Here is a 56,401-nt window from a genome sequence, read left to right as displayed (position 1 = left end):
CGCCGCGCTGGCCGCCGCGGGGCTGGCCCTCGCCGTCGCGGTCGTCGCGCCGCCCTCGCTCCTCGCTCTCCCCGCCGCGCTGGCCGGCGTCCTCGCCTACTGCGGCGCCGGGGTCTGGAGCGACGGCCTGCGCCACGCCGCAGTGACCGCGGGCCAGCCGGCGCTGCTCGCGCCCGCGCCGTTCGAGCTGCTGCTGCTGCACGGGATCCTGCCGCTGCTGCTCGCCGTGGGGATCGTCGTCGCGGCCTGCGCTCTCGCCGCCGGGCCCGCATGGCCCGCCGTCGCCGTGGCGGTGGTCGCGGTGGCGGCCCGGGCGATGGACGCGGCCCGCGGCCCGCTCCCGCCCTCGCTGCTCGGGCCGATCCCGCTCCCGATCGGGGACGGGGCAGGCGCCGCGGTACTGCTGTGGAACCTCGCCGGCGTGCTGGTGACGGGCGTCGCTGCGGTGGGAGTCGCGTCGGCCCCGGGTCTGCTCGCGGCGGTCCCGGTCGTCGCGGCCGGCTGCCTCCTGATCGCCCGTCGGCGTCTCGCTCGCGCCTGAACCTTCCTGCCTCCGCCCGCGCACGCGGATGCGAGGATGGCCGGGTGACCGCGCATCCCCGGCTCGACGAGCTCATCCGCACCGTCCACGTCCTCCGCGCCCCGGGCGGCTGCCCGTGGGACGCCGAGCAGACCCACGAGTCGCTCGTGCGCTACCTGATCGAGGAGTCGCACGAGCTGGTCGACGCGATCGAGGCCGGCGACCGGGCCGACCTGATCGAGGAGCTCGGCGACGTGCTCTACCAGGTGCTGTTCCACTCCGACCTCGCCGCCGACGGACCGGAGCCGTTCACCATCGAGGACGTCGCGGCGCACATGAACGCCAAAATGATCGGCCGCCACCCGCACGTCTTCGGCGACGCGACCGCGGAGACCGCCGACGACGTCATCGCCGTCTGGGACGAGCTGAAGAAGACCGAGAAGCCGCACCGCACCAGCGTCCTCGACGGGATCCCGCAGGGCATGCCCGCGCTGGCGCTGGCGGACAAGGTGATCGGCAAGGCGACGACGCTCGGCATCGTCGACGCGGGGGAGGGGCCGCTGCCGATCGAGTCGGAGGAGGACCTCGGCCCGCTGCTGCTCGCGATCGTCGCCTTGGCGCGGGCGCAGGGGCTCGACGCGGAGCGGGCGCTGCGCACGGCGACCCGCGACCTGCAGGACGAGATCCGCGCGGTGGAGCAGGAGCGCCGCGAGGGGTAGCTGTCGCCTCGAGTGCTGATCACGGGGATCTCGATACGCCCGCTCCGCGGGCTACTCGATCAGCAGAGGTGGCGGGCTCTGCGCAGTGCGGCGAGATTCATGGTGGTCGAGTAGCCGCGGAGCGGCGTATCGAGACCCCACGTCTCCAGAACGGTGGATCTCGATACGCCCGCTGCGCGGGCTGCTCGATCAGCAGGAAGGCCGACCGTCAGGCCACGCGGCGCCCGCGGGGCAGGCGGGCCGCCGGCGTCGCCGTGCGGCGGATCGCGCCGAGCAGCAGGCCGACCGCCAGCACCAGCTGCAGCGTCAGACCGACGAACCAGGACGGGACGGTCGAGTCGAAGACCTCCTCCGGAGTGTTCGGCCGCGTCGAGCCGGTGTAGCCGGAGCAGGAGAGCTCGACGACCGGCTCCGGCGCGATCTGCGCCTGCCGCACCAGCAGCGAGAGCCCGGTGAACAGGTCCTCCGGCGAGCCGTACTCGTCGAGCTGCGGCGGGACGGCGTCGGCCAGCACCACGAACGGGTTCAGCGCGAGCAGCCCCCAGTAGTAGTCGGCCCGCGCCACCTGCGTCTCGTAGTCCGGTCCGCAGATCCCCTGCTCGTCGTCGACGAAGACGGTCTGCTGCTCCGTGGTCGTGACGGCCGTCAGCAGCCCGAACGCGATCAGCGACCCGACGCTCATCGCCGCGACCAGCAGGTAGGTGGTGACGACCGACATCAGCGGCCGGTCGAGGATCCCGCTGAGACCCACTCCGATCGCCGCGACGACGCCCAGCTGCACCGCGAGCACGAGCACCGAGACCGACGCGGAGGCGAGCGACACCCCGCCGACCCCGACGGCGACGAGCAGGAACGGCACGGTGCTCGCGAGGAACGCCAGCGCCACCAGCCAGGCCGAGACGAACTTGCCGAGCACGAGCTGCGCCGTGGTCACGAGGGTGACCTGCGTCGTCGCGAGGGTCCCCGCGTCGCGGTCGCCGTTCACGGCCGTGCCGGAGAGCGCGGGCGTCACCAGGCTGCCCAGCAGCAGCACGAAGTAGACGAGGGTCGAGTAGAGGAAGCCGCCCACGACGGCGCCGCTGCCCGAGAAGACGCCGGTCGCGACGACCAGCAGTCCGGTGACCGCGCCGACCAGCAGGAAGAACAGCCCGAGCAGGACGAAGGACGAGGTCCCGCGCACCCGCTGCGCGAGCTCGAGGCGGAGGACGATGCCGACGCCCTGCAGGAACGGCAGCGGCCGGGCGGTGGTCTCGGTGCTCATCGGGCGTCCTCCTCGTTCTCGGTGCGCGGTTCCGCGGCACTCCCCGGCCGCGCGGCACTCCCCGGCTCCCCGGCCGAGCGGGTCAGATCCGAGAAGGTGTGCTCCAGCTCGCCCACCGCCGGCGCGAAGCGGCTGACCGCGACCCCGGCCGACACCAGCCGCGAGAGCAGCTCGGCCGCCGCCGCATCGTTGACGACCGGCACGAGCGCTGCATCGCGCTCCACTCGGACCGGCACGCCCGTCAGCCGCTCGACGACCTCGGCGAGCTCCGCTCCGCGCGGCCGCACCGCGTCGATCCGCCAGGCGCGCAGCGCCCGCGACGCGCGCGCGACCGCCTCCTGCGAGGCCGTCACGCCGCCGTCGAGGTAGACCGCCGCGGTCGCCATCTCGTCGAGCTCGGAGAGCACGTGGCTCGAGACCAGCACCGTGCGCCCCTCGCCGGCGAGCCGAAGCACGAGGTCGCGCAGCGCGATCCGCGCCCCGGGATCGAGCCCCGAGGCAGGCTCGTCGAGCACCAGCACCGACGGGTCGTGCACGAGCGCCCGGGCGAGGCTGAGCCGCTGCTTCTGGCCGCGCGAGAGCACCCGGGTCGGCCGGTCGCCGAACTCGACCAGATCCACGAGCCCGAGCAGCTCGTCCGCCCGGGCCTCGGCGTCCGGGCGCGGCAGCCCGTACAGCTGCCCGGTCGTCCGGAGGGTCTCCCGGCAGGTCAGGCTCGCCCACGAGCCGAGGACGTCGGGCATCCAGCCGAGCGCGGCCCGCACAGCGGCGGGCTCCTCCACAGGGTCGTGACCGGCGACCCGGAGCCGCCCGGCGTCGGGGCGCAGCAGCGTCGCGAGCAGCAGCATCAGCGTCGTCTTGCCCGCGCCGTTGGGCCCGATCAGCGCGGTGACCTCACCGGGCCGGGCCTCGAAGCTGGCGTCGCGCACGGCGTGCACCGGCCCGAACGCCCGCGACACCCCCTCCGCGACGATGCCGGCATCAGCGTGCGTGTCCATCGAGTCCCCCTCGTCGGTCCGCGGCGATCCCCCTGACCGCGCGAGCGCCGCGAGCCTAGCCGACACCCCCGACCGGCCGGACGCCCGCGGCGCGGAGGGCCGGAGAACACCGGTCGACGGTCTGGGAGAATCGCCGCATGGCTTCTGCGATCACCCCGCCCCGCGGCATGCGCGACTTCCTCCCGGCCGACAAGGCGAAGCGCGAGCACGCGCTCGGAGTGATCCGCCGGGTCTACGCGGCGCACGGCTTCGACGAGATCGAGACCCCGGTCGTCGAGGACTTCGAGCGCCTGCACTCCGGCCTCGGCGGCGACAACGAGAAGCTCGCCTTCAGCGTGCTGCGCCGCGGGCTCTCGCACGACGACCTCGCCGCGGCAGCCGCGGCGGACGACGCCTCGGGCCTCGCCGACCTCGGCCTCCGCTTCGACCTCACCGTCCCGCTCGCCCGCTTCTACGCCAGCCACCGCGCCGAGCTGCCGACCGTCTTCCGCTCGGTCCAGATCGCGCCGGTCTGGCGCGCGGAGCGCCCGCAGAAGGGCCGCTACCGCCAGTTCGTCCAGTGCGACATCGACATCATCGGCGAGCCCGGGCAGCTGGCCGAGGTCGAGCTGATCACCGCCACCGCCGCCGCCCTCGACACCCTGGGCCTGCGCGACTGCACGATCCGGATCAACGACCGCCGGATCCTCACCGGCATCCTCGAGCACTGCGGCTTCGCTCCCGAGCGCTTCGGCCCCGCCCTGATCTCGATCGACAAGCTCGACAAGATCGGCGCGAGCGGAGTCGTCGCCGAGCTCGAGGCCGACGGACCGGACGCCGCGGCCGTGCTCGGCGGCTACCTCGCCCGCATCGAGGCGGCCGTCGCCGCCGGGGGAGTGGCGCTCGAGCAGTCCGCGATCCTCGGCGTGCTGCCCGAGGGCATCGACCCGGAGGCGGTGCTCGCGCTCGAGACGCTCGCCCGGTCGCTGCGCTCGCTGCCGACCGGCGTCTCGCTCCGCTTCGACCCCACGCTCGTGCGCGGGATGGGCTACTACACCGGCACCATCTTCGAGATCGCGCACCCCTCCTCCGGCTCGTCCGTCGGCGGCGGCGGCCGCTACGACGGCATGATCGGGCGCTTCCTCGGGCAGGACGTGCCGGCCTGCGGCTTCTCCATCGGCTTCGAGCGGATCGTCGAGCTGATCGACGTGCCGCTGGACGAGCGGCCGGACGCGGTCGTCCTCGTGCACGAGCGCGACGCGGCCCCGGAGGTGCTGCTCGCGCTCAAGCAGGAGCTGATCGCCGGCGGCTCCCGCGTGCGCCTCGAGCGCCGCGCGAAGAACCTCACGCCGCTGCTCGACCGGGCCGCCGCCGCCGGATTCACGCGGTTCGCACTCGTGCCCCGCGACGCCGCAGTGGCCGCGGATCTCGCCGTCAAGCCGCTCGGCTGAGCTGAGAGGGGCCTCAGTCGATCCGCCGGGAGGGACGGGCGGAGCGGTCGGATCGTTGTCGGATCCGTGAGACCCTTAATACCCGCGAAATCTGCGGACACACCGGAGAAATCTCCCGAGGATAGCGTCGAGGCACCCCGATCGGCGCGGCTTGGCGCGCCCGTGGGGCACCCGTCGCGACCCGCGCACCACAGCAGCTTCCACCGCCTTACCCGAGGAGTCCCCCTTGCCCCTGTCGCCCTTCCGCACCTCGCAGACCTTCGACCGCCGCAGCGTCCTGCGCATGGCCGGCGTCGCCGGTCTCGCCCTCGGCGGCGTCTCCGTCCTCGCCTCCTGCGCCTCCGACTCCTCCGGCGCCTCGGCCGAGGACGGCGGCGACCTCGGCACCCTGAAGGTCCAGCTCTCCTGGATCAAGAACGAGGAGTTCGCGGGCGAGTTCTTCGCCGACTCCAAGGGCTACTACACCGAGGCCGGCCTCTCCGGCGTCACGCTGACCGCGGGCCCCTCGACCGGCACCGCCGAGCTGCTGTCCGGCTCGGCCGACGTCGCGCTCAGCGACGCCGTCTCGGTCGGCACCGTCGTCGCCAACGAGCAGGCGCCGCTCAAGATCATCGGCGCGACCTACCAGAAGAACCCGTTCACGGTCCTCTCGATCGCGACCGCCGGCAACATCGCCACCCCCGCCGACCTCGCCGGCAAGAAGATCGGCGTCCAGGCGTCGAACACCTCGCTCTTCCAGGCGCTGCTGAAGGCGAACGGCCTCGCCGAGTCCGACGTCACCGTCGTCCCGGTCGAGTACGACCCCTCGGTCCTGATCAACGGCACCGTCGACGGCTTCATCGCCTACCTGACCAACGAGGCGATCACCGTCGCCGCCGAGGGCTACGAGGTCGTCAACCTGCCCTTCGCCGACAACGGCCTCCCCTTCGTCGCCGAGACCTTCACCGTCACCGACATGGCCATCGCCGACAAGCGCGAGGCGCTCAAGGCCTTCCTCGTCGCCGAGATCAAGGGCTGGACCGACGCAGTCAACGACCCGGAGGCCGGCGCGATGCTCGCCCTCGAGACCTACGGCAAGGACCTCGGCCTCGACGAGGAGTCCTCCAAGAAGGGCTCCACCATCCAGTCCGAGGAGCTCGTCGTCTCGGACGAGACCGTCGCGAACGGCCTCTTCACGATCTCGGACAGCCTCCAGGAGGAGACGCTCGCGTCGCTCTCGGGCGCCGGCATCGACGTCGACGCCGCCGACCTCTTCGACATGAGCCTCCTCGCCGAGGTCTACGAGGAGAACCCCGACCTCGTCAAGTACGCCGCCTGACCCCGGCTTTCGAACCAGCGCCACCAACCAAGCAGCTCCACCACACATGCAGCACCACGGAGGGCACCACTCGTGACCGACACGACCGACGCCGGCACTCTGCGCGAGCAGGGTGCCGGCGGCACCGGCATCCAGATCCACGGCCTGTCGAAGACGTTCCGGATGGGCTCTCGCAGCGTCACCGCGCTGCAGGACACCGATCTGCACACCGACCAGGGCAGCTTCCTCGCGCTCCTCGGCCCCTCGGGCTGCGGCAAGTCCACCATCCTGCGGATCCTCGCGGGGCTGGAGGAGCCCACCTCGGGCTCCATCCGGGTGGACGGCCGCACGCCCAAGGAGCTGCGCCGCGACAACAAGCTCGGCATCGCCTTCCAGGACCACGCGCTCCTGCCCTGGCGCAGCGTGATGTCGAACATCCGCCTCCCGTTCGAGATCGCGGGCAAGTCGGTGGACCAGTCGTACATCGACGAGCTGATCGACCTCGTGGGCTTGCGCGGCTTCGAGAAGGCCAAGCCGGCGCAGCTCTCCGGCGGCATGCGCCAGCGCGTCTCGATCGCCCGCTGCCTCATCCTCAAGCCCGAGGTGCTGCTGCTGGACGAGCCGTTCGGTGCGCTCGACGACATGACGCGGCAGAAGCTCAACCTCGAGCTGCTGCGGATCTGGACCGAGAAGCCGGCCACGACGCTCCTCGTCACTCACGGCATCTCGGAGGCGATCTTCCTCTCCGACCAGGTCGCCGTGATGAGCCCGCGGCCCGGCCGGGTCAAGGAGATCATCGAGATCGACCTGCCCCGCCCGCGCACGCCGGAGATGCAGCGCACCCCCGAGTTCCACGCCTACGTCGACCAGGCGTCCGAGCTGCTGTTCGGCGACGGCGGCGCGGCCGCCGACGACCACTGAGGCGCCCCGTGGCCACCCTGCTCCCCGCTCCCGCCCCGTCGACCGAGCGCCGCTCGCGCTCGCTCCCGCCCTGGGCCTCCGGGCTGATCGGCATCGTCGGCATCATCGCCGTCTGGTGGCTGATCGCCCTGATCACCGCCCCCACCGGCGGCACGACCTACGCGCCGGTCCCCACGCCGATCCGGGTCGCGCAGACCATCGCGGAGGACGGACCCGCGTTCTACTGGGCCAACTTCTCGGTGACGATCGGCGAGGCCGCGGTCGGCTACTTCTGGGGCAACCTCATCGCCCTGGTGCTCTCCGCGCTCGTCCTGATCGTGCCGTGGCTGGAGGGGATCGTCTCCCAGCTCGCGGTCGTCACCTACTGCGTGCCGATCGTCGCGATCGGGACGCTCGTGCTCCTCATCCTCGGCGGCTCCGACGCGCCGGGGCGGCCGAGCGACACCGCGATCTTCCTCGCCGGGCTCTCGGTCTTCTTCACCACCGTCGTCGGCAGCCTTCTCGGCCTCAAGGCGGCCGACAAGGCCTCGCTCGACGTCGTCACCGTCTACGGGGGCACGAAGTTCACCCAGCTGCGGAAGGTCCGCGCCATCGCCGCGCTGCCGAACATCCTCTCCGCTCTGCAGATCGCCGTTCCCGCGGCGTTCCTGGGCGCGATCCTGGGGGAGTACTTCGGCAAGATCGAGACCGGGGTCGGGCCGATCCTGGTCGCGGCGCAGGTCTCGCTGAACTCGCCGCGCGTCTGGGCGCTCTTCCTCCTCTGCGCGGCCGTGGCGCTGATCGGCTACGGCCTCGTCGGCCTGATCGGGCGCCTCGTCGCCCCGTGGTCCTCCGGAAAGCGGGCATGACATGACCTCCACGATCCCCGACCGCACCGAGCAGTCGAGCCCGACGCAGATCATCGCGGTCGACGAGCTCCGTCGTCAGCTGCGCAGCGCCGCCCTCGGCGCCACGCTGAAGAGCCTGCGCAAGAGCCTCCTGATCGCGCTGTCGACCGTCGCGATCGTCCTCGCGATCTGGATCGGCGTGATCCTCTTCAGCGGCGTCTCGCCGTACGTCATCAAGGGGCCGTGGGACGTCTGGGCGCACCTGGTCACCGACGAGTCGGCGGCCGAGAACCGCGGCGAGCTCGGCGGGCTCTTCGCCGTCACCATGGTCGACTCGTTCATCGGCTTCGCGGCCGGCCTGATCGTCGCGATCCTGGTCGCGATCCTCTTCCGGCTGTCCAAGGGCGTCGAGCACGCACTGATGCCGTTCGCGCTGCTGCTGCGCTCGGTCCCGCTGATCGCGATGACGCCGCTGATCATCCTGGTCTTCGGCCAGGGAACGGTCGCCTCGGTCGCCGTGGTCGGCGGCATCGTCGTGCTCTTCCCGGCGCTGGTCACGATCGCGTTCGGCCTGAACAATGCCTCGCCGCAGATGCTCGACGTCGTCTCGGTCTACGGCGGATCCACGCTCACGGCCATCCGCAAGGTCGCCATCCCCGGCGCGCTGCCCTCGCTCTTCGCGGCGATCCGGGTCTCCGTCCCCGGAGCGATCACCGGCGCGCTGCTGGCCGAGTGGCTCTCCACCGGCGACGGCATCGGCGGCGGCATCGCCGGCTGGACCGCGCAGGCCCGCTTCGACGACATCTGGTCGGCCGTCGTCCTCGTGACCGGCGTCTCGCTGATCCTCTACATGGTCGTCCAGGTCATCGAGACCTTCGTCCTGTCCCGGATGTCCCTCTCCCTCTCCTGACCCACGTCCGCCCCCCCCCTCCGCGAGATGCCACTTGTGCACGCCCGACACGGCGTGTCGCGCGCACAAGTGGCATCTCGCGGAAGCGCGGAGAAACGGGTCAGACGGTGACGATCGCGTCGATGCGGCGCGGGGACAGCAGGTCGCGGCCGCCCAGGCCGTCGAGCTCCATCACCACGGCGATGCCCTCGAGGGACCAGCCGGCGCGCTCGATCAGGCGGCAGCTGGCGTCGAGGGTGCCGCCGGTGGCCAGCACGTCGTCGACGAGCAGCAGGCGCGCGCCCTTCGGCACCGCGTCTTCGTGCACCTCGAGCTGCGTGCTGCCGTACTCGAGCGTCGCCTGCTCGCTCAGCACGGTCCGCGGCAGCTTGCCGGGCTTGCGGATCGTCACGACTCCGAGGCCCGCGGAGTAGGCGGCGGCCGCGGCGAGGAGGAACCCGCGCGCCTCGACGCCGGCGATCGCGTCGATCCGCCCGCGGTACGGCTCGATCAGCGCGTCGGCGACGGCGCGCAGCGCATCGCCGTCGCCGAAGACCGGCGTGAGGTCGCGGAAGAGGATGCCGGGCTTCGGGAAGTCGGGGACGACCTCGGTGAGGCGCTCGACGAGGGCGGCGGCGGTGCTGGTCACGGGGTCCTCCGGTGGGGCGGGAGCGGATCGACGGCCGTGCGGCGCGGCTGCCGTCAGGGCCCTGGGAGTCTACCGACGCCCCGCGGACGCCTCCCGTTCCGAGGCGGTCAGTAGACTCCTTCCCGACCGCTCCCGCCCTCCGGGAGCCCACCCGTCAAGAGGAGATAGTTGTGGCCCTTATCGAGGCAGTCGTCGCCCGAGAAATTCTGGACTCCCGTGGCAACCCCACGGTCGAGGTCGAGGTCCTGCTCGAGGACGGCGCGTCCTCGCGAGCGGCCGTCCCCTCCGGTGCCTCCACCGGCGCCTTCGAGGCCTACGAGCTGCGCGACGGCGACGCCGAGCGCTACCTCGGCAAGGGCGTGCAGAAGGCCGTCGACGCCGTCATCGACGAGATCGGCCCGGCCATCGAGGGCTTCGACGCCACCGACCAGCGCCTCGTCGACGCCGAGCTGATCGAGCTCGACGGCACCGAGAACAAGTCGCGCCTGGGCGCGAACGCGATCCTCGGCGTCAGCCTCGCGGTCGCCAAGGCCGCCGCGCAGTCGGCCGACCTCGACCTCTTCCGCTACGTCGGCGGCCCGAACGCGCACACCCTGCCCGTCCCGCTGATGAACATCATCAACGGCGGCGCGCACGCCGACACCGGCGTCGACATCCAGGAGTTCATGGCCGTCCCGCTGGGCGCCGAGTCCTTCTCCGAGGGCCTGCGCTGGGGCGTCGAGATCTACCACGCGCTCAAGGCGCAGCTGAAGAAGGCCGGCTTCGCCACGGGCCTGGGCGACGAGGGCGGCTTCGCCCCCGACCTGCCCACCAACCGCGAGGCGCTCGACTTCATCCTCAAGGCCGTCGAGGCCGCCGGCTTCACCCCCGGCAAGGACATCGGCCTCGCACTCGACGTCGCCTCCTCCGAGTTCTACGAGGACGGCAAGTACACCTTCGAGGGCAAGAAGCTCTCGGCCGAGGAGCTCTCCGCCTACTACGCCGACCTCGTCGCCAACTACCCGCTGGTCTCCATCGAGGACCCGCTGGACGAGGACGACTGGGCCGGCTGGACCCACCTCACCGCCGAGATCGGCGACAAGGTGCAGCTCGTCGGCGACGACCTCTACGTCACCAACCCGGTGCGCCTGGCCCGCGGCATCGCCGAGAAGGCCGGCAACTCGATCCTGGTCAAGGTGAACCAGATCGGCACGCTCACCGAGACGCTCGACGCGGTGGCCCTCGCCCAGCGCAGCGGCATGACCGCGATCCTCTCGCACCGCTCCGGCGAGACCGAGGACACCACCATCGCCGACCTCGCGGTCGCGGTGGACGGCGGCCAGATCAAGACCGGCGCCCCGGCTCGCTCGGACCGCGTCGCGAAGTACAACCAGCTGCTGCGCATCGAGGAGATCCTGGGAGGCGCCGCGACGTACGCGGGTCGCTCCGCCTTCCCGCGCTTCACCGCGTAGTCTCTCCCCGCCGGAGCGGCCCCGGAGCCCAGCACCTCGGTGCGGGCACCGGGGCCGCTCCTGTTCCGCCCTCATCCGTTCCACCGCTCGAGGAGGCACCCGCCCATGGCCCGACCGCCCCGCCGGCCCTCCGCTCCCGGGAGCGCGCCCCGCCGCCCGGCCGCCGCCGAGACGCCGGACTCGACCGCTTCGAAGTCCGGGTCCTCGAAGCCCGGGTCCTCGAAGTCCGAGTCCTCGAAGCCCGCCGCCGCGACGTCGAGTGCCTCGACGCCGTCAGCAGCGAAGAAGCCGGCGTCGAAGCCCGCCACTTCGTCGTCCGTCGCCTCGAAGCGCCCCGGCGCGAAGCCAGGATCCTCCGCCCCGAAGTCCTCGCGCACCCCCCGCGCGAAGCAGCCTCCCGTCACGCCGTCCTCCGCCTGGGTCGCCGGCGTCCGCGGCTCCGGATTCACGTTGCTCGTGATGGGCATCATGATCCTGGCCGTCGTCGTCCTGGCGCCCAGCGTGAAGAACTTCGTCGAGCAGCGCGCCGAGATCGCCGAGCTGCAGCGCTCCGTCGACGCGGCGAAGACCCAGTCGCAGAACCTCGACGAGCAGCGCGTGCGCTGGTCCGATCCCGCCTTCATCCGCGCCCAGGCTCGTGAGCGCCTGTACTTCGTGATGCCGGGCGAGGTCAGCTACCTCGTCCTCGACGACATCGCCGTCGCGCAGCAGGCCGCGCAGCCGGCCTCGAACTCGGTGCAGAAGACCCCGAGCGACTGGGCGGGCTCGCTGCTCTCCTCGATCGCGGTCTCCGGGCTCGGCGACCCGACGACGGCGGAGCTCACGCCCACTCCCTGACCCCGGCCCCCCGCCCGGCCCCCGCCTACACTGGAGAGTTCCCTCCGGTCCCCGCGCCCCCTGGAGTCCTCCGTGACCACGCCCCCGTTCGACCCGCCCACCGAGCACGACATCGCCGTCGTCTCCGCCCAGCTGGGCCGCCCCGCCCGCGACGTGGTCGGCATCAGCGCGCGCTGCGTCTGCGGCAACCCGACGGTGGTCTCCACCAGCCCGCGGCTGAGCGACGGGGCACCGTTCCCCACCTTCTACTACCTCACCCACCCCGCCGCGACCGCCGCGATCTCGCAGCTCGAGGCGACCCAGGTCATGGTCGAGTACAACGCGCTCCTGGCCGAGGACGAGGCGCTCCGCGACGCGCACGCGGCGGCCCACCGCGCCTTCCTCGCCGACCGCGAGAGCATCGCCGTCGTGCCCGAGATCGCCGGCATCTCCTCCGGCGGCATGCCGACCCGCGTGAAGTGCCTGCACGCCCTCGCCGGCCACGCGCTCGCTGCGGGCCCCGGAGTGAACCCGATCGGCGACCTCGCGCTGGCCCGCGCCGACTGGTCGCCCGAGCGCTGCGAGTGCCGGCCGCTCGATGTCTGACCGACTCCGCGGACCGGCGGGTCGACGCGATTCGACGCGCGGTTCGCTAGGCTGATTCCCAGTCGGGGTCAGTGCTGCCACCCGCATCGAGAGCGGGCACTTCGCGAGTAGCAGGGTGTTCGCATTGTCCATCCCTCTGGAGTGTTCACCGTGCCCAAAATCCTGATCGTCGGAGGCGGCTACGCCGGCTTCTACACCGCGTGGAAGCTGGAGAAGTACCTCCGCGCCAACGAGGCCGAGGTCACGATCGTCGACCCGCTGCCCTACATGGCGTACCTGCCCTTCCTCCCCGAGGTCGCCGCCGGCTCCATCGAGCCGCGCCACGCGATCGTCTCGCTGCGCCGCCACCTCAAGAAGACCGCGATCCTCGCCGCGAAGGTCACCAAGATCGACCACGCGTCCAAGACCGCGACGATCACCCCGACGGTCGGCGAGCCCTACGAGTTCGTCTACGACCAGATCGTCGTCACCGCGGGCTCCGTCTCGCGCACCTTCCCGATCCCGGGCGTCGCCGACAACGCGATCGGCCTCAAGACGATCGAGGAGGCGACCGCCATCCGCGACCGCATCCTCACCAACTTCGACAAGGCCGCGACCCTGCCGGCCGGCCCCGAGCGCTCGCGCCTGCTGACGGTCACCGTCGTCGGCGGCGGCTTCGCCGGCATCGAGGTCTTCGCCGAGCTGCGCTCCTTCGCGAGCGCGCTGCTCAAGCGCTACCCCGAGATCGACTTCGAGGAGACCAAGTTCCACCTCGTCGAGGCGATGGGGCGGATCATGCCCGAGGTCGCGCTCGAGACGAGCCACTGGGTGCTGAAGAACCTCGACCAGCGCGGCGCCACCGTGCACCTCGACACGCAGCTGAAGTCCGCCGAGGGCGGCGTCATCGAGCTGTCGACGGGCGAGACCTTCGAGTCCGACCTGATCATCTGGACCGCCGGCGTCATGGCGAACCCGTCGATCAAGAACTCCGACCTCCCGATCGAGGAGCGCGGCCGTCTGCGCGTGCGCGCCGACCTCCGCGTGGGCCACGACGACGTCATCGTCGAGGGTGCCTGGGGCGCCGGCGACGTGTCGGCCGTCCCCGACCTCACCGGCGGCGGCGTCGGCGGCTTCTGCGTGCCGAACGCCCAGCACGCCGTCCGCCAGGGCAAGCTCATGGCGACCAACATCATCGCGGTCCTCCGCGGCGAGGCGCCCAAGGACTACTTCCACAAGAACGCGGGAGCGGTCGCCGGTCTCGGCATCGGCATCGGCGTCTTCCAGTCCGGCAAGATCGCGATCAAGGGCTTCCCGGCCTGGGTCATGCACCGCGGCTACCACGGTCTCGCCATGCCCTCGTGGGAGCGCAAGTTCCGCGTGGTCTGGGGCTGGTGGAACAACCTCTGGCTCGGCCGCGACATCGCCTCGATCGAGGCCCGCGAGTACCCGCGCGGCTCCTTCGAGACCTACGCGTCGCGCCCCCGTCCGGCCGCTCCGGCCGCCGAATCGGCTCCGGCCGGCACCCCCGGCCCGGCCGGCGCGCCGGTGACCGTCGGCGGCGAGCCCGCCAAGGCCTGACAGCACCCTCGGGCGGTGCGCGAGAGCGCGCCGCCCGGTGGTCGCCCCCATAGCCCAATCGGCAGAGGCAGACGACTTAAAATCGTCTCAGTCTGGGTTCGAGTCCCAGTGGGGGCACTCTCTCCGCGCCAGCGCGCGGGTCTCTCTCGGACCCCGATGTAGCGTGGACGTACGACGGGTCGGCCTCCGGAACGTTGCCAGCCTGAAGCCCCGCTTGCGGGGCTTCAGTCGTTGAGAGAAGAACTCGTCGGGGCGTCCGGACTCGGCGTGTGCTCTACACGCGTTGATGAGCGCTGTGTCGCGCCAGCGCATAGCTGGTACGCGCGGCGATCCGGAGTCGGAGCGGACGCAGCCCCGGGCTAGGCCGCTCGTGCGTGGGCGCTCTTGCGGAGCGGTACCGCCTCGGTGCGGCTCGCTCCGTCGAGGAGGGTCGCCTCGAGGGCGGCGGTGATCTCGCCGGGGGCGCACTCGGCGCAGAGGACGACGAGCTCCTCCGAGCTCACTCCCTCGGGGTCGGCACCGCCGGAGCGGTCCAGGACGACGGCATCGGTTCCGCAGCTCGCGCATTCGATCATGCGGGTACCGTACGTCCGACCTCCGACATCGCCGCGATGTGCGGACGGTGAGTCGCGCGGGAGCGCCGGAGTTCCGATCCGGGCCATCCGGCCGTGTCCGATCCTGTCAATCGCTACGCCGGCGCCCGCCCTCGCATAGAGTCGTGGCCGGGCGGTCCTCGCCCGGACGGAGCGCCCGCGCCACCGTCCCGGGGGCGGGCGGCCCGGTGGCGCCTCGTGGCGTCTCCTTCTTCTCGTGCCCTCGGGCACTGTCATGCATCACCCGGCGACGGGTGGTCGGGAGGCCTCCATGGGGAAGCTGCTCTACGGAGCCTCGGGTGTCGAGATCGAGTTCGACGACCGCACGCTCACGCACGTCCAGATCGTCATCGCCAACAAGCTGCGCCGCCGCGAGAGCTTCTTCTTCTCCTGGCGCGACGACCCCGCGGTCGGCGACGGCCGCTCCAGCATCTGGCTCGACCCGTCGGTGCCGCTCTACTTCAAGTACTTCGGCGGCCGGGTGCCGTCGATCAACCGCACCTGGATCGACCTGCTGACGGTCTCCGCGAACTCCTCCGGCGGGCTGCAGCTCGTGCAGGAGCCGGACGCCGCTCCCACTCCGCCGCCGAAGGGCGAGCAGGGCGCGTGAAGCGCGACGTCTCGGCCCGGCTGACCCTCGACGTCGCGCGACCCGCGACGCTCGTCTTCTCGATCGCGGTAGCGGAGGCCTACGGGGCTCCGGAGCGGCTGTCCCTCGAACTGGACGGGCGCGAGGTCGCCGCCCGCGAGGTGCTCGACCAGCACGGCACCCGCCTGCACGTCCTCGAGGCGGACGTCGGACGCCTCGTCGTCGACTACACGGCGAGCGTCGACGGGGTGCTGGAGCCGCTGCCCGGCGAGGAGGTCGACCGCCTGCGCTACCTGCGGCCGAGCCGCTACGCGGAGTCGGACATCCTCTGGGCGACCGCGCGCGCCGAGTTCGCGGGCCTCGAGGGCGCCGCCCTGCTCGCCTCGGTGAGCTCCTGGGTCGGCACCCGGCTCACCTACGTGACCGGCTCGAGCCTCCCCACCGACGGTGCGGAGCGGACGCTGCTCGCCCGCCGCGGGGTCTGCCGCGACTTCGCCCACCTCGTGGTGGCGCTGCTGCGCGCGCTCGACGTGCCGGCCCGGCTGGTCGCGGTCTACGCGCCGGGGCTCGCACCGATGGACTTCCACGCGGTCGCCGAGGCGTGGATCGAGGGCTCCTGGCGGGTGGTCGACGCGACCACACTGGCGCCCCGCTCCAGCCTGGTGCGGATCGCCACCGGCCGCGACGCGGCGGACACGGCGTTCCTCAGCGTCTACGACGGCATTGCGACGCTGACCGACATGACCGTCGGCGCCGTCGTCGACGTGCTGCCGGACGACGACGTGCGCGAGCTCGCCGCGATCGGCTGAGCCCGCACCCGGGCCGCCGGGCTTGATGCCGTCCTAGTGCTACTCGCCGACGTCGACGAAGCGCCGCCAGGCCCAGATCGACGTGCAGACGACCGTGAAGGCGACCACGGCGAAGAGCGCCGGCCCGCCGCCGCCGTCCGTCGCCCAGGCGGCGATCGTCGGCGTGAGGAGCAGGAAGAGCACGGTGCTCGCCAGCAGCGTCAGCCCGAGCCAGAGCACGGGCGACCAGCGCAGGATGCTCTGCCCCGCGGGCCGGCCGACCGGGAAGAGCAGCACGACGCTCGAGCCGACCGAGAGCAGCGTCGTCGCGCTGAGGATCTCGGTGGTGAGGACCGCGGCGAAGGAGCCGTCGGCGGGGACGGCGGCGGAGGCTCCCCAGGCGACGGCGGCGAGGCCGAGCAGGGAGACGACCCGCACGGTCGCGAGCTTGGCGCGTGCGACGGTCGAGGCACCCTCGGGCAGGACGAGGCCGATCACCACTCCGAAGAGGAAGGCCGGGTCGAGGCCCGCGAAGCGCGACAGGAGTGCGGCGCCAGCGACCAGCAGCAGCGCGCGGGGCGACGCGACGATGCGGATTCCGGGCAGGCCGAGGCGGCGCCCCACCAGCGCGGGGACGCCCGCGGCGACGGCGTTCACCACGGCGACCGCGACGATGACCGCGATCAGCAGGCGCAGGTAGGCGGGCTGCCCGTCGACTCGGCCGGAGAGCAGCACGAGCCCGGCGGCGCAGCCGATCATGCCGACCACCATGGTTCGAGCCGAGAGCGGGGCGGGCTCGGGCCGGTCGTCGTACTCCACGCTCGCGCGGTTGCGGCCGGTCAGGCGCCAGGTGCGCGGCTCGCGCGGCACCCGGCCGGCGACAGCCAGGCGGGCGGGGACGACGAGCAGGGCGAGGGAGGCGACCGCCAGGGCGAGGGAGCGCATCCAGTCGGCCATGGTGCCGATCGGCGCGCCGGAGGAGAGCGCCGTGGTCATCCCGGTGGCGGCGCTCCACCCGCCGGGGACCGATCCGCCGTCCGGGGCTGGTGCGGCCGGCGGCGGGTCGCTGGGAGCCGCTCCGGGTGCCGGGGCGGCCGTGGCGCCGTCGGTCGGCACAGGCTCCGGCGCGGGCGCCGTCTGCCCGGGTCGGGTCGGCGCGGCGGTCGCGGTGCTCCCCGGAGTCGTCGGCCGGGCCGTCGGCGAGCCGGGGGCGGTGGTCGGCGTGCTGCCGCCCGGGGTCGCCGTGCTCGTGCCGGGAACGGTCGCGGTGGGGGAGGCGGAGGGCGTCGTGGTCGCCGCCGAGAAGCCGGCGTCGATCCAGGGGCTGCGCGAGCTGTAGTTGCCGGCCGCGTCGCCGGCGATCGCCGAGACGCGGTGCGCTCCGGCCGTCACCGTGCCGCCGGTGCAGCTCCAGGCGCCGCCGGTGATCGGCGCGTCGCAGGTGTTGACGAGGTCGACGTAGACGTAGACCCGCGTGCCCTCGGTGGCGGTGCCGGAGTAGACGGCGCCGGTGAGCGGCAGCACGGCGCCCGGGCCGGGGGAGGCGAGGACCGGCGCGACCGGAGCCGCGGTGTCCACGACGAGCGAGACGGCCGCGCTGGCCGGCGAGACGGTGCTCCCGGCGAAGGAGGCGGACTGGGTCGCGGTCACCCGGTAGCTGCCGGCTGCCGGCGTGGGGGCGAGCTGGCAGAACCAGCGGCCCGCGCCGTCGGCGGTGGCGAGGCAGGAGGCGCCGCCGTCGGTCGTGACCGCGACGCTCGCTCCCGGGTAGGCGGTGCCGCTCACCGAGCCGGCCGAGGTCGCCGAGCCGTCGACCGACTCGATGACGGGGGCGCTGAGGACGGCGACCTCGGTGCGGGCCGAGGTGGTGCCGCCGGCGGCGAGGAGCTCGACGGCGGTGAGGCGGATCCGGCCGTCGTCGAGGTCGAGCAGGCAGCTCCAGGTGTCGTCGGCCTCGACGGTGGTGATGCAGAGCGGCTCGCTGCTGCCGGTGAGGCCGATCTGGATCTGATCGCCGGCCGTGCCGGTGCCGGTCGCGGTGACCGCACCGCTCGGCAGCACGGTTCCGGAGGCCGGGGAGGTGATCGTGAGGGGCGCGGCGGCCTGCGCGCTCGGCGCGGTCAGGCCGGCGGCGGCGGCCAGTGCGACGAGCAGCCCGAGCAGGAGGGCGGCCGGACGGAGGCGCGACGAACGGGGGGAGCGGCGAAGGCGACCAGTCGGCACGGCCGACGGACCCCTCGTCGCGGAACCCCCCGGAACAGACGCGGCGACACTCGGAATCACGGTGCGTCCATTGCACGGGGGCGCACGGGTGGTGTCAAGCGCGGCGCGCACCCGTTGCCGGATGTACACCGATGGGCGGATCCGCCTCCTCCGCCCGGGGGAGCGGCTGGTCGGAGCGGGAGAGCGCTTCCGCGACAATATACCCATCGACGAGTCGGAGGAAAGATGAGCGAGGACGCAGCGCGCGGACGCGATCGGCAGCAGGTGCGCGCCGAGACCGCGCGCTTCGACGACCCGCGGGAGCTCGGGCGGCTGCTGCCTGCGGGGCTGAGGATCGGGCTCGCGCAGAGCGCCTTCCAGACCGAGGGCTCGCTCGAGGCCGGTGGTCGCGGCCGCTCCGTCTGGGACGACTTCGCCCTGCGGCGCGGCACGATCGCCGAGGAGGCGACGCCCGAGTTCGCCACCGACTTCGTGCTGCGCTGGCGCGAGGACCTCGCCCTGATGGTCGACCTCGGCGTCGACGAGCTGCGGCTCTCGATCTCCTGGACCCGGCTGCAGCCGGACGGCCGCGGACCGATCGACCGCGGCGGCCTCGGCTTCTACGACCGCCTGCTCGATGAGCTGGCCGGGGCCGGGCTGCGGATCGCGCTCACCCTGCAGCACCGCGACACCCCCTCCGCGCTCAGCGGGGGCTGGATGAACCGCGACACGGCCTTCCGCTTCGGCGACGTCGCCTTCGAGATCGGCTCGCGGCTCGGCGACCGCGTGGCGGACTGGATCACGCTGGATCAGCCGTCGACCGTGTTCCTCGAGGGCTACGCGCTGAAGAACCAGGCGCCCGGCGCCGGGCGGCTGTTCAGTGCGCTGCCCGCGCTGCACCACCAGCTGCTCGGGCACGCGGTCGCGGTCGAGGCGCTCCGCTCCGCCGATCTCGCCGGGCGCATCGGGCTCGTCGACGCGCAGGCCGTGGTGGAGCCGGCGAGCGAGTCGGAGCGGGACGGTGCGTGGGCGGCGCTCGCCGACGTCCTGCAGAACCGGCTCGTGGCCGACGCCGTGCTCACCGGCGTCTATCCGTCCGGGCCGGAGGAGCTGCCGCCGTTCCTCGCGCCGCTCGCGGGCGGCGACCCGGTGGACCTCGCCCGCATCAGCGCCCCGCTCGACTTCTACGGAGTCGCGCCGCTGGCTCCGCAGCGGATCGCCGACGGACGCGATCCGGCGCTGCTGACCGGGCCGGGTGCTCCGCCCGCTCTGCCGTTCCACGCCCGGCCGTGGCCGGAGCTCGACCGGACCGGTGACGGCTCGCCGTTCGCGCCGTGGGCGCCTGTGTCGGTGCTGCGGAGCCTCGTCGAGCGCTACGGCGACGCGCTGCCGCCGCTGGTGCTGACGGAGCTCGGCGCGAGCTACCCGGATCTGCCGGACCGGCAGGGCGCCATCGTCGACACGGAGCGGATCCGCTGGCTGGGCGCGCACCTCGGGGCGCTCGCCGAGGCCGTGCACGAGGGGCTGCCGCTGGAGGCCGTCCAGCTGTGGACGCTGGTGGACGCCTTCGAGTGGCAGCACGGCTACACCCGGCCGCACGGGCTCGTGGCGCTGGACTCCCGCAGCCGCGACCGCGTGCCGAAGGCCTCGTTCGACTGGCTGCGGAGGGTGCTGGACGAGCGCTCCTGACGGCGTCCGCCTGCGGGTCTCGATACGCCCCTGCGGGGCTGCTCGACCAGCATGAGGCGTGCCTGCGGGGCTGCTCGACAAGCAGGAGGCGGGGCTGCTCGAGCAGCAGGGGGGGCGCTCCGGCGTGGGAGACTGCCGCGATGCGCAGCCTTCTCGCCCTCGCCTCGATCCTGCACGCGGAGCCCGCCGTGGTGCTCGCCGCGCTCGCCGACGTGCTCGCGGCCGATGACGGGCCGGCGTTCGCGCGCTCGGCGGACGGGCTCGAGCGGCGGCTGCCGGTCGTCGGAGTCGAGCAGTGGCGGGTGCTCGCGGACGAGGAGGGCTCGCGGGTCGAGTGCGAGCTCGTCGCGTCCGGCGCCTCGTCCGCACTCGCGGGGGTGCTGGCCCGACGCCGGATCCGGGACGCGCCGGAGCGGTTCCGCGCGGTGGTCACCGCCGTCGCCGATGCGGTCGAGCCCCGAGCCTGAGTGCCCCCCGCACGGGGAATGCACGACCCCCGCGCGCTGTTGTTCTCGATAGCGGGGTGGGGCCCGAGTGCCTCGCCCATCGGATCGCTCGGAGGAGCTCGAGGCAGATGGCAGGAACAGGAATGAGCAAGGGACGGGGAGTGCGCGGCGCCGACGAGGAGATCGTCTACCGCCGTCACGCGAACGGACGCGGCATGGTCGCTCCGGGATCGCGCGTCTCCGCGTCGGCGTACGTCGAGACCGGCGCCTACGTCGAACCCGGCGCCACCGTCGGGGAGCGCGCGTGGATCGGTGCCGGCAGCTGGGTCGACCGCGACGCGATGATCGGGCACAGCGCCTTCATCGGCGCGAACGTCCACGTCGGCCCGGAGGCCATCATCGGCCCCGGTGCCCGCATCGGGAGCTACTCGCGGATCGGCGGCTCGGCCGTCGTCGCGACCGGCGCGCGGGTCGACCGCGACACGGTCATCACCCCGGGCAGCCGGTTCGGCACCGACGACGGCGTCCGCGAGATCGGCCGCCGCGCCGCGTAGGCCCGCACGACCCCACGACCCTGTTCCGCCCGACCTCGGCGCTCCCAGAGCGGCACCGAGGCGGCGGAATAGGGTCGTTCCATGTTCGAACTCCATCACCTCAGCGCCCAGGAGCAGTGGGACTGGCTGCAGCGCGGCGAGATCACCCCGCTCGAGCTGACCGAGCACTACCTCGACCGCATCGAGCGCTGGAACGGGGAGCTCGGCGCCTTCACCACCGTGACCGCGGACGCGGCGCGGGCCCGGGCGGCCTCGATCGGCTCCGTGCCGCGCACCGCGCTGCTCTGGGGGCTGCCGAGCGGCGACAAGGACCTCTGGCGCCGGGCCGGTGTCCGGACCACCTTCGGCTCGCGGCTGCGCGAGTCCTTCGTCCCCGACGCCTCCGACGAGATCGTCCAGGTGCTCGACGCGGCGGGGGCGATCAGCCTCGGCAAGACGGCTGCGCCCGAGTTCGGCATGCCCTCCTACACCGAGAACCTCGTCGGACCGCCGACGGTCACGCCCTGGGACACCGCGCTCGGTGCGGGCGGGTCCAGCGGTGGCGCGGCGAGCGCGGTCGCGGCGGGTCTGCTCCCGTTCGCACCCGGCTCCGACGGCGGCGGCTCGATCCGCATCCCGGCCGCGGCCTGCGGTCTGGTCGGTCTCAAGCCCTCGCGTGGGCGGGTGCCGGCGCTGTCCGGAGTGGGCGGAGTGGGCGGCCTCGTCGTCGCCGGTCCGCTGACGCGCTCGGTCGCGGACGCCGGGATGCTGCTGGAGGGGATGCTCGAGCGCCGCAACGGCGTCGTCCCGCAGCGCACGGCGCTGACCGCGCCGGGCGACGGCGACGGCTCCTTCCTCGGTGCCGCCGTGCGCGGGGAGGGCCGCTTCCAGATCGGCGTGCTGACGGCCTCGCCGTGGGACGAGGCGTACGACATCGGGCTCGCTCCGGAGGCGCGCGCCGCGCTGGACGAGGGCATCGCGGCGCTCTCGGCGCTCGGCCACGGTCTCGACGACGCGGTGCTGCCGCCGTCCGCCGCCTACCCCGACGCGTTCCGGATGCTCTGGCAGAGCGGGGCGTCGACGCTCCCGATCGAGGGCGACGAGCTCGACCTGCTGGAGCCGCTGACGCAGTGGCTGATCCGCGAGGGGCGGAAGCGCTCGGCGCGCGAGATCGTCGAGGCGGCGGGGGTGCTGTCCGCCTACGAGCGCGCGGTGATCGCCGCCTTCTCGCCGTTCGACGCGATCCTCACCCCGTCGATGACGATGACGCCGCGGCCGGTCGGCTGGTACGACGCCGAGGATCCGGAGCGCAACTTCGAGCAGCAGGTGCGCTACACGCCGTACACCTCCTTCGTGAACGTGAGCGGCCTGCCCGCGATCGCGCTGCCGTTGAGCGTCACGGCGGACGGCCTGCCGATGGGGATCCAGCTGATCGGGCGCCCCGGCGGCGAGGCGGTGCTGCTCTCGATCGGCGCGCAGCTGGAGCGCCGGGCGCGCTGGCAGCGGCGGCACCCGCCGCAGTGGTGAGGCCCGGGGAGCCGGGCGCCGCGGACACCCGGCGAACGGGCAGGTCCGCACCCTTGGCCGGTCAGGTTAGGCATGCCTATACTTACTTCCGATGTGCATGTTCGAGGGACGAGACGGCTCGGAGCCGGTCGACGTCAAGCAGTTCCTGATCGCGGGTGACGAGACCGTCGTGCCCTGGATCCAGAGCATGCTCGACGCGCTCCCCGCGAACGCCCGGGGCCAGGTCTTCGTCGAGGTCGACGACGCCCGCGGCCTGCCGCCGCTCTCGGCGCCCGGCCGCGTCTGCGTCACCTGGCTCGGCCGCTCGCAGCGCTCCGGCGCTCCCGGCACCGGCCTCGCCTGCGCGCGCGGCGTCGCGCTCGACCGTGCGGTGCGCGCCTGGATGGGCGAGATGTCCGTCGTCGACGGGGACTACCCGTGGGCGGACGACCGGCACGACTTCTGCGCCTGGATCGGCGGAGAGGGCGCCGTCGTCGCGGAGCTCGCCGCCGATGTCGACGCCCGCCTGCGGGTGTCCGCCGAGCACGCCGCTCGCTGAGAGCCACTCAGGATTAGGTAAGGCTTACCTTCTCTGCGAGACTGGACCGGTGCCTCCGCTGACCGAAGCCCCCGCCCGCCCGGCCTACCGGCCGTATCTCGCGACCGTCGCCCGCGCGACCCGGATCGCGCCGCACTTCATCCGGATCACGCTGACCGGTGACGACCTCGGCTCGGTCGGCTGCACCGGCCCGGACCAGCGGATCAAGCTGGTCGTGCCGACGCCGACCTCGAGCGCGCACGACTTCATGGGCTCGGTAGCGGACGAGAGCGGACCGGACGGCCTCGCTCCCGACTGGTACACCCGCTGGCGCGAGCTGCCGGACGCGCTGCGGAACCCGCTGCGCACCTACACGATCCGCGCGACCCGCCCCGAGCTGGCCGAGGTCGACGTCGACTTCGTCGCGCACGGCGACACCGGCCCCGCCTCCGCCTGGGTCGAGTCGGCCCGAGTCGGCGCGCAGGTCGTCATCATCGCGCCCGACACGCGTTCGGAGCTGGCCGGCGGCGGCGTCGAGTGGCACCCGGGTGCGGCGACGACGCTCCTGATGGCGGGCGACGAGACCGCGGTCCCCGCGATCAGCGCGATCCTCGAGAGCCTCCCGGCGACCGCAACCGGCGCCGCCTTCCTCGAGGTGCCGAGCGCGGCGGACGTCCTGCCGCTTCAGCACCCCGCCGGAGTCCGCGTGCACTGGCTCGTGCGCACCGGGACGACGCCGGGAGCGCAGCTCGGCGACGCCGTCCGCGGCTGGGCGACCCGATTCCTCACGGCCCATCACCGCGGGGTCGAGGTGTCGGACGTCGACGTCGACAGCGAGATCCTCTGGGAGGTGCCCGCGGAGCGCACCGACCCCGGCCTCTACGCCTGGATCGCCGGCGAGGCCGGCGCGATCAAGCTCATCCGCCGCTGCCTCGTCACCGAGCTCGGCGTCGACCGGACGCGCGTCGCCTTCATGGGCTACTGGCGGACGGGACGCTCCGAGGCCAACTAGCCTCGCGCAGCGTCCCCTCCGCCCTCAGAGCGCGGCGGGGACGCCGACCAGGCGGCTCGAGAGCGTCCAGAGGTCGCGGCCGAGCTGCCGGTCGCGCGCCTGCGCGGCCATCGCGCCGCCGGGCCGGAGCCCGTCGAAGTAGCTGCCGCTCGCCGCGCCGACGTCGGGCTCGGACGCCAGCGTGATCAGCGGGACGGCGCCCGCCTCGACGGAGATGCCCGGCGATCCGCTCAGCGACAGCAGCGACATCAGCCGCGAGTCGGCGCCGAAGCCGGTCGCGACGACGCCCGGGTGGAACGAGTAGGCGTCGACGGCGGTCGGCAGCAGGCGCTCGGCCAGCTCGCGGACGAAGAGGATCGTGGCGAGCTTCGAGGTGCCGTAGGCGCGCCAGCCGCCCAGCCACGGCCCGCGCCGGCGGTCGAGGTCGTCGAGCGAGAGCCGGCCGATGCGGTTGGCGGCGCTCGCGGTGGAGACCACGCGGGCACCGGGGCGCTCGCGCCCGGTCTCGATCAGGCGGGGGAGCAGGAGCCGCGTCAGCAGGAACGGCGCCAGGTGGTTGCTCTGGATCGTCCGCTCGTGCCCGTCGATCGTCTCGCCGCGGTGCGAGACGAGACCGCCCGCGTTGTTCGCGAGCACGTCGATGCCGTCGTAGCGGGCGAGCAGCGCCGCCGCGAGGTCGCGGACGTCGTCGAGACGGTCGAAGTCCGTGACGAACGGGTCGCCGCCGATCTCGTCGGCGACTGTTCGGGTCCGCTCCGGGTTCCTCCCGACGACGGCGACGCGGGCGCCGGCCGAGGCCAGCGCGCCGGCGGCGACCCGCCCGATCCCGGAGCTCGCCCCGGTGAGGACGACGACGCGCCCCGTCTGATCAGCGACCACGGACGTAGCCGCCCTTCTCGAGGCCGGCCTCGATCTCGAAGCGGTTCCGCAGCGGGTCGCGGCCGGCGACGAAGTACATCAGCGGGAACCACATGCCGAAGGTGCGCCACTGCTCCTTGTGCACGGCCTCGTGCTCGAGCACGCGGTCGGAGACGTTGCTGTCCGTCAGGTAGCTCGTGCCGACGCAGGAGCCGCCGCGGCCGAAGGCCCAGGAGGGCAGGCCGGTGAAGACGACGAGCCCGTTGCGGCGCTCGATCGGGCCCGTGCTCCAGAGCGCGCCCCAGGCCAGTCCGACCGCGCAGGCGAAGAGGTAGCCGGGCCGGGTGATCGCCGGGTCGAGGGCGACGACCGCGACCGCGCGCCGCAGGGCGCTCACGCGCTGTCGCGTCCGTAGGTCTCGAGCAGGCGCAGCCAGACCTCGCTGATCGTCGGGTAGGAGGGGACCGCGTGCCACAGGCGGGACAGCGGGACCTCGCCGACGACGGCGATCGTCGCGGAGTGCACGAGCTCGCCGACCTCCTTGCCGACGAAGGTGACGCCGAGCAGGACCTTGCGGTCCTCGTCGACGACCATCCGGGCTGTTCCCTTGTAGCCGACGGCGGCGAGCGAGGCGCCGGCGACGGAGCCGATCTCGTAGTCGACGACCCGGGTGCGGTAGCCCGCCTTCTCGGCCGCGGCGGCGGTGAGGCCGACGGAGGCGACCTCCGGGTCGGTGAAGACGACCTGCGGCACGGCCTCGTGGTCGGCCGTGGCGACGTGGGCGCCCCAGGGCGCGTCCTTCACCTCGCCGCCGGTGCTGCGGGCGACGATCACGTCGCCGGCGGCGCGGGCCTGGTACTTGCCCTGGTGGGTGAGGAGCGCGCGGTGGTTGACGTCGCCGACTCCGTAGAGCCAGGGCGTGCCGGAGCCGACCGGGGAGCCGTCCTCGCCGAGCACGAGCATCGTGTCGTCGACCTTCAGAGAGTCGCCCGGCTCGAGCCCGACGACCTCGAGGCCGATGTCGCGGGTCTGCGGGGCGCGGCCGGTGGCGGCGAGGATCTCGTCGGCCTCGACGACGTCGCCGCCCTCCAGGGTCACGGCGACGGTGCCGTCGGCGCGGCGCTCGACGGACGCGGGGGAGCCGCCGATCCGCACGTCGACGCCCAGCTCGCGGAGGGCGTCGCCGACCAGCTCGCCGGCGAACGGCTCGAACGGGGCGAGCAGCCCGCTCCGGGCGAGCAGGGTCACGGTGGCGCCCATGCCGGCGTAGGCCGTCGCCATCTCGCAGGCCACGACGCCGCCGCCGATGACGACGAGGCGGTCGGGGACGATCTCGGCGCTGGTCGCCTCGCGGCTGGTCCACGGCGAGGCGGCGCGCAGCCCCGGGATGTCGGGGACGACGGCACTGGTGCCGGTCGCGACGGCGACTGCGCTCCGGGCGTGCAGGACGCGGACGGAGCCGTCGGGGGCGGTGACGCTCACCTCGCGGACGCCGCTGAGGCGGCCGTGGCCGCGGACGAGCTCGATGCCGGCGCCCTCGAGCCACTGGACCTGGCCGTGGTCGTCGAAGCCGCTGGTGACGGAGTCGCGGTGCGCCAGGAGCGCGGCGATGTCGACGCCGCCGGTGACGGCCTGCGCCGCTCCCGGGAGGTCGCGGGCGGCCCGCAGCGCCATCGGCGCGCGCAGCAGCGCCTTGGACGGCATGCAGGCCCAGTAGGAGCACTCGCCGCCGACCAGCTCGCTCTCCACAATCGCGGCGGTGAGGCCGCCCTGCACGGCGCGGTCGGCGATGTTCTCGCCGACCGGCCCCGCGCCGATGACGATCAGATCGAAGGTGTCGGTCGCTGCGGTCTCGCTGGCGGCGTCGGTGCTCGGCGTGGTCATGGTCTCTCCGGATCGTTCTCGGGGGCGGATCGCCCGTTCTGTCCTGGACTCCGGCGCCGTGCGGCCCGGAGGACGTTCTCAGTGCGCGGGCACGATCTCGGCCCGCCAGCCGTCGTAGCGGCCGCCCTCGCGCTCGACGACCTCGATCACCTGGCGGAGGAAGGCGGTCGTCGCCTCCTCGTCCACCGCGGCGTGGTGGCTCGCGACCAGCACGAGGCGCAGCCGCAGGCGCGAGATCGCGATCTCGAAGCCGGAGGCGACGAGCGCCCGCCCGGCCCGGCGCGCCCTCGAGCGGCGGGAGAAGACGGCGAAGTGGTCGACCTCGCGCAGCTCCCAGACCTGGTCGCCGTAGCGCAGGCGGACCTCGAGCTGCTGGGCCGCGCGCTCGCGCTGGGTATCGAGGACGGACCGCTGCCGGGCCGCGGGATCGGCGGTGCCGGTGGTGGTCGGGACGGACGTGGTCACGGGTGCCTGCTCGCTCATCGGCCGGTGAACTCCGCTCGGGTGCGGGAGAGGAAGGCCTGCATGCCGATCCGCGCGTCGTCCGACGCGGCGAGGCGTGCCAGCTCGGCGGGCAGCGCAGCGGCGGCCTCGGCGTCGGAGGAGGCGACGGCGAGGCGGGCGCTCGCGAGCGCCGCCTGGACGGCGAGCGGAGCCTGCGCGGCGATCCGCTCGGCGAGCGCTCGGGCCGCCTCGGCGACGGTGCCGTCGGCCACCACCTCCTGGACCAGGCCGATCCGGTGCGCCTCGCGGGCGTCGAACTCGTCGCCGGTGAGGATCCAGCGCATCGCGTCGCCCCAGCCGGCCGCGCGCGGGAAGCGCAGCGTGGCGCCGCCGAAGGGGAGGATGCCGCGCGCGACCTCGATCTGCCCGAAGCGGGTCGACTCCTCGGCGAGGACGACGTCGCTCGCGAGGGCCAGCTCGATGCCGAGGGTGAGGCAGGTGCCCTGCAGCCCGATCACGACGGGCTTGGCCACCGGGCGGGTGCGGATCGCCCACGGGTCGAGGCCGCCCTCCGGCACGAAGTCCAGACCGTCGCCGCCGAGCCGCGGCTCGATGTCGGCCAGGTCGAGCCCGGCCGTGAAGTGGGCGCCCTCGGCGAGGACGACGCCCGCACGCAGCTCCGGATCGCGGTCCAGCTCGCCGTAGGCGGCGGCCAGCTCGCGCAGCAGCCGGAAGTCGGCCGCGTTCCGCTTCTCGGGCCGGTCGAGGACGATCTCGAGCACGTGCCCGCGCCGTTCGGTGCGCACACGTCGCCGGTCGTCGCTCATCGGTCCTCCGCTCGGGTCGCGTCCGTCCATCTTGCCCGGTGCCGCCGACAACGGGTCGCGGCGGGGCGCCGATTCGGAGTCGCCGCTCAGGCCGACGACGTGCCGGCCGGTGCTCGGACGGCGCGGAGTGCTCAGACGCCGCGGGTCGTGGCGCCGACCAGGCGGAGGATCGTCGGCAGGTCGTCGACCGCGGCGGTCGGCGAGGAGGGCGCGAAGGAGGTGAGGCCCGCGCCCGCGAGCGGGAACCGGGCCCGCAGCGCGGCGAGGCACTCGACCAGCCGCGAGGCGGGGACGCCGAACGGCACGGGGTCGAAGAGACCGGCGACCTCGGCCGGGTCGAGGACGTCGAGGTCGATGTGCACGTAGACCGAGCCGGCACCGGTCGCCTCGACGGCGGCGACGAGCGCCTCCGGATCGAGCGCGTCGACGCCGAGGTGGGTGGCTCCGCGCTCGAGCAGTCCCTCGAGCTCGCCCGGGTCCGAGGCGCGGACGCCCGCGAGCACGACGTGCTCGTCGGCGATCCGGTCCGCGGCGGACGCGCTGAGCAGTCCGACGCCGCGGCCGAGGACGGCCGAGAGCACCATGCCGCAGAACGCGCCGCTCGGCGAGGTCTCAGGCGTGTTCGCATCCGGATGCGCGTCGAACCAGACCAGCGCGACCGGCTCGGCGGAGGAGCGGACCGCGTGCCCGATCGCCGCGAACTCCACGCCGCAGTCGCCGCCGATCGTCACGATCGGCCCGGGCCGGCCGGCCAGCGCCTCGCGTACCCGCTCGGCGGTCACGGCGACGGACGCGTAGCGGCGGACCCCGGTGTCCTGCGCGTCGCCCGCCTCCGGCGGGACGTCGACGACGACCGTGGCGGAGGAGGGCAGATCGCCGCGGATCGCCTCGGCTCCGTCGACGAGGCGCATGGCCCGCGTCGAGGCGGACCCCTGCCACTGGGGGACGACGAGGAAGGAGGCCATGGCTCTCACTATGGCACGCGGCTCGCGGGGGTCGAGGCCTCGCCGGATCAGGCGGCCGGGAGCTCGCCGGACGTGCCCGCGAGCGGATCCGCGGACGGCGCCTCGGGGCCGTCGAGGTCGAGCAGCGCCTCGTCCAGCGCGGAGCGGGCCCGGTCGTCGGCGGCCCTCGCCTGCTCGAGTGCGGCGGACGGGGCGGCCGCCGCGAGGTGCAGGGCGGCGTCCAGCTGGGAGCGGGTCTCCTCGGCGAGGATGCGCGGTGCGGCGGTGATCCGCTCGCCGTGCACGGCCGCCAGCAGGGCGACCGCGTCGGCCCCGAGCAGGGCGACGGTGCGGGCCCCCTCGACGAGGAGCAGCTGCCGCTCGGCCTGCGCCCGCGGCTCGCGGTAGCCGGCGACCACCGCGTCGAGGGCGGCGTCGGCCTCCAGCAGCAGGGCGAGGACGACAGAGGGGTCGTGCCGGACGTCCGAGGCGCGCGCGTCGTCGGCGCTGAGCAGCAGAGCGGTCGCGGCGGCGCAGGCGGTCGCGACGTCGGCGGCGGAGGCGAGCTGCGCGGTGGTCCGCACACCGGTCAGCGTGGCCGCGCGGTCGAGGTCGTCGCGCACCGAGCGCTCCAGAGCGCTCAGCTGGGTCTCGGCGCGCTCCAGCAGCACCGTCTGCGCCTCGACGGCGTCGAGCAGTGCGGCCGCGGCGGAGTCGTCGCGCTCGGAGGCCGCCTCGATCGCCTCGCGGAGCGGGCGCACCTGGCGCTCGGAGGTGGTGCCCGCGAGGACGGAGACGTCCGCGCGGGAGCGGTGCAGCCGCTCCGGGAGGGACGGGATCGGCGAGGTCACTCCGTGATCGTACGGGCCCTGTGTTACCGACCGTGTCGTCGCGGCTCGACCCGCTGCCCGCCCGTGCCCAGGATGGAGGCATGCCAGGAACGCTCGCCATCGTCGAAGTCGCCTCGACGCGCCCCGGACGCGACGAGTACCACGCCTACGTGCAGATGCTCAACGGCCGCATCCTCGGCCTCGCCCGCGAGCTCGGCTGGGAGGCGGAGCGCTTCGCGGCGGAGGACCTCGGCACCGCGCGGCTGCTCGAGCGCACGCTCGGCGCCGACGCGATCGTGCTGGCCGGCGGCGAGGACATCGCCCCCGAGCGCTACGGCGTCGCCCGCGGCTACGCCGGCGAGGGCCCGCACGCGGAGCAGGCCGACGCCGCCCAGATCGCCCTGGTCCGCCGGGCTCTCGCCCGCCGCACCCCGCTGCTCGGCATCTGCCGCGGGCTCCAGATCGTCAACGTCGCCCTCGGCGGCACGCTCGTCCCGGACCTCGGCCCGGAGGCCGCGCACCTCAACGCCGACGCACCGGTGCACGAGCGCATGCACCGCCACGACGTGGTGCTCGCCGCGGACTCGACCCTCGGCGGCCTCTTCGGCGCGGAGGCGCTCGCCGTGCAGAGCGCGCACCACCAGGCGGTCGACGCCCTCGCCCCGGGCTTGCGGGTCGTCGCCCGAGCGGAGGACGGCGTCGTCGAGGCGCTGGAGCACCGGGACGCGCCGATCGTCGGCGTGCAGTGGCACCCGGAGGACCCGGCGGCGCCGGCCGGGCAGCTCGCCGTCCTGCTCGAGGGGCTCGCGCACGCCGTCGCCCGGCAGAACCCGGTCGAGGCCGTCGCCGCCTGAGCGCCGCCGACCCCGACCCGGATCCGTCCGGGTCGCGCCTCAGCCGGCCAGCCGCGCCATCCAGGCCTCGATCTCGTCGGCGGAGCGGGGGATGCCGGCCGACAGGTTCTCGGCGCCGTCCGCCGTCACGAGGACGTCGTCCTCGATCCGCACGCCGATGCCGCGCAGCTCCTCGGGGACGGTGAGGTCGTCGGGCTGGAAGTAGAGTCCCGGCTCGATCGTGAAGACCATGCCGGCCTCGACGATCCCGTCCAGGTACATCTCGCGGCGGGCCTTCGCGCAGTCGTGCACGTCGAGGCCCAGGTGGTGGCTGGTGCCGTGCACCATGTAGCGGCGGTGCTGCTGGTTGTCGGCCTCGAGCGCCTCCTCGGCGCTCACCGGGAGCAGGCCCCACTCCGCGGTGCGCCGGGCGATGACGGCCATCGCGGCCGCGTGCACCTCGCGGAAGCGGATGCCGGGCCGGACGATCGCGAACGCGGCGTCGGCCGCCTCCCGCACCGTCTCGTGCACGCGGCGCTGCGCCTCGGTGTAGCGGCCGTCGACGGGGAAGGTCCGGGTGATGTCGGCGGTGTAGTAGCTCTCCTGCTCCACGCCGGCGTCGAGGAGGACCAGGTCGCCGGGGCGCACCGGCCCGTCGTTGCGGGTCCAGTGCAGGATGCAGGCGTGCGCACCGGCGGCGGCGATGGTGTCGTAGCCGACCGCGTTGCCGTCGGCGCGGGCGCGGCCGTTGAAGACGCCCTCGATCAGGCGCTCGCCGCGCTCGTGTCGGACGATGCGGGGCAGGTCGGCGAGGACGTCCTCGAAGCCGCGGGCGGTGGCGTCGACGGCCGCGCGCAGCTCGGCGATCTCGTACTCGTCCTTGACCAGGCGCAGCTCGGAGAGGTCGCGCTCGAGGGCGTCGCCCTCGGTCTCCGCGCCGGGTGTCTGCGCGTCCACGCGCGCGGTGACCACGGGGTCCGCCTCGCGGAGGACCGCGACCGGCGCCTCGCCGGCGTCCAGGACGGCGTCGAGCTCCGCGATGCCCCGGGTCTGGAGTCCGAGGTCGGCCGCGACCTGCGAGAGAGAGGGGCGCGGGCCGATCCAGAATTCGCCGATCTCGGAGTTCGCGTAGAACTCGTCGGAGTCGCGGCCGGCCCGCTCGCGGAAGTAGAGCGTCGCGGTGTGGCCCTCGCCCGCGGGCTCGAGCACCAGCACGGCGCCGGGCTCCGAGTCCGAGCCCCAGCCGGTCAGCCAGGTGAAGGCGGAGTGCGCGCGGAAGGGGTAGTCGGTGTCGTTGGCGCGCTGCTTCAGCCGCCCGGCCGGCACGATCAGCCGGACGCCGGTGTGCAGGGCCGAGAGGCGCTCGCGGCGGCGCGCGGCGAAGGCGGCCTGCTCGCGCGGCGCGGGGAGGGTCTCCTCGCGCTCGGCCCAGCCGGACGCGATGAAGTCGCGGAACCGGTCGGAGCCGGGGGTCGTGGAGCGGTTCGTGGTCGCGCGCGGCGCGGGAGCGGCGGCGACGGTCTCCGGTGCGGCGGTGGTGGTCTGCTCGTCCGTGTTCGTCATGCCGCCATTCTCCTCCCTGCGCCCGACACGGCGGCCGGGGCTGAGGGGGCAGGGGTCAGGACGACTCCTTGACCATCCCGCGGACGGAGAGCTGCGCGAGCACCGGGCGGTGGTCGCTGCCGGCGTCGTCCTGGTCGTCCAGCACGTCGAAGCCGGACACGTCCCAGCGACCGGAGAACAGCACGTGGTCGATCGGAGCGGCGAGGGCCGGCGGGAGGCTCGTCGGCCAGGTGCCGACGGCCGCGGCGTTCGCGAGCCGTCCGGCGTCCGTGCAGCCGCCGAGGTCGGCGTCGCCCGGGAGGGCCGACCAGTGGTCGAGAGTCGAGTTGAGATCACCCAGGACGACGAGGTCCTCCTCGGCGGTGCAGAGGTCGGCCAACCTGGCCAGGTCGCTGCGCCACTCGGTCGCGTGGGCGGGCAGCGGAGCGGTGGTGTGCACGGCCGCGATCACCGGGCGCTCCGGGGTGTCGGGGCGGGCGACGAGGGAGGCGCTGGTCGCGGTCGGCGTGCTCGCCGCGTCGACCGAGTAGCCGCCGAGGGCGGGCGAGAGCAGCAGCGCCGTGCCGTCGCTCGGCCCGGTGCCCAGGACCAGGTGCAGGATCATCGGGCGGCCGGCGGCGGCGAGGGCGTCTCCGACCTGCTCGGCGCGCTCCTGCGACACCTCGAGCAGGGCGACCGCGTCGGCGGCGTTCGCGTCCGCGAGCGCGGCGACGGTCTCGGCGGGGACGCCGTCGTGCAGGAGGTTCCAGCTCAGGACGCGCAGGTCGCCGAGGCGGTGCGCGCGGGGCGGGGCGGAGTCGTCGCCGCGGACCGCCTGCAGTCCGCCGAGCACGAGCGCGAGGGCGACGCCGAGGGCGCCGAGGACGAGGGCGAGCCGGCGCACGGGCTCGACGAGCACCGCGACGACGACGAGGACGACGGCTCCGGCGACCCCGGCCAGGGCGGTGGCCGCGCGGAACGAGACCAGCTGCGCGAAGGGCGTCTGACCGGCGAGGCCGAAGAAGCCGGGTGCCGCGACCACCAGCAGCACGATCGCCACTGCGAGCGCCACCGCGAACTTGACCAGTCGTGTCCCCATCCCGGCTCAGGCTAGGGCATCGGTCCCGGGGAGTCCGCAGGACGCGCGTCTACGATGGCCGGATGCATGTCCCCGGAGGCGGGTACGACCTCCACACCCACTCGCTCGTCTCCGACGGCACCGAGCCGCCCGAGGTGCTCGTCCGCGCGGCCGCCTCGGCCGGTCTCGACGGCGTCGCGCTGACCGACCACGACACCACCCGCGGCTGGGCGGCGGCGATCGCCGCGGCCGAGGAGGCGGGCATCGACCTGCTGCCCGGGATGGAGCTCTCCTCGAGGGTCGGCTGGGCGAGCGTGCACGTGCTCGCCTACCTCCCCGATCCGGAGGACCCCGGCCTCGTGGCCGAGACCTCGCGGATCCGCTCGGAGCGCTCGCACCGCGCGCAGGCCATCGTCGCGGCGATCGCGGCCGACTACGACCTCACCTGGGACGACGTGCTGGCGCAGACCAGCCCCGGCACCACGATCGGGCGCCCGCACATCGCCGACGCCCTGGTCGCCCGCGGGCTCGCGACCGACCGCTCGGCGGCGTTCGCGGGGATCCTCGACTGGCGTGGGGGCTACTTCCAGCCGCACTACGCCCCGGATCCGGTCGAGGCGGTGCGGCTCGTGCGGGCCGCGGGCGGCGTGCCCGTGATCGCGCACCCCGCGACGAGCACCCGCGGCATCGCGATCGAGTCGATGCTGCCGGAGCTGGTCGACGCGGGGCTCTTCGGCCTCGAGGTCGAGCACCGGGAGAACACCGCCGCGGGCAAGCGGCGGCTGCGCGAGTTGGCGGCGCGGTACTCCCTCGTCACGACCGGGTCGAGTGACTACCACGGCACCGGCAAGCCGAACCGGCTCGGCGAGAACACGACGGCGCGCGCGACCGTCGACGCGATCCGCGGGGCGGCGCGGGCGGGCTGAGCCGCGCCGTCGGCACGGCGGGCGGGTCTCGATACGCCGCTGCGCGGCTACTCGACCAGCATGGTCCGCCGCTGGTCGGCGGCGGTCGCGCCCGGCATGCTCCGCGGCGGTCGACGGCAGCCGCGCCACCGCATGCTGATCGAGTAGCCCGCGGAGCGGGCGTATCGAGATCCACCGCCGTCAGAAGCTTGCGCTGCTCAAGGCCGGGTCTCGATACGCTCCTGCGGAGCTACTCGACCAGCATGAAGCGGCTGCTACGCCGAGCCGTCCGGGCGGGGGCTACGGCGGCGCTGGCGGGTGCGGCGGCGGGGCTCGCTGTTGCCGTCGTGGTGCTCCTTGCTCTCGCTCGAGGGCGCCTGGCCGGTCTGCACCGGCTCGCCCTCGGTGACGGCGGGAGCGGTCTCGGCGGCGTCACCGCGGCTGCGGCGGCGCGGCTCGCGGCCGCCCTCGCGCGGCTCCCGCGGCTCGCGCTGACGGGGAGCGCGCTCGGGGCGGGCGTCCGCCTTCGCCTCGGCGGGGATCGGGGTCGGCTTCAGCCGGCCCTTCGTGCCGACGGGGATCGCGAGGTCCTCGTAGAGGTGCGGCGACGAGGAGTAGGTCTCGACCGGGTCCGGCTGGCCGAACTCGAGCGCGCGGTTGATGAGGGCCCACTTGTGCAGGTCCTCCCAGTCGACGAAGGTGACGGCGATGCCGGTCTTGCCGGCGCGGCCGGTGCGGCCGACGCGGTGCAGGTAGGTCTGGTCGTCGTCCGGGATCGTGTGGTTGATCACGTGGGTCACGTCGTTGACGTCGATGCCGCGGGCGGCGACGTCGGTCGCGATCAGGATGTCCTTCTTGCCGGCCTTGAACGCGGCCATCGCGCGCTCGCGCTGCTCCTGGTTGAGGTCGCCGTGCACGGCGGCGGCGTTGAAGCCCCGGTCGTTGAGCTCCTCGACGATGCGGGCGGCCGCGCGCTTGGTGCGGGTGAAGATGACGGTCTTGCCGCGGCCCTCGGCCTGCAGGATGCGGGCGATGACCTCGTCCTTGTCGAGCGAGTGCGCCCGGTAGACGATGTGCTTGATGTTCGCCTGCGTGATGCCCTCGTCGGGGTCCGTCGCCCGGATGTGGATCGGCTTGTTCATGAAGCGGCGCGCGAGGGCGACGATCGCGCCGGGCATCGTCGCCGAGAAGAGCATGGTGTGGCGGGTGGCCGGGGTCTGCGCGAAGAGCTTCTCGATGTCGGAGAGGAAGCCGAGGTCGAGCATCTTGTCGGCCTCGTCGAGGACCATCGTCTGCACGCTCGCGAGCGAGAGCAGGCGCTGACCGGCGAGGTCGAGCAGGCGGCCCGGGGTGCCGACGACGATCTGCGCGCCCGCCTTGAGCTGCTCGATCTGACCCTCGTAGGCCTTGCCGCCGTAGATCGAGACGATCTTGGTCGGCCGGTTCGAGGCGGCGAGCTCGATGTCCTCGGTGACCTGCACGGCCAGCTCACGGGTCGGCACCACGATCAGCGCCTTGACGCCGGGCTCGGGGTCGTTGCCGAGGGCCTGGATGAGGGGGAGGCCGAAGCCGAAGGTCTTGCCGGTGCCGGTCTTGGCCTGCCCGATGATGTCCTGCTTCTGCAGGGCCAGCGGGATGGTCTGCTCCTGGATGGGGAACGGCTCGAGGATGCCCTTGGCGGCGAGTGCGGCGACGATGTCGTCGTCGATGTTGAGGTCGGAGAAAGTCACGGAGTGAAGCGCCTGTCGTGTCGAACGGTCCACGCCCCTGTACGACTCGGGCGCAGGGTCACCGATCCAGCGCCGGTGACATCCCGGCGAGTCTACCGCCACGGGGGTCCTCGGGCCCGGAACCGCGGGCGGCGCGCGCTCTACACTGATCGGATGGCAGCCTGGTTCCGACGTCGACGTCCGCTCGGCGAAGCCCCCCGACTGACCCCGCGCGGAGAGTCGACGAGCAAGCGCGACCGCGTCGATCTGGCCGACCTGAGCCCCCAGCTGCTGCCCTACCTCGGTCAGGTGGCCTACTTGCAGCTCGCCGTCTTCGAGGCGCTGGCCCGCGGGGTGGCGGGCACGGACGACCTCGCCGACAAGGAGGCGATCTCGGCCGCCGCCGGCACCGCGCTGGCGAAGCACCACGCGGTCGTGGCCGAGCTGCGCCGGCGCGACGTCGAGCCGAGCGAGGCGATGGCGCCGTTCCGGCCGGCCATCGACACCTTCGAGCACCTCACCCGCGGCGCCGACCTGCACGAGACGCTGCTGTCGGCGTACATCACCGCCGGGCTGCTCGACGACTTCTTCATCCGGCTCACCGGCGGGCTGCCGAACGACGTCGGGCCGCGGATGGCGCAGACGCTGGGCGCCGACACCGGCGTCGACGGCCTGGTCGCGATCCTCCGCCGCGAGATCGCCGCGGACGAGCGCCTCGGCTCCCGGCTCGCGGTCTGGGGGCGCCGCCTGGTCGGCGACACGCTGCTCGTCGCGCGCTCGGCGCTGATGGGCTCGGGCAACCCCGACTCCGACGAGTCCCGGATCGAGCCGGTCTTCACCGAGCTCATCGCCTCGCACACCCGCCGGATGGATGCGCTCGGCCTGACGGCCTGACGCCTCGGCGCGGGTGTCGAACGGGGTCCGTCGCCTCCGGCTCGCGTAATCACCTCCGGCTCGCGGGATTCGCCCGTTCCCGCGTGCCCGAGGGAGATCCGCGTGCCGGAGCTCGGCCTGTGCCGCGCCTCATGCTGGTCGAGTAGCCCCGGAGGGGCGTATCGAGACCCACGTCCTCCGGAGAGTGGGTTCTGCAGACCCGACTCCCTGCGGTGGTGGATCTCGATACGCCCGCTGCGCGGGCTACTCGATCAGCATGGAGGCGACCGCCGCTGGCTGGTCGATCAGTACGGAGGACGTGCGCCGCCGCTGCGTCAGTCGTCGATGAAGCCGGGGACGTGGGCCAGGGTGGCGACGGTGCGGGCGCGGCCCCACTCGACGTGAGCGTGGGCGACGGAGACGGCGAGCGCGGCGTCGCCGGCGGCGATCGCCTCCGCGAGGCGCACGTGCTCGTCGTGCCGGACGCCCGGCTCCGCCTGGATGTTGGCGATGTTGAGACGGTTGCTGCGCTCGTCGAGCGGCTGCATCGTGGTGATCAGGAGCCGGTTGCCCGCGATCGCCTCGATCGCGCCGTGGATGCGGCCGCTCTCGGAGTGGAAGCGCGCGAGGTCGCCGGCGGCGAGGGCGGCGCTCGCGTCGGCGACGACGGCGGTCAGGGCCGAGGCGTCGGCGCCGCGGGCCACCGCCTCCGCGGCCTTGCGGGCCACGAGCGGCTCGAGCGCCGAGCGGATGTCGTAGAGCTCCTCGACGTCGCGCCGCCGGACGATCGAGACGACGGCGGTGCTGCGCGGGCGCACCGTGACCAGGCCGGCCAGCTCGAGCCAGGGCAGCGCCTCGCGGATCGGGACGCGCGAGACGGCGAGCTCGGTCGCGAGATCGCGCTCGCGGATCGGCTCGCCCGCGGGCAGCCGGCCGTCGAGGATGCGCGCGCGCAGCTCCTCGTACACCCGCTGCGACATCGTCTGCGCGGGACTCTTCGTCGGCATCGGCGCTCCTGTCGGTCTACCCGTTCTCCGTCCTCGAAGGGTAGCGGGCGGTGCAGGAGAGACCCGTCGGCCCTTGTAACGCCGTCTTCATCTGCCCGAAACACCCTGGCGCCGGATCGGATCTACCGTGATCGACGTGCCTCGGTATACCGAGCGCCTCCCTCGCCACTCCGCCGGAAGGACCCGCCCCATGAGCACCGTCACCAATCCGCCCCCCGCCACGACGATGGGCGACCGCATCGAGGCCGCCTACTCGCGCATCGGAGTCACGAGCGCGCACCTGGGCATCGTCGCGATGATCCTCTTCGGCGTCTTCTTCGACGCGATCGAGCAGAACACGGTCGGCGTCGCCGGCCCGATCCTCGCCGCCGACTGGGGACTCGCCGGCGCGCAGATCGGCCTGCTCAACACGGCGACCTTCACGGCGGTCGCGCTCGGCCGGGTCCTCGCCGGAGTGGTGATGGACCGGATCGGGCGGCGCACCCTCCTCGGCGCGAACCTGATGATCTTCGCCGTCGGCTCGCTGCTCTGTGCCTTCGCGCCCAGCTACGAGATCCTGGTCGCGGCGCGCTTCCTGGTCGGCCTCGGCCTCGGCGGCGAGATCGCGACGGCGGTCATCATGCTGGCCGAGTTCTTCTCCGCCAAGCACCGCGGCACCGCCGTCGGCCTGATCAACGTCGCCGCGGCCGGACTCGGCAACATGCTCGCCCCGCTCTTCGGCGTCATCGTCTTCTCGGTCTTCACCGGCGACGACCGCTGGCGCTGGCTCTTCGGCATCCTGGTGATCCCCGCCCTCGCGGTCGTGGTCTACCGGCGCGCGCTGCCCGAGACTCCCCGCTACCTCGCCGCCCGGGGCCGCGTCGCCGAGGCGAACACCGTGATCAACCGTCTCGCTCAGGGCCGGCTGCACCGCCCCGTGACCGACGAGGTGGACTACCTGGGCGGTGCCGCCGACCGACCCGTCACCGCCGTGAGCACCCCGCGCTGGACCGAGCTCTTCGGCCGCCGCCACCGCCGCACCACGATCGCCCTGGGCGTCGCGGTCTGCATGTCCTACGCCGCGCAGATCTCGATGCTCACCCTGATCCCGCTGATCCTCACCTCTCGCGGCTTCGACATCACCAGTGCGCTCTGGTATACCCTCGTGATGCAGTCGGGCTCGCTCGTCGGAGCGCTGGTCGCGGCGCTCGCCGCCCGCCGGCTGCCGCGCAAGCTCACGCTCACGGTCGCGGCCCTGCTCGGGATCGGCGCCGGTCTCGGCTTCGGCTTCCTCGGCACCACCGTCGCGCTGGTGCTCGTCTTCGGCTTCCTCTTCAACTTCTCGGTGATCGTGCTCAACACCACCATCTGGCTGTTCGCTCCGGAGCAGTACCCCACGCGCATCCGCGGCCTCGGCACCTCGGTGATCCTCGCCCTCGGCTCGCTCTCCGGCGGACTGTTCCCGCTCCTCGCCGGCGCCGTGCTCGACGCCTCGGGGGTCGGCGGGATGTTCGCCCTCCTCGCCGGGCTGTTCGCGATCTGCGCGATCGCCGTGCAGTTCCCGCGCGAGACCGTCGGCCGCCCGATGGCGGAGGACTGAGCGTGCAGCGCACGGTCGTCGTCGTGAATCCGAACACCTCGGTCGCGACCACCCGGCTGCTAGTGGCCGTCGCCCGCGACGCGGTGCGCGGGGAGGACGTCCGGATCGTGGGGGAGACGGTGGCGCAGGGGCCCTCGATCATCACGACGCCCTCCGCTCTCTCCGCCGCGGCGGCGCACGTGATGACTGCGGCTCGACGCGCGGTGCTGCTGCACGCACCCGACGCGATCGTGGTCGCCGCGTTCGGCGATCCGGGTGCCGCCGAGGCGGCGGAGGCCACGGGGCTGCCGGTCGTGGGCATCGGAGCCGCGGCCGTGCGCGCCGCGAGCGCGGGCGGCCGGCGGTTCGCGATCGCGACGACGACCGGCCGGCTCGAGCCGGTGCTCCGGGCGCTCGTCGCGGACGCGGGGAGCCTCGACGCCTATGCGGGCTGCTTCCTCACGGCGTCGCCGGCGGAGGAGCTCGAGGACCCGGACCGGCTGCACGGCGAGCTGCACGCCGCGGTGCTGCGGGCGCAGGCGGGCGGGGCGGAGGCGGTGATCATCGGCGGCGGGCCGCTCAGCGCGGCGGCCGAGCGGCTGGCCGCGGAGTTCGCCGGGGTGCTGCCGATCGTGGAGCCGATCCGCGCGGCGTTGGCGGAGGCGCTCGCAGCGACTGAGCGGGTCGAGGCGCTGCCGGCCTGAGGCCCCGGGCCCGGGAACGACGAAGGCGCGGGAGTCCGGGACTCCCGCGCCTTCGCGTGGTGGTGGGCGGCGCTCAGGGAGCGACGCGGTCCGGGGCGACCCGGCCGGCGAGCATCGCCTCGAGGGCGGCGTCGTCGCGGCGGGTGCGCGCCCGGCCAAGCGCGACGTCGGCCGCGAGGACCGCGACGGCCGCGAGGCCGAGCGCGAGGATCCAGATCAGTCCGCCGTCCCAGGGCAGACCGGCCCAGGTCAGCGCGACCCAGACGACGGCGGCGACGACGCCGCCGAGCGCGGGGATCAGCACCGACCCGTGCAGGTGCCGGTGCGGCAGCCCGTAGCGGGCGGCGAGGCCCAGGAGGATCCCGCCGAGCGTGACGAAGAGGAGCTCCACGACGTGACCGTGCGGGAGGGGCTAGGCGACGAAGCCGACGCGGCGCGACTCCTCGGAGCCGACCTCGACGAAGGCGATGGTCTCGGTGGGGACGATGTAGATCTTGCCCTTCTCGTCGCGCAGGCGGAGGACCTTGGCGCCCGCCTCGAGCGCGGTGGTCACCGTCTTCTCGACCTCGGCCACGGACAGCGAGGACTCGAAGTTGAGCTCGCGCGGGGTGTTGACGATTCCGATACGGATTTCCACCAGCAGTGCCTTTCGGGAGGGGACGTGGCTGTCAGGATACGGGACCAGGCGGCGCGGCCGACGCCGGTTTCGCGCTGAGCGGACCCGGCCCGGGAGGGGCCGCCCGAGGGCGCTCGGCAGTGTCGGCGGTCTTCGTTAGCGTGGTCGCGTGAGCGCTCCTCGAACCCCGGCACCCGCCTCCGACGAGGCTCCCGCTCGCGACGGCTCGGCCGGCGAGGGGCTCGTCCTCGACCCGTCGCAGCGCGCCGTCCTCGCCCTGCCGGACGGCCGCAGCGCCGCGGTGCTCGGCGCCCCCGGCTCGGGCAAGACCCGCACGATCGTCGAGCTCGTCGCCGAGCGCGTGCTCGAGCGCGGCTACGAGCCGGAGTCGATCGCCGTGCTCGCCGCCAGCCGCACCGCCGCGACGGCACTGCGCGACGTGCTCGCGCTGCGGCTCGGCGTCCCGACGCGGGGGCCGCTGGCGCGGACCGCCACTTCGCTGGCCTTCGAGGCCGTGACCGCCGCCGCCAAGGAGCTCGGGATCGACCGGCCGACCCTCCTCACCGGCGGCGAGCAGGACGTCATCCTCTCCGAGCTGCTCGAGGGGCACCTCGAGGAGGGCACCGGGCCGCGCTGGCCCGACGAGTTCAGCCCCGAGGTGCTGCGGCTGCGCACCTTCCGCACCGAGCTGCGCGAGTTCGGGATGCGGGCCACCGAGCACGGCCTCGACACCGCCGCGATCCGCCGGCTGGCCGTGGACGCGGACCGCGGCGAGTGGTCGGCCGCCGCCGCCGTGCTCGAGGAGTTCCGCGACGTCGTCGACTGGATGTCGCCGCAGGCGGGGACGAAGCTCGACGCCGCCGAGTTCGCGGCCTTCGCGGCCGAGACGATCCGCGACGGCGGCGGGGGCGAGCGGATCCGGGCGCTCCGCCTCGTCCTCGTCGACGACATGCAGGAGGCGAGCGAGTCGACGGTCGTGCTGCTGCGAGCCCTCGCCGCGCGCGGCGTCACCGTGCTCGCGTTCGGCGACCCGGACGTCGCGACGAGCGCCTACCGCGGCGCCGCCTCCGACACCCTGGGCCGCTTCGGCCCGGCGATCGGCGTGAGCGACGCCGAGACGCTGGTCCTCGGCCGGGTGCACCGGCACGGCGCGGCCCTGCGCGCGCTCGTCTCCGCGGCGACCCAGCGGATCGGCACGGCCGCGGCCGGTCGGCAGCGCGCCGCCGAGGCCCCCGCCGACGAGGAGGGGGCGCCCACCCCGCTGCTGGTGCTGCACGCTCCGACGGCGGCGCGCGAGGCGGCGACGGTGGCGCGACTGCTGCGCGAGCGGCGGCTCCGCGACGACGTGCCGTGGCGCCGGATGGCCGTCGTCGTCCGCTCCGGGGCGGCCGTCCAGCCGCTGCTGAAGGCGCTCGCCGTCGCCGAGGTGCCCACCCGCTCCGTGCTGGCCGGTCGCGCCCTGCGCGACGACCACGCCGCGCGGGCGCTGCTCGTGCTGGTCGGCGTCGCGGTCGGCGAGCGGCCGCTCGACGCGGAGCTGGCGGCGGAGCTGCTGCTCGGCCCGTTCGGCGGCGTGGACCGGCTCGGACTCCGGCGGCTGCGGCTGGCCCTCCGCGCCGAGGAGCTCGCGGGCGGGGGGATCCGCGCGAGCGATCCGCTGCTGGTCGAGGCGCTGGAGGCGCCGGGACGCTTCGCCACGATCGACTCGGGCCCGGCGCGCCAGGCCGAGCGCCTCGCCGTCACGATCGACCGGGTCCGCCGGCTGCACGCCGAGCAGGGCTCGATCGAGGAGCTGCTCTGGTCGGCCTGGGAGTCGAGCCGCGTCGCCTCCTCCTGGCGCGAGCTGGCGCTCGGCACCGGACTCACGGCGGCCGAGGCGAACCGCAACCTCGACGGCGTCGTCGCGCTCTTCAGCTCGGCGCGGCGCTTCGTCGAGCGGGCGCCCGGCCACTCGGCCATCGGCTTCGTCACCGAGATCCTCGAGGCGGAGGTGCCGGAGGACACGCTGGCGCCGCGCTCGGTCGAGGACGCGGTGCTGATCGGCACGCCCTCCTCCGTCGTCGGCCTCGAGTTCGACGTGGTCGTGGTCGCGCGGCTGCAGGACGGCGTCTGGCCGAACCTGCGCCAGCGCGGCTCGCTGCTCGACCCGGACGGGCTGATCCGGCACGCGCGCGGCGAGGGCGACCTGCCGCTCGACGGCCGGAAGGCCACTCTCGACGACGAGCTGCGGATGTTCGCGCTCGCCGCCTCCCGCGCCCGGCGCCAGCTCGTGCTCAGCGCCGTCGCGGGCGAGGACGAGACGCCGTCCCTCTTCTTCCGGCTCACGCCGCCCGACGCGCCGCGCCTCGATGCGGCGTCGGCTGTGCCGCTGACCCTGCGCGGGGCGGTCGCGGGGCTCCGCCGGACCGCGACGACGCCGAACTCGGCCGAGGCGCCCGGTGCGATCCGGGGGCTGCGAGCGCTCACGCTGGCCGAGGTGCCCGGTGCCGACCCTGCCTCCTGGTACGGCGTCCTCGAGCCCTCCACCACCGAGCCGCTCTTCGACCTCGACGATCCGGAGCGGCCGGTCTCGGTCTCGCCCAGCCGGCTCGAGGCGTTCGAGCGCTCGCCGCTCGACTGGTTCGTCGACGCCGTGTCGGGCTCGACCACGAGCACCGCGATGGGGGTCGGCACGCTCGTGCACTGGGTTCTCGAGAACGCGGCGAGCACCGAGCCGGAGGCGCTCTGGGCCGAGCTGGAGTCGCGCTGGCCCGAGCTGGTCTTCGAGTCGCCCTGGCTCGGCGAGCGGCAGCTGCGGGTGACCCGGCGCCTGGTCGACGGCCTCGCCGCCTACCTGGCCGACTTCGAGCGCAGCGGCGGAGCGGTGCTCGGGCGCGAGCAGCAGTTCGAGATCGACGTGCCGCCCGCCCGGATCCGCGGCTCGATCGACCGCGTCGAGCGCGCGCCGGACGGCTCGGTCGTGATCGTCGACCTCAAGACCGGCAGGAGCACTCCGCGCCAGGCCGACATCGCCGAGCATGCGCAGCTCGGCAGCTACCAGCTCGCCGTCGCCAGCGGCGCGATCGAGGCGGCCGGCGCGGACGAGGGCGGCGGCGCGAAGCTGCTCTTCGTCGCGAAGGGCGTCCGCGGGTCGCTCTACCGCGAGGTGGTCCAGCCCCGCTTCGGCGAGGAGGAGCTCGAGGCGCTGCGCGAGCGGGTCCGCGCCGCTGCGCGGGGGATGGCCTCGGCCGGCTTCTCGGGGCTGCTCGACGCGGTCCCCTTCTCCCCGGGTGACGCGCTGCGGTACCGGATCCACGCGGTGCCGGAGGTCTCGGGGGACGGTCGGCTGGCGCTCGACGAGGTCGAGACGGACGAGGAGGAGACCGCGGCTCCCGAGGACTCGTCCCTGGACGCCGCCGACCCCGACCCCGCCGCCGACTCGGATCCCGCCGCCGACCCCGCTCGGGCCGCCGACCCCGCTCCCGACTCCGCCGCGACCCCCGAGGACGGACCCCGCCCGTGATCGACGCCCTGACCATCGCCGAGGCCCTCGACCTCCGCCCGCCCACCGTCGAGCAGCGCGCCGTCATCGAGGCGCCGCTCGCCCCGGCCCTCGTCGTCGCCGGCGCCGGCAGCGGCAAGACCGAGACGATGGCGAACCGCGTGCTCTGGCTGCTCGCCAACGGGCTCGCCGCTCCCTCCGAGGTCCTCGGCCTCACCTTCACCCGCAAGGCCGCCGCCGAGCTCGGCGAGCGGATCGGCCGCCGGATCGACCAGCTGGGGGCCGCGGGCCTGCTGCCGCTGCGCGAGGGCCAGACCGAGCCCGACCCGTTCGAGGCCGCCACCGTCTCGACCTACAACGCCTTCGCGAACACGATCTTCCGCGACAACGCGGCGCTGATCGGGCGCGAGGGCGACGCGACCGTGCTCTCGGAGGCGTCCGCCTGGCACCTCGCGCGCGGGGTCGTCGCCGACACCGCCGACCCGCGCATCCTCGAGGTCGAGGCGAGCATCGACCGCCTGACCGACCTCACCGTCGCGCTCGCCCACGACCTCGCGGACAACCTCGCCGACCCGGCCGAGGTCGCGGGCTTCGCGGAGGACTTCCTCCGCCTCGGCGAGCTGCCCCGCGGCTCCAGCGGCTCCGGTCTCTACCGCGAGCTCGAGAAGGCGCTGCAGGCCGTCGGCGCGCTGCCGGTGCTGACGGCGCTCGCCGAGCGGTTCCAGGAGGCGAAGGCCGAGCGCGGCTTCGTCGAGTTCTCGGACCAGGTGGCGCTCGCGCTGCGGATCATCGAGCGCGTGCCCCGCGTCGTCGACGAGCACCGCGCCCGCTACCGGGTCGTGCTGCTCGACGAGTACCAGGACACCTCGGTGCTGCAGACCCGCCTGCTCGCCCGGCTCTTCGCCGAGCAGGGCGTGATGGCCGTGGGCGATCCGCACCAGTCGATCTACGGCTGGCGCGGCGCGAGCGCGGAGGGCCTCGGCCGCTTCGCCCTCGACTTCGGCTCCGCGGCGCGCTTCTCGCTGTCCACCAGCTGGCGGAACGGGCACGGGGTCCTCGCCGCGGCGAACGCCGTCGTCGCACCGCTCACCGCGGGCAGCGCCGTGCCGGTCGACCGCCTCGCCGCCGGACCGGGCGCCTCCGACCACGCCGTCGAGCTCACCTTCCCCGAGACGATCGAGGACGAGGCCGACGACGTCGCGCGCTGGTTCGCCGGCCGCCTCGCCGAGAACGCCGAGCGCGGGGAGGCGCCGCCGTCGGCCGCGGCGCTCTTCCGCGTCCGTGCGCACATGGACCGCTTCGCCGCCGCGCTCTCCCGGCACGGCGTCCGGTACCACATCCTCGGCATCGGCGGCCTGCTGCGGCAGCCCGAGATCGCCGACCTCGTCGCCGCGCTGACCGTGGTGGAGGACCCGGCGGCGGGCAGCGAGCTGGTCCGCCTCCTGGCCGGCGCACGCTGGCGCCTCGGCGTCCGCGACCTGCGCGCCCTGCGCGATCTCGCCTCCTGGCTCGCGTCGCGCGACCACGCGCACCGCCTGCTGCCCGAGGAGGTGCGCGAGCGGATGCGCGCCTCGGTCACCGAGGGCGAGGGCGGCTCGATCATCGAGGCCCTCGACTTCATCGCGTCGCGACGCCCCGGAGAGGACGGCCGGCTCGACCACTCCGCGCTGTCCTCGTTCAGCGACGCGGGCCTGCTCCGCCTGCACGACGCCGGCACGCTCTTCGCCCGCCTCCGAGCCCGGGCCGGCCTGGACCTCCTCGACTTCGTCACGCTGGTCGAGCAGGAGCTCGGCCTCGACATCGAGGTGGAGGCCAACGAGTCGCGCAGCGACGGCCGCGCCAATCTCGAGGCGTTCCGCGAGGCGGTGTCCGGCTACCTGCAGACCGACGACCGCGGCGCGGGCACCGGCTCGTCGCTCCGCGGCTTCCTCCGCTGGCTCGTGCTGGCGGACAAGCGCGACGGCCTCGCGCCTCGGCCCGAGGACCCGGAGCCCGGCACCGTCCAGCTGCTGACGATCCACGGCTCGAAGGGCCTGGAGTGGGACCTGGTCGCCGTGCCGCGGATGGTCGACGGCGAGCTGCCCGGCACTCCGGTCGAGGGCTTCCGCGGCTGGGTGCGCCTCGGCGCGATGCCCTACGCCTTCCGCGGCGACGCCGCCGAGCTGCCGGACCTCGCCTGGCGCGGCTGCGCGACGCAGAAGGAGGTCGTCGACGCGATCGCCGACTTCGGCGACACCCTGCGCGAGCGCAACGAGTCCGAGGAGCGCCGGCTCGCCTACGTCGCGGTCACCCGGGCCCGGCACCACCTGCTGCTCAGCGGCTCGTGGTGGGCGGGGCAGGCGAAGCCGCGCGGACCCGGCGTCTTCCTCCGTGATCTCGCCGAGGCGCGCACCCTCCCGGAGCTGCCGGTCGAGCCGTCGAACCTCGAGAACCCGCTCGAGCAGGCGCCGCGCACCTTCCACTGGCCGCACGACCCGCTCGGCGCCCGCGGCGACCGGGTGCGCGCGGCGGCCGAGCGCGTGCGGGTCGCCGATCCGGCGCTGCTCGGCGCTCGCGGCGCGGACATCCGCCTGCTGCTCGCCGAGCGCGCCGTGCGCCTCGCGGGCGGCGAGCGCGTCGGCCTGCCGACCCGCATCCCGGCCTCGCGGTTCAAGGACATCGTCAGCACGCCCGCCGAGGTCGTCGCGCAGCTGCGCCGGCCGATGCCCGAGCGGCCGTACCGGCAGACCCGGCTCGGCACCACGTTCCACTCCTGGGTGGAGAACCGCTTCGGCATCCAGGGCGAGGCGGAGTCGGTCGACACCTTCCCGGACGAGCTCGACGACGGCGGGGCGACCGCGGCCGGAGCGGAGGGGGAGCAGCTCGCCCGCCTGATCGAGACGTTCGAGCGCTCGGAGTGGGCCGACCGCCGCCCCGAGGCGGTCGAGATCGAGATCCACCTCCAGCTGGCCGGGCACGTCGTCGTCTGCAAGCTCGACGCCGTCTACCGGACGGAGGAGGGCTTCCAGATCGTGGACTGGAAGACCGGCCGCGCCCCGAAGGACGCGGCCGATCTCGAGCTCAAGCAGTTCCAGCTCGCGCTGTACCGGCTCGCCTACTCGCGCTGGAAGGGCGTGCCGCTGGAGAGCGTCGACGCGGTGTTCTACTTCGTCGCCGACGACCTCGTGCTGCGGCCCGAGCGCTTCTACTCGGAGCGCGAGCTCTCGGAGTCGCTCTCCTCGGCGACGGGGGCGAGCCCGCGGCCGTGAGCGGAGGAGCCGGTCCGCGCGCCAGGCGTGCGGTTCAGCAGCTCCTCGACCTCGGAGACCTCGAGCACCGGTCCGGTGTCGGTCGACAGCGGCGCGGACAGATCGCCGAGCACGCTGTCGACCAGGAGGTCGAGCATGCCGACCGCGTCGTCGACGATCGCCGAGTCCTCGGTCTCGGTGCCGTGCAGCAGCCAGCGGGCCAGCTCGAGTTCGGCGTAGAGCTGAGCGCGCTGGCGGAGGGTGCGGTCGACCGCGCCGGCGCGCATCCGCGAGTACGCGGCGAACGCAGTGCCGGCCCCCGGAGCGCTGAGCAGCCAGTGCAGGTCGCGGGCCGGATCGCCCACCCGCAGCGCCGCCCAGCCGAGCACGGCGCTGACGGAGTCGCCGGAGCGGAGGAAGGAGTCGGAGGTCATCGAGCCGTTCACGACCGTCGGGTCGAACTGCCAGAGCGCCTCGTCGGAGGAGGCCGACTCCCAGCGCGCGACGAGCGCGGCGGGCACGTGGCCGGTGTCGGCGGCGCGCTCGATGACGGCGACCGTCTCGTTGACGCTGTCGCGGGCCGAGGCGACGGGCAGCCCCGCCTCCTGCACGAACGACGCCGGCAGCGAGTGGATCGCGCCGATCGCGCGTCCGACCGAGTCCGCGAGACCACTGGAGGCCTCGACGTCGTCGATCAGCACGCGGTCGCCCTCGAGGTACTCGTAGACGACGCCGCGGGTGCCGTCGAACGGCGTCTGCCCGATGCTCTCCTGCAGATCGAACGGCAGGCGGCTGCGGATGCCGGCGGTGAGCGCGCGCAGGGCGACGAGGTCGCCGAGCTGCTCCTGCTCGGCCAGTGGCGAGGTCGGCACGCGCACCACCAGGCGGGCGCCGTCGCGCGTGGTCAGCAGAGCGGAGTCGAAGTCCCCGTGCGTCGAGTGCGTGAATTCGCGCGCGGTCCGGACGTCGAGGCCCTCGACGGCCGAAGTGGCCAGCGCGGCTAGAGTGAGATGGGATCTGGCCATGCTCACCAGGGTAGGTCGCCGGGCGCCCGACCGGCCGGTCGCCACGCGCTGACCAGCCGATGCCGTCGAGGAGCCGCGCTCCTCCCGGCCGCAGCCCGGCCCGCCACCTCCTCGGCCCCGTACCGGCCGTCCCCCCGGCACCGCTTCGAAATGAGCCCGCATGATCCCGTCCTTCTCCGACCGCCTCCCGCTCGCCCGTCAGGCGGTCGACCGGGACTACCTCGCCCGGGCGCGTCCCGAGCTCTTCGACGAGCTGGACGCCGATGCGGCGACCCGGGTCGTCCTCCTGCGCGGCGACCGCGCCCTGGTCGACGGCGAGCGCCTCGCCCTGCGCCCCGCGGCCGACGTGCCGGCCGGCGCCCTCCGCCTCTACCTCGGCCGCACCACCGTCGACGCCGAGGGCGAGCCCGCGGGCACTCCCGTCGTCGCCGCCGTGCTCACGGACGAGCAGGCGAGCGCCCTCGAGCCCGACGACGCCGCCTGGGGCGCACTGCGCACCCTCGCCGAGCACCTCAGCGACCGCGATGCCGGCCTCTTCACCGAGGCGCTCGCGATGGTCAACTGGCACGCCTCGCACGGCTTCTCGCCGCGCAACGGCGAGGCCACCGTGATCGAGCAGGGCGGCTGGGTCCGCCGCTCGCCCGCCGACGGCAGCCAGGTCTTCCCGCGCACCGACCCGGCGATCATCGTCTGCGTCCTCGACGCCGACGACCGCCTGCTGCTCGGCTCCAACGCGATGTGGGGCACCGGCCGCTTCTCGCTGCTGGCCGGCTTCGTCGAGCCGGGGGAGTCGCTCGAGGCGGCGGTCGTCCGCGAGATCTTCGAGGAGTCCGGGATGCGCGTCGTCGACCCGCAGTACCTCGGCTCGCAGCCCTGGCCGTTCCCCGCCTCGCTGATGATCGGCTTCACCGCCCGCCTCGCCGAGGACCAGGCCCCCGCCGACCTGCTCCCGGACGGCGAGGAGATCGTCGCCCTGCGCTGGTTCACCCGCCAGCAGCTGCACGACTCGCTCGAGTCGGTGCTGCTGCCCGGCCGCTCGTCGATCGCCCGCGCGATGATCGAGGACTGGTACGGGGGAGCGCTCGAGAACGGCCCCATCGTCGCGTGACCCTGCTCGACGGACTCGACGAGGGGCAGCGCGAGGCGGCGGAGGCGCTGCTCGGCCCGGTCTGCGTCCTGGCGGGCGCAGGCACCGGCAAGACGCGGACCATCACCCACCGGATCGCGCACGGCGTCGCGACCGGCGTCTACACGCCGGCCCGCGTGATGGCGCTGACCTTCACCAGCCGCTCGGCCGCCGAGCTGCGCTCCCGGTTGCGCGTGCTCGGTGCGGGCGGCGTCATGGCCCGGACGTTCCACGCCGCCGCGCTCTCGCAGCTCGGTTTCTTCTGGCCGCAGCTGGTCGGCGGCACGATGCCGCAGCTGCTCGACGGCAAGGCGCGGCTGCTCGGCCACGCCGCGGAGCGGCTCCGGCTGAAGCTGGACACCGCGACCCTGCGCGACCTCTCCGCCGAGATCGAGTGGCGGAAGGTCTCCGCCCTCTCGCTCGAGCAGTACGCGGTGGCCGCCCGGACCCGTGCGCTGCCCGGACGGCTCACCCTCGAGCAGACCGTCGCGATGGTCGACGAGTACGAGGGGCTGAAGGACCAGCGCCGGCAGATCGACTTCGAGGACGTCCTCCTCGTCACGGCTGGGATGCTCGAGTCCGAGCCGGCGATGGCGATGCAGGTGCGCGAGCAGTACCGCTTCTTCGTCGTCGACGAGTACCAGGACGTCAACCCGCTCCAGCAGCGGCTGCTCGAGCTCTGGCTCGGTGACCGCAGCGACCTCTGCGTCGTCGGCGACGCGAGCCAGACCATCTACTCCTTCGCCGGCGCCCGCGCCGACTACCTGCTCGACTTCGGCTCGCGCTGGCCGGCCGCGACGGTCGTCCGCCTCGAGGAGAACTACCGCTCGGCGCCGCCGATCGTGCAGACCGCGAACCGGCTGATGCGCGGCCGGCCCGGCGCGCTCGTGCTGCACTCCGTCGCGAGCGCCCCCGCCGCCGCCGAGAGCCCGGAGCCGGCGATCGACGCCTACCCCGACGACGTCGCGGAGGCCAGGGGAGTGGCGGCCCGCGTCGCCGCCGACATCGAGGCGGGCGTGCGCCCCTCCGCCATCGCGATCCTCTTCCGCACCAACTCGCAGTCCGCGATCCTCGAGCGTGCGCTGCACGAGCGCGGCGTCGCGGCGCACCTGCGCGGCGGCAAGCGCTTCTTCGACCTGCCGGAGGTGAAGCAGGCGGTGATGCAGCTGCGCGCGGCCTCGGTCTCCATCTCCGGCGAGCCGCTGTTCAAGTCGGTCAGCGACGTCCTCCGCTCGCTCGGCTGGAGTGCCGAGCCGCCGTCGGCGCCGGGCGCCGTGCGCGAGCGCTGGGAGTCGCTGGACACGCTCGCCCGGCTGGTCGACGAGGCGCCCGCCGGCTGGAGCTTCAAGCAGTTCACCGACGACCTCCTCGCCCGCCAGCAGGTGCACCACGAGCCGGACCGCGCGGCCGTCACCCTGGCCACCTTCCACTCGGCCAAGGGCCTCGAGTGGGAGTCGGTGCACCTGATGGGCCTGACCGAGGGCCTGCTGCCGATCTCGTACGCGAGCGGCCTCGAGGCGATCGACGAGGAGCGCCGGCTGCTCTACGTCGGCATCACCCGCGCGCGTCAGCGGCTGCGGCTCTCCTGGTCGCAGTCGACCGTGGGCCGGGTCACGCGGCGGGAGCCGTCGCGCTTCCTCGCAGAGATCGGCACGCGCACCCGCGGTGCGGCTCCAGCCGCCGCTCGCTGAACGAGCCGGAGGCGTCGGAGTAGGTGCGCTCGACACTGCGCAGCCCGGTCCAGCCGGCGTGCAGCCGCCGGAGCGCCGCGTCGGCCGCCGCGACCGCGATCGCGGCACTGGAGAGGGCGGTGCGGGTCGAGGCGGTGGTGCCGAGGACCTGGATCACCAGTCGCGGCCACTCCGGGTCGAGGTCGATCCGGTCGCGGTAGGCGCAGTGCAGGCAGGGTCCGCCGCCCGGTTCGACGAGGGGGCCGATGCGGACCGCCTCGTCGCCGAAGACCACGGCCAGGTGCGGCACGTCGCCCGAGAGCCAGTGCGCGGCGCGCGCCGGAGCGACGGCGTAGTCGGCGACGAGCACCGCGAGAGCGGGCACCGTGTCCTCGGCGACCAGCTCGCAGCCCTCGCCGCGGAGCAGGCTGCGCAGGGCGTCGGCCGCCGAGCCGACGCCCTCGACGACCACCCGTGGCGGCGCGGGCGGATCCGGGTCGATGCTCCGCAGCAGCACCGGGCGCAGCGCGGCGAGCAGCTCGTCGACGCGCGCGTCCGAGGCGCCGGCGCGGGTCGCGATCAGCCGCGCCGTGCCCGCACTGGTGCCCACCCGCAGGGCGTGCACCAGCAGCTCCTCGGCGTAGCCGACACCCTCCAGAACGACCCGCGGGTGGTCGAGTCCGACCTGCAGCGCGGTCGCGGAGCGCCAGACGAGGGGGAAGCGGGGATCGAGCCGGAGGACCATCGGGAGATCATGGCCGAGAGCGGCCCGGCGGCGCGGGAGTTGTCCACAGGTCGTGGGCCCCTCCCGCGCCAGGATCAGACCGGTCGGTCTCCGGTGGGAGCGGTGCCGTCGTCGTCCGGACGGCCGCCGTCGGTGCCGGCCTCGGGCTCCTCGCCCTCCGGCGCCGCGGGCGTCGTCCCGTTCAGCAGCTCCTCGAGCGCGCGGTCCATCTCGTCGGGCTCCGGGGTCTCGCCTCGGGCCTCGGCGCTCAGGCGCGCGACGAGGGCCGTCGGGTCGTCGAGGTCGTCCGAGCCGGGCAGCACGTCGGGGTGCGACCAGAGCGCGTCGCGCGCCTCCGGACCGACCGCGTCGGTGACGGCCTGCCACATCGCGGCGGCCTCGCGGAGGCGGCGCGGCCGCAGCTCCAGGCCGACGAGCGTGGCGAAGGCCGACTCGGCGGGCCCGCCGGACGCGCGACGGCGGCGGACGGTCTCGGCGATCGCGCCGGCGCTGGGCAGGCGGGTGGTCGCCGCGGCGGTGACCACGTCCACCCAGCCCTCGATCAGCGCGAGCATCGTCTCGAGTCGGCCGTGCGCGGCGAGCTGCTCCTCCGTCTTCGGCGGGATCAGCGCGCCGGAGGTCATCGCGTCGCGCAGCTCCTCGGGGTTGGACGGGTCGAAGTTCTCGGCCAGCTCTTCGAGGCGGGTGGTGTCGATCGTGATGCCGCGGGCGAAGTCGGTGATCTGCGAGATCAGGGCGAGCCGGACCCACTTGCCGTGCCGGAAGAGCCGCGCGTGGGCGAGCTCGCGCACCGCGAGGTAGATCTGCACCTGGTCGATCGGGATGTCGAGGCCCTCGCCGAACGCGGCGACGTTCTGCGGCAGGATCGCCGCGTCGTTCTCCTCGAGCAGCGGGATGCCGATGTCGCCGCCGGAGACGACCTCGGCGGCCAGCTGGCCGACCACCTGGCCGAGCTGGAGGGCGAAGAGGGTGCCGCCGATGCCGCGCATCATGTCCTCGGCGCCGGCGATCATCGCCTTCATCTCCTCGGGGGCCTGGTCGCGCATGACGCCGGTGAGCGCGTCGGAGATGCTGAGGGCGACCGGCTCGGCGAGCTGCGTCCAGACCGGCATCGTGAGCGAGATCCACTCGAGCCGGCTGATGGTGCGCGGGGGACGGCTCAGCTCGGAGACGTAGGCGACCTCGTCGAGCCAGAGCGCCGCGACGCCGAACGCGCCGTCGAGCGGGGCACGCACGGCGTCGGTCACCGGGACCGACTCGGCGCGCGCCAGCTGCTTCGCCTGCTCGAGTGCGAGCGACCAGTTGATCCCGCCGCCCGACTGCTGCATCGCGCTCTGCAACTGCGAGAGCAGGTTCTGCAGCGCGACCGGGTCGTTCGGCAGACCTGCGGCGCCGGCGAGCTGGCTCGGGTCGATCGGGCCGTTCCCCGAGAGGAACTGCCGGAGCATGTCGCGGAACTCGTCCTCCGAGCCGCCGCCCGGTCGGTCCGCGTTGTCGCCTTCGGCCATTCGGGGAGCCCTCTCTCATCGCACGGAGCCGGCCTCTGCACACCCGGTTCGGGCGACGGATCGTGACACGACTCCCAGTCGTGCAAGCTACGTTAGCCCGAGCGTCCGGAGCCACGACGTGAAGTCGACCGCCCGGCCCCGACCCGCTTCCGCCCGCCGCGAACACGCCGGCGCCGCCGCCCCGCACGTCCCCAGAGAGGCCCCCGTTTGCTGTTCTCCGTCGACCCGCGCCCCTCCTCCCCGCGCGGCCGGCGCGCCTGGGTCGGGCCCGCGGTCCTCTTCTCCGGCGTCGCGCTCGTCGTCGGGCTCGGCGTCACCCCCGCCCCCTACGTGATCGAGCAGCCGGGCCCGGTCTTCGACACCCTCGGCACGAGCGGCGAGGACGTGCCGCTGATCTCCATCCCGGACGAGACGACCTATCCCACCGAGGGCACGCTCGACATGCTGACCGTCTCGGTGGTCGGCAACCCGCAGAGCCTGCCGACCTGGATCGAGGTCGCGAGCGCCTGGTTCGACCGCACCAAGGCCGTCGTGCCCGTCGCGCAGATCTTCCCGCCGTCCTCCACGGTCGAGGAGCGGGACCAGGCGAACCAGGCCGAGATGACCGACTCGCAGCAGGAGGCGATCGCCGCGGCGCTCACGGAGCTCGGCTATCCGATCGGGCAGCGGGTCGCGGTCGCGCAGGTCCCGGACGACTCGCCCGCCGCCGGTGCGCTCGAGGCCGGCGACGAGATCCTCGCGGTCGCGGGGGAGCCGGTCGCCGACGTCCCCGCGCTGCGCGCGGCCGTGCAGGCCTCGGGCACGCAGCAGCCGGTGACCCTCTCCATCGAGCGGGACGGGGCCGAGCAGGACGTGCAGGTCACCCCGGTCGACAACGACGGCGCGGCCGTGATCGGCATCGTCGCCGGTGCGGCCTTCGACTTCCCGTTCGAGGTCGACATCCAGCTGGACGACGTCGGCGGGCCGAGCGCCGGGATGATGTTCGCGCTCGGGATCATCGACAAGCTCACCGAGGGCGCGCTGAACGGCGGCGCCTCCGTCGCCGGCACCGGCACCATCGACGCCGCGGGCGAGGTCGGCGCGATCGGCGGCATCCGCCAGAAGATGTTCGGCGCGGTCGACGCGGGTGCGCAGTACTTCCTCGCGCCCGCCGACAACTGCAACGAGGTCGTCGGCCACGTGCCCGACGGCCTCCAGGTCTTCAGCGTCGCCACCCTCGACGACTCCCTCGCCGCGCTGAAAGGCGTCGCCGCGGGCGACACCGACGCGCTGCCGACCTGCGACGGCGCGACCCCGATCAACTGACGGGTCGGGTCTCGATACGCCTCTGCGGGGCTCCTCGACCAGCATGTGCGGCCACCGAGTCGCCGAGCGTCCGCCGCATGCTGATCGAGCAGCCCGTGGAGCGGGCGTATCGAGATCCACCGCCCGGCCGAACCGCCCTGTCCGCTCAGGGCGGAGCCGCCGAGCCGCTCCCTGAGGGCGACGCTCAGGTCCCCTCGCTGGTCGTCGCCTACCATGGGGAGCCTCCCGTCACATCTCCACATCAAGAGGCTTATCCGTGAGTTCTGCAGCAACCGAAGCCCCGCCGCGCAAGAGACGGAGCGTTCTCGCCGTCACGGTCGTGGTGGTCGCCGTCCTGGTGGTGGCGTTCTTCGTCTTCGCCGGTCTCTACACCGACATCCTCTGGTACGACCAGCTCGGGTTCCTCTCGGTGCTGACGACGCAGTGGTTCGCCGCGGGCGGGCTCTTCGTCATCGGCTTCGTCGCCATGGCCGTCCCGGTGTTCGTGAGCCTGACGCTCGCCTACCGGCTGCGCCCGGTCTACGCGAAGCTCAACTCGCAGATCGACCGCTACCAGCAGGTCGTCGAGCCGCTGCGGCGCCTGGCCACCTTCGGCATCCCGGCGGTCCTCGGCCTCTTCGCCGGCGTCTCCTCCTCCACCCGGTGGCAGACGAGCCTGACCTTCTGGAACCGCACGCCCTCGGGCGACGTCGATCCGCTGTTCGGCCTCGACACGTCCTTCTACCTCTTCGAGCTGCCCTTCTACCAGAGCATCGTCGGCTTCGCCTCGGCCGTGCTCATCATCTCGGCGCTCGCCACCCTCGCCACCGGCTACCTCTACGGAGCGATCCGGATCAACGGCCGCGAGATCCGCATCTCGAAGTCCTCGCGCATCCAGCTCGCGATCATCGCGGCGCTCTACCTGCTCGTGCAGGCGGTCAGCCTCTGGCTCGACCAGTACGCGACCCTCAGCCGCCAGGGAACCCGGATCACCGGCGCGACCTACGCCTCCGTGAACGCGACGATCCCCGGCCTGCAGATCCTCGCCGCCATCTCCGCGCTGATCGCCGTCCTCTTCATCATCACGGCCTTCGTCGGCCGCTGGCGCCTGCCCGTCATCGGCACCGCGCTCCTCATCGTCGCGAGCCTGCTCGTCGGCTCGCTCTACCCGTGGGTCGTCCAGAAGTTCCAGGTGGAGCCGAACGAGCGCACGCTCGAGTCGACGTACATTCAGGACAACATCGACATGACGCGGCAGGCCTACGGCGTCTCCGACGTCCAGGTCATCCCCTACGACGCGACGACCGATGCCGAGCCGGGCGCGCTCCGCTCCGACGCGGAGACCACGGCGAACATCCGCATCCTCGACCCCGCCGTCGTGACCGACGCGTTCTCGCAGCTGCAGCAGTTCCGCCAGTACTACTCCTTCGGCGACCAGCAGAACGCGCTCGACGTCGACCGCTACTCGATCGACGGCTCGACGCAGGACGCCGTCGTCGGCGTCCGCGAGCTGAACCTCAACGGCCTCGGCACCAACCAGACCTGGTACAACCAGACCCTCGTCTACACCCACGGCTACGGCCTGGTCGCCGCCTACGGCAACCAGCGCTCGTCCGACGGCGAGCCCGTCTTCATCGAGTCCGGCGTCCCGACGACCGGTGACCTCGGCGACTACGAGCCGCGGATCTACTTCGGCGAGAACTCGCCCGGCTACTCGATCGTCGGCGGCGACGGCGACCGCAACATCGAGCTCGACTACCCGTCGGGCACCGAGGGCGAGCAGCAGACCTACACGACCTTCGACGGCAACGGCGGCCCCTCGCTCGACAACGTCTTCAAAAAGCTCGTCTACGCGATCAAGTTCCAGTCCGAGCAGATCTTCCTCT

The 56,401-nt window shown here is 73.9% G+C and carries 52 protein-coding genes and 1 tRNA gene (2 of these 53 cut by a window edge); 31 read left to right on the top strand and 22 right to left on the bottom strand.

From position 1 onward, the window contains the following. Positions 1-541: the end of a hypothetical protein gene (locus EDF22_RS21300; protein WP_260303434.1), read on the top strand. It extends 911 nt beyond the left edge of the window; the window shows 541 of its 1,452 coding nt (coding positions 912-1,452); its start codon lies beyond the left edge, outside the window; the stop codon is at positions 539-541. Between the two features lie 44 nt (positions 542-585). Beyond that, entirely contained in the window at positions 586-1,239 is a 654-nt protein-coding gene (locus EDF22_RS11845) for a MazG family protein (RefSeq protein WP_260303433.1), read from the top strand. A gap of 208 nt (positions 1,240-1,447) precedes the next feature. Here EDF22_RS11845 and EDF22_RS11840 read toward each other — a convergent pair whose 3' ends face one another. Together EDF22_RS11840 and EDF22_RS11835 are read right to left on the bottom strand one after the other, a co-directional pair. Further along, positions 1,448-2,500 carry an ABC transporter permease gene (locus EDF22_RS11840; protein ID WP_123705130.1) on the bottom strand — a complete coding sequence of 351 codons (1,053 nt, stop codon included), beginning with the start codon at positions 2,498-2,500 and terminating at the stop codon, positions 1,448-1,450. Beyond that, positions 2,497-3,498, bottom strand: coding sequence for an ABC transporter ATP-binding protein (locus EDF22_RS11835; RefSeq protein ID WP_123705129.1), 1,002 nt, complete (start codon positions 3,496-3,498; stop codon positions 2,497-2,499). The genes EDF22_RS11840 and EDF22_RS11835 overlap by 4 nt, the downstream gene beginning before the upstream one ends. Before the next feature lie 137 nt (positions 3,499-3,635). On the opposite strand from EDF22_RS11835, the gene hisS reads away from it, so the two are divergent. From hisS to EDF22_RS11810, 5 genes are all read left to right on the top strand, one after another. Further along, positions 3,636-4,928, top strand: a complete 1,293-nt coding sequence (gene hisS, locus EDF22_RS11830) for a histidine--tRNA ligase (protein WP_123705128.1) — start codon at positions 3,636-3,638, stop codon at positions 4,926-4,928. A 226-nt stretch (positions 4,929-5,154) separates the two neighbouring features. Beyond that, the gene (locus tag EDF22_RS11825; protein ID WP_244209451.1) at positions 5,155-6,246 is read left to right on the top strand and encodes an ABC transporter substrate-binding protein; all 1,092 of its coding nucleotides are present in this window, start codon (positions 5,155-5,157) and stop codon (positions 6,244-6,246) included. 162 nt (positions 6,247-6,408) lie between these two features. After that, complete coding sequence (locus EDF22_RS11820; RefSeq protein ID WP_123705595.1) at positions 6,409-7,146, top strand: ABC transporter ATP-binding protein; 738 nt, start codon at positions 6,409-6,411, stop codon at positions 7,144-7,146. A gap of 8 nt (positions 7,147-7,154) precedes the next feature. Further along, complete coding sequence (locus EDF22_RS11815) at positions 7,155-7,994, top strand: ABC transporter permease (RefSeq protein WP_260303432.1); 840 nt, start codon at positions 7,155-7,157, stop codon at positions 7,992-7,994. 1 nt (position 7,995) lies between these two features. After that, positions 7,996-8,883, top strand: a complete 888-nt coding sequence (locus tag EDF22_RS11810; RefSeq protein WP_221180921.1) for an ABC transporter permease — start codon at positions 7,996-7,998, stop codon at positions 8,881-8,883. A gap of 100 nt (positions 8,884-8,983) precedes the next feature. On the opposite strand, the gene EDF22_RS11805 is transcribed toward EDF22_RS11810, so the two are convergent. Beyond that, a complete protein-coding gene (locus EDF22_RS11805) occupies positions 8,984-9,511 on the bottom strand; it encodes an adenine phosphoribosyltransferase (protein ID WP_123705127.1) in 528 nt (175 codons plus the stop codon). 170 nt (positions 9,512-9,681) lie between these two features. Between EDF22_RS11805 and eno the strand changes: the two genes are divergently transcribed. Then, the gene (gene eno, locus EDF22_RS11800; RefSeq protein ID WP_123447613.1) at positions 9,682-10,962 is read left to right on the top strand and encodes a phosphopyruvate hydratase; all 1,281 of its coding nucleotides are present in this window, start codon (positions 9,682-9,684) and stop codon (positions 10,960-10,962) included. Between the two features lie 71 nt (positions 10,963-11,033). Here eno and EDF22_RS20825 read toward each other — a convergent pair whose 3' ends face one another. Next, complete coding sequence (locus EDF22_RS20825) at positions 11,034-11,429, bottom strand: hypothetical protein (RefSeq protein WP_185038875.1); 396 nt, start codon at positions 11,427-11,429, stop codon at positions 11,034-11,036. Here EDF22_RS20825 and EDF22_RS20820 point away from each other — a divergent pair. The 4 genes from EDF22_RS20820 to EDF22_RS11780 all read left to right on the top strand — a co-directional run bounded on the left by EDF22_RS20820 (position 11,422) and on the right by EDF22_RS11780 (position 14,058). Then, complete coding sequence (locus tag EDF22_RS20820; RefSeq protein ID WP_123447611.1) at positions 11,422-11,799, top strand: septum formation initiator family protein; 378 nt, start codon at positions 11,422-11,424, stop codon at positions 11,797-11,799. The two genes, EDF22_RS20825 and EDF22_RS20820, sit on opposite strands and share 8 nt — an antisense overlap. Before the next feature lie 72 nt (positions 11,800-11,871). Beyond that, positions 11,872-12,384, top strand: a complete 513-nt coding sequence (locus EDF22_RS11790; protein WP_123705125.1) for a DUF501 domain-containing protein — start codon at positions 11,872-11,874, stop codon at positions 12,382-12,384. A 150-nt stretch (positions 12,385-12,534) separates the two neighbouring features. Next, complete coding sequence (locus tag EDF22_RS11785; protein WP_123705592.1) at positions 12,535-13,941, top strand: NAD(P)/FAD-dependent oxidoreductase; 1,407 nt, start codon at positions 12,535-12,537, stop codon at positions 13,939-13,941. 43 nt (positions 13,942-13,984) lie between these two features. Further along, a tRNA-Leu gene (locus tag EDF22_RS11780) sits at positions 13,985-14,058 on the top strand. A gap of 242 nt (positions 14,059-14,300) precedes the next feature. Here EDF22_RS11780 and EDF22_RS11775 read toward each other — a convergent pair. After that, positions 14,301-14,516: a hypothetical protein gene (locus EDF22_RS11775; protein ID WP_123705124.1), complete on the bottom strand. Its 216-nt coding sequence runs from the start codon at positions 14,514-14,516 to the stop codon at positions 14,301-14,303. Between the two features lie 289 nt (positions 14,517-14,805). Here EDF22_RS11775 and EDF22_RS11770 point away from each other — a divergent pair, with 289 nt between their 5' ends. Next, complete coding sequence (locus EDF22_RS11770) at positions 14,806-15,144, top strand: ATP-dependent DNA ligase (protein WP_068211888.1); 339 nt, start codon at positions 14,806-14,808, stop codon at positions 15,142-15,144. Continuing rightward, positions 15,141-15,932: a transglutaminase family protein gene (locus tag EDF22_RS11765; RefSeq protein ID WP_123705123.1), complete on the top strand. Its 792-nt coding sequence runs from the start codon at positions 15,141-15,143 to the stop codon at positions 15,930-15,932. The genes EDF22_RS11770 and EDF22_RS11765 overlap by 4 nt, the downstream gene beginning before the upstream one ends. A 39-nt stretch (positions 15,933-15,971) precedes the next feature. On the opposite strand, the gene EDF22_RS11760 is transcribed toward EDF22_RS11765, so the two are convergent. Next, on the bottom strand, positions 15,972-18,134 hold the full coding sequence (locus EDF22_RS11760; protein ID WP_123705122.1) for a hypothetical protein: 2,163 nt from the start codon (positions 18,132-18,134) through the stop codon (positions 15,972-15,974). 225 nt (positions 18,135-18,359) lie between these two features. Here EDF22_RS11760 and EDF22_RS11755 point away from each other — a divergent pair, with 225 nt between their 5' ends. From EDF22_RS11755 to EDF22_RS11730, 6 genes are all read left to right on the top strand, one after another. Then, positions 18,360-19,802, top strand: coding sequence for a glycoside hydrolase family 1 protein (locus tag EDF22_RS11755; RefSeq protein WP_123705121.1), 1,443 nt, complete (start codon positions 18,360-18,362; stop codon positions 19,800-19,802). Between the two features lie 140 nt (positions 19,803-19,942). After that, positions 19,943-20,269 carry a hypothetical protein gene (locus EDF22_RS11750; RefSeq protein ID WP_185038874.1) on the top strand — a complete coding sequence of 109 codons (327 nt, stop codon included), beginning with the start codon at positions 19,943-19,945 and terminating at the stop codon, positions 20,267-20,269. A 122-nt stretch (positions 20,270-20,391) separates the two neighbouring features. Continuing rightward, on the top strand, positions 20,392-20,802 hold the full coding sequence (locus tag EDF22_RS11745; RefSeq protein WP_133963110.1) for a transferase: 411 nt from the start codon (positions 20,392-20,394) through the stop codon (positions 20,800-20,802). 81 nt (positions 20,803-20,883) lie between these two features. Next, entirely contained in the window at positions 20,884-22,308 is a 1,425-nt protein-coding gene (locus tag EDF22_RS11740) for an amidase (protein WP_123705119.1), read from the top strand. 97 nt (positions 22,309-22,405) lie between these two features. Then, positions 22,406-22,846, top strand: coding sequence for an SIP domain-containing protein (locus EDF22_RS11735; protein ID WP_159422291.1), 441 nt, complete (start codon positions 22,406-22,408; stop codon positions 22,844-22,846). A gap of 49 nt (positions 22,847-22,895) precedes the next feature. Next, complete coding sequence (locus tag EDF22_RS11730) at positions 22,896-23,837, top strand: siderophore-interacting protein (RefSeq protein ID WP_260303431.1); 942 nt, start codon at positions 22,896-22,898, stop codon at positions 23,835-23,837. A gap of 24 nt (positions 23,838-23,861) precedes the next feature. Here the strand turns inward: EDF22_RS11730 and EDF22_RS11725 are convergent, their stop codons facing one another. The 7 genes from EDF22_RS11725 to EDF22_RS11695 all read right to left on the bottom strand — a co-directional run bounded on the left by EDF22_RS11725 (position 23,862) and on the right by EDF22_RS11695 (position 29,645). Continuing rightward, positions 23,862-24,716: an SDR family NAD(P)-dependent oxidoreductase gene (locus EDF22_RS11725; RefSeq protein ID WP_123705116.1), complete on the bottom strand. Its 855-nt coding sequence runs from the start codon at positions 24,714-24,716 to the stop codon at positions 23,862-23,864. Next, positions 24,706-25,092 (bottom strand): Fe-S oxidoreductase, encoded by a 387-nt coding sequence (locus EDF22_RS11720; protein ID WP_123705115.1) that lies wholly within the window; start codon positions 25,090-25,092, stop codon positions 24,706-24,708. Before EDF22_RS11720 ends, EDF22_RS11725 begins: the two co-directional genes overlap by 11 nt. Next, the gene (locus EDF22_RS11715) at positions 25,089-26,579 is read right to left on the bottom strand and encodes an NAD(P)/FAD-dependent oxidoreductase (RefSeq protein ID WP_123705114.1); all 1,491 of its coding nucleotides are present in this window, start codon (positions 26,577-26,579) and stop codon (positions 25,089-25,091) included. Before EDF22_RS11715 ends, EDF22_RS11720 begins: the two co-directional genes overlap by 4 nt. A gap of 78 nt (positions 26,580-26,657) precedes the next feature. After that, positions 26,658-27,044, bottom strand: coding sequence for a ribonuclease E inhibitor RraB (locus EDF22_RS11710; RefSeq protein ID WP_165909157.1), 387 nt, complete (start codon positions 27,042-27,044; stop codon positions 26,658-26,660). Between the two features lie 14 nt (positions 27,045-27,058). Then, the gene (locus tag EDF22_RS11705) at positions 27,059-27,850 is read right to left on the bottom strand and encodes a crotonase/enoyl-CoA hydratase family protein (RefSeq protein WP_123705112.1); all 792 of its coding nucleotides are present in this window, start codon (positions 27,848-27,850) and stop codon (positions 27,059-27,061) included. A 131-nt stretch (positions 27,851-27,981) separates the two neighbouring features. Beyond that, positions 27,982-28,815, bottom strand: coding sequence for an arginase family protein (locus tag EDF22_RS11700; RefSeq protein WP_123705111.1), 834 nt, complete (start codon positions 28,813-28,815; stop codon positions 27,982-27,984). Positions 28,816-28,862: 47 nt separating this feature from the next. Next, positions 28,863-29,645, bottom strand: a complete 783-nt coding sequence (locus EDF22_RS11695) for a hypothetical protein (protein ID WP_123705110.1) — start codon at positions 29,643-29,645, stop codon at positions 28,863-28,865. Positions 29,646-29,725: 80 nt separating this feature from the next. Between EDF22_RS11695 and EDF22_RS11690 the strand changes: the two genes are divergently transcribed. Next, positions 29,726-30,478, top strand: coding sequence for a gamma-glutamyl-gamma-aminobutyrate hydrolase family protein (locus tag EDF22_RS11690; RefSeq protein WP_123447594.1), 753 nt, complete (start codon positions 29,726-29,728; stop codon positions 30,476-30,478). Between the two features lie 39 nt (positions 30,479-30,517). Here EDF22_RS11690 and EDF22_RS11685 read toward each other — a convergent pair whose 3' ends face one another. Together EDF22_RS11685 and EDF22_RS11680 are read right to left on the bottom strand one after the other, a co-directional pair. Further along, entirely contained in the window at positions 30,518-32,020 is a 1,503-nt protein-coding gene (locus EDF22_RS11685; protein WP_123705109.1) for an aminopeptidase P family protein, read from the bottom strand. Positions 32,021-32,075: 55 nt separating this feature from the next. Then, the gene (locus tag EDF22_RS11680; protein ID WP_123705108.1) at positions 32,076-33,098 is read right to left on the bottom strand and encodes an endonuclease/exonuclease/phosphatase family protein; all 1,023 of its coding nucleotides are present in this window, start codon (positions 33,096-33,098) and stop codon (positions 32,076-32,078) included. A 62-nt stretch (positions 33,099-33,160) separates the two neighbouring features. Between EDF22_RS11680 and EDF22_RS11675 the strand changes: the two genes are divergently transcribed. Further along, the gene (locus EDF22_RS11675; RefSeq protein WP_123705107.1) at positions 33,161-34,003 is read left to right on the top strand and encodes a PHP domain-containing protein; all 843 of its coding nucleotides are present in this window, start codon (positions 33,161-33,163) and stop codon (positions 34,001-34,003) included. A gap of 254 nt (positions 34,004-34,257) precedes the next feature. On the opposite strand, the gene EDF22_RS11670 is transcribed toward EDF22_RS11675, so the two are convergent. Continuing rightward, complete coding sequence (locus tag EDF22_RS11670; protein ID WP_123705106.1) at positions 34,258-35,712, bottom strand: DEAD/DEAH box helicase; 1,455 nt, start codon at positions 35,710-35,712, stop codon at positions 34,258-34,260. A 153-nt stretch (positions 35,713-35,865) separates the two neighbouring features. On the opposite strand from EDF22_RS11670, the gene EDF22_RS11665 reads away from it, so the two are divergent. Next, complete coding sequence (locus tag EDF22_RS11665; RefSeq protein ID WP_123447589.1) at positions 35,866-36,585, top strand: ferritin-like fold-containing protein; 720 nt, start codon at positions 35,866-35,868, stop codon at positions 36,583-36,585. Positions 36,586-36,899: 314 nt separating this feature from the next. Here the strand turns inward: EDF22_RS11665 and EDF22_RS11660 are convergent, their stop codons facing one another. Next, positions 36,900-37,571, bottom strand: coding sequence for a GntR family transcriptional regulator (locus EDF22_RS11660; RefSeq protein WP_123705105.1), 672 nt, complete (start codon positions 37,569-37,571; stop codon positions 36,900-36,902). Between the two features lie 190 nt (positions 37,572-37,761). Between EDF22_RS11660 and EDF22_RS11655 the strand changes: the two genes are divergently transcribed. Both EDF22_RS11655 and EDF22_RS11650 read left to right on the top strand, forming a co-directional pair. Continuing rightward, positions 37,762-39,150 (top strand): MFS transporter, encoded by a 1,389-nt coding sequence (locus EDF22_RS11655; protein WP_243583074.1) that lies wholly within the window; start codon positions 37,762-37,764, stop codon positions 39,148-39,150. Between the two features lie 2 nt (positions 39,151-39,152). Further along, positions 39,153-39,833 carry an aspartate/glutamate racemase family protein gene (locus EDF22_RS11650; protein ID WP_221180920.1) on the top strand — a complete coding sequence of 227 codons (681 nt, stop codon included), beginning with the start codon at positions 39,153-39,155 and terminating at the stop codon, positions 39,831-39,833. 73 nt (positions 39,834-39,906) lie between these two features. On the opposite strand, the gene EDF22_RS11645 is transcribed toward EDF22_RS11650, so the two are convergent. Together EDF22_RS11645 and EDF22_RS11640 are read right to left on the bottom strand one after the other, a co-directional pair. Continuing rightward, positions 39,907-40,224, bottom strand: a complete 318-nt coding sequence (locus EDF22_RS11645) for a hypothetical protein (RefSeq protein WP_123447587.1) — start codon at positions 40,222-40,224, stop codon at positions 39,907-39,909. 21 nt (positions 40,225-40,245) lie between these two features. Beyond that, positions 40,246-40,470: a DUF3107 domain-containing protein gene (locus EDF22_RS11640; protein ID WP_123447586.1), complete on the bottom strand. Its 225-nt coding sequence runs from the start codon at positions 40,468-40,470 to the stop codon at positions 40,246-40,248. A gap of 148 nt (positions 40,471-40,618) precedes the next feature. Between EDF22_RS11640 and EDF22_RS11635 the strand changes: the two genes are divergently transcribed. Both EDF22_RS11635 and EDF22_RS11630 read left to right on the top strand, forming a co-directional pair. Further along, positions 40,619-43,951 carry an ATP-dependent DNA helicase gene (locus EDF22_RS11635; RefSeq protein WP_123705104.1) on the top strand — a complete coding sequence of 1,111 codons (3,333 nt, stop codon included), beginning with the start codon at positions 40,619-40,621 and terminating at the stop codon, positions 43,949-43,951. After that, entirely contained in the window at positions 43,948-47,178 is a 3,231-nt protein-coding gene (locus tag EDF22_RS11630; RefSeq protein ID WP_123705103.1) for a UvrD-helicase domain-containing protein, read from the top strand. Before EDF22_RS11635 ends, EDF22_RS11630 begins: the two co-directional genes overlap by 4 nt. Here EDF22_RS11630 and EDF22_RS11625 read toward each other — a convergent pair. Continuing rightward, entirely contained in the window at positions 47,115-48,182 is a 1,068-nt protein-coding gene (locus EDF22_RS11625) for a phosphotransferase (RefSeq protein ID WP_123705102.1), read from the bottom strand. The genes EDF22_RS11630 and EDF22_RS11625 overlap by 64 nt on opposite strands. Positions 48,183-48,342: 160 nt before the next feature. On the opposite strand from EDF22_RS11625, the gene nudC reads away from it, so the two are divergent. Together nudC and EDF22_RS11615 are read left to right on the top strand one after the other, a co-directional pair. After that, positions 48,343-49,290, top strand: a complete 948-nt coding sequence (gene nudC, locus EDF22_RS11620) for an NAD(+) diphosphatase (protein WP_123705101.1) — start codon at positions 48,343-48,345, stop codon at positions 49,288-49,290. After that, positions 49,287-50,999 carry an ATP-dependent helicase gene (locus tag EDF22_RS11615; RefSeq protein WP_123705100.1) on the top strand — a complete coding sequence of 571 codons (1,713 nt, stop codon included), beginning with the start codon at positions 49,287-49,289 and terminating at the stop codon, positions 50,997-50,999. The genes nudC and EDF22_RS11615 overlap by 4 nt, the downstream gene beginning before the upstream one ends. Here the strand turns inward: EDF22_RS11615 and EDF22_RS11610 are convergent. Both EDF22_RS11610 and EDF22_RS11605 read right to left on the bottom strand, forming a co-directional pair. Continuing rightward, positions 50,920-51,723 carry a hypothetical protein gene (locus tag EDF22_RS11610; protein ID WP_123705099.1) on the bottom strand — a complete coding sequence of 268 codons (804 nt, stop codon included), beginning with the start codon at positions 51,721-51,723 and terminating at the stop codon, positions 50,920-50,922. The genes EDF22_RS11615 and EDF22_RS11610 overlap by 80 nt on opposite strands. A 74-nt stretch (positions 51,724-51,797) precedes the next feature. Then, positions 51,798-53,231, bottom strand: coding sequence for a zinc-dependent metalloprotease (locus tag EDF22_RS11605; protein ID WP_123705098.1), 1,434 nt, complete (start codon positions 53,229-53,231; stop codon positions 51,798-51,800). 207 nt (positions 53,232-53,438) lie between these two features. Here EDF22_RS11605 and EDF22_RS11600 point away from each other — a divergent pair, with 207 nt between their 5' ends. Both EDF22_RS11600 and EDF22_RS11595 read left to right on the top strand, forming a co-directional pair. Beyond that, a complete protein-coding gene (locus EDF22_RS11600) occupies positions 53,439-54,536 on the top strand; it encodes a PDZ domain-containing protein (RefSeq protein ID WP_123447578.1) in 1,098 nt (365 codons plus the stop codon). 256 nt (positions 54,537-54,792) lie between these two features. Beyond that, a protein-coding gene (locus tag EDF22_RS11595) for a UPF0182 family protein (protein WP_260303430.1) crosses the window boundary here: on the top strand, positions 54,793-56,401 show its 5' portion. The gene runs 1,352 nt beyond the window's last position; only the first 1,609 of its 2,961 coding nucleotides appear in the window; its start codon is at positions 54,793-54,795; its stop codon lies beyond the right edge, outside the window.

This window comes from Rathayibacter sp. PhB127, assembly GCF_003751665.1.
Taxonomy (GTDB): Bacteria; Actinomycetota; Actinomycetes; order Actinomycetales; family Microbacteriaceae; genus Rathayibacter; species Rathayibacter festucae.
This window is presented reverse-complemented; position numbering and strand designations above follow the sequence as displayed.

What these genes read in the sequence shown, in the direction of transcription:
- EDF22_RS11605 (WP_123705098.1), bottom strand. Translation starts at nt 53,231, where the DNA reads ATGGCCGAAGGCGACAACGCGGACCGACCGGGCGGCGGCTCGGAGGAC.
- EDF22_RS11750 (WP_185038874.1), top strand. Translation starts at nt 19,943, where the DNA reads ATGCGCAGCCTTCTCGCCCTCGCCTCGATCCTGCACGCGGAGCCCGCC.
- EDF22_RS11625 (WP_123705102.1), bottom strand. Translation starts at nt 48,182, where the DNA reads ATGGCCAGATCCCATCTCACTCTAGCCGCGCTGGCCACTTCGGCCGTC.
- EDF22_RS11835 (WP_123705129.1), bottom strand. Translation starts at nt 3,498, where the DNA reads ATGGACACGCACGCTGATGCCGGCATCGTCGCGGAGGGGGTGTCGCGG.
- EDF22_RS11770 (WP_068211888.1), top strand. Translation starts at nt 14,806, where the DNA reads ATGGGGAAGCTGCTCTACGGAGCCTCGGGTGTCGAGATCGAGTTCGAC.
- EDF22_RS11685 (WP_123705109.1), bottom strand. Translation starts at nt 32,020, where the DNA reads ATGACGAACACGGACGAGCAGACCACCACCGCCGCACCGGAGACCGTC.
- EDF22_RS11810 (WP_221180921.1), top strand. Translation starts at nt 7,996, where the DNA reads ATGACCTCCACGATCCCCGACCGCACCGAGCAGTCGAGCCCGACGCAG.
- EDF22_RS11665 (WP_123447589.1), top strand. Translation starts at nt 35,866, where the DNA reads ATGGCAGCCTGGTTCCGACGTCGACGTCCGCTCGGCGAAGCCCCCCGA.
- EDF22_RS11690 (WP_123447594.1), top strand. Translation starts at nt 29,726, where the DNA reads ATGCCAGGAACGCTCGCCATCGTCGAAGTCGCCTCGACGCGCCCCGGA.
- EDF22_RS11705 (WP_123705112.1), bottom strand. Translation starts at nt 27,850, where the DNA reads ATGAGCGACGACCGGCGACGTGTGCGCACCGAACGGCGCGGGCACGTG.
- EDF22_RS11655 (WP_243583074.1), top strand. Translation starts at nt 37,762, where the DNA reads ATGAGCACCGTCACCAATCCGCCCCCCGCCACGACGATGGGCGACCGC.
- EDF22_RS11755 (WP_123705121.1), top strand. Translation starts at nt 18,360, where the DNA reads ATGAGCGAGGACGCAGCGCGCGGACGCGATCGGCAGCAGGTGCGCGCC.
- EDF22_RS20820 (WP_123447611.1), top strand. Translation starts at nt 11,422, where the DNA reads ATGGGCATCATGATCCTGGCCGTCGTCGTCCTGGCGCCCAGCGTGAAG.
- EDF22_RS11715 (WP_123705114.1), bottom strand. Translation starts at nt 26,579, where the DNA reads ATGACCACGCCGAGCACCGACGCCGCCAGCGAGACCGCAGCGACCGAC.
- EDF22_RS11680 (WP_123705108.1), bottom strand. Translation starts at nt 33,098, where the DNA reads ATGGGGACACGACTGGTCAAGTTCGCGGTGGCGCTCGCAGTGGCGATC.
- EDF22_RS11775 (WP_123705124.1), bottom strand. Translation starts at nt 14,516, where the DNA reads ATGATCGAATGCGCGAGCTGCGGAACCGATGCCGTCGTCCTGGACCGC.
- hisS (WP_123705128.1), top strand. Translation starts at nt 3,636, where the DNA reads ATGGCTTCTGCGATCACCCCGCCCCGCGGCATGCGCGACTTCCTCCCG.
- nudC (WP_123705101.1), top strand. Translation starts at nt 48,343, where the DNA reads ATGATCCCGTCCTTCTCCGACCGCCTCCCGCTCGCCCGTCAGGCGGTC.
- EDF22_RS11840 (WP_123705130.1), bottom strand. Translation starts at nt 2,500, where the DNA reads ATGAGCACCGAGACCACCGCCCGGCCGCTGCCGTTCCTGCAGGGCGTC.
- EDF22_RS11735 (WP_159422291.1), top strand. Translation starts at nt 22,406, where the DNA reads ATGTTCGAGGGACGAGACGGCTCGGAGCCGGTCGACGTCAAGCAGTTC.
- EDF22_RS11745 (WP_133963110.1), top strand. Translation starts at nt 20,392, where the DNA reads ATGAGCAAGGGACGGGGAGTGCGCGGCGCCGACGAGGAGATCGTCTAC.
- EDF22_RS11740 (WP_123705119.1), top strand. Translation starts at nt 20,884, where the DNA reads ATGTTCGAACTCCATCACCTCAGCGCCCAGGAGCAGTGGGACTGGCTG.
- EDF22_RS11610 (WP_123705099.1), bottom strand. Translation starts at nt 51,723, where the DNA reads ATGGTCCTCCGGCTCGATCCCCGCTTCCCCCTCGTCTGGCGCTCCGCG.
- EDF22_RS11820 (WP_123705595.1), top strand. Translation starts at nt 6,409, where the DNA reads ATGGGCTCTCGCAGCGTCACCGCGCTGCAGGACACCGATCTGCACACC.
- EDF22_RS11675 (WP_123705107.1), top strand. Translation starts at nt 33,161, where the DNA reads ATGCATGTCCCCGGAGGCGGGTACGACCTCCACACCCACTCGCTCGTC.
- EDF22_RS11660 (WP_123705105.1), bottom strand. Translation starts at nt 37,571, where the DNA reads ATGCCGACGAAGAGTCCCGCGCAGACGATGTCGCAGCGGGTGTACGAG.
- EDF22_RS11700 (WP_123705111.1), bottom strand. Translation starts at nt 28,815, where the DNA reads ATGGCCTCCTTCCTCGTCGTCCCCCAGTGGCAGGGGTCCGCCTCGACG.
- EDF22_RS20825 (WP_185038875.1), bottom strand. Translation starts at nt 11,429, where the DNA reads ATGCCCATCACGAGCAACGTGAATCCGGAGCCGCGGACGCCGGCGACC.